46 protein-coding genes, 1 tRNA gene, 1 other RNA gene and 3 pseudogenes (2 of these 51 running past the window's edge) are annotated in these 57,671 nt (G+C 61.0%); 22 read left to right on the top strand and 29 right to left on the bottom strand.

Annotation, left to right across the window (positions count from 1 at the left end; translation table 11 throughout):
• Together ABEG21_RS04750 and ABEG21_RS04745 are read right to left on the bottom strand one after the other, a co-directional pair.
• Window positions 1-3,070, bottom strand: partial view of a translocation/assembly module TamB domain-containing protein gene (locus tag ABEG21_RS04750; protein WP_347556106.1) — the 5' portion only. Its footprint begins 1,319 nt before the window's first position; 3,070 of the gene's 4,389 nt are visible here — the first part of the coding sequence; its start codon is at window positions 3,068-3,070; its stop codon lies off the left edge, out of view.
• 9 nt (window positions 3,071-3,079) lie between these two features.
• Window positions 3,080-4,972, bottom strand: coding sequence for an autotransporter assembly complex family protein (locus tag ABEG21_RS04745; RefSeq protein ID WP_347556105.1), 1,893 nt, complete (start codon window positions 4,970-4,972; stop codon window positions 3,080-3,082).
• 413 nt (window positions 4,973-5,385) lie between these two features.
• Between ABEG21_RS04745 and ABEG21_RS04740 the strand changes: the two genes are divergently transcribed.
• From ABEG21_RS04740 to panD, 4 genes are all read left to right on the top strand, one after another.
• Window positions 5,386-5,571, top strand: a complete 186-nt coding sequence (locus tag ABEG21_RS04740) for a DUF3460 family protein (RefSeq protein ID WP_347556104.1) — start codon at window positions 5,386-5,388, stop codon at window positions 5,569-5,571.
• 1 nt (window position 5,572) lies between these two features.
• The gene (locus tag ABEG21_RS04735; protein WP_347556103.1) at window positions 5,573-6,520 is read left to right on the top strand and encodes a ScpA family protein; all 948 of its coding nucleotides are present in this window, start codon (window positions 5,573-5,575) and stop codon (window positions 6,518-6,520) included.
• Window positions 6,521-6,781: 261 nt separating this feature from the next.
• Window positions 6,782-7,630 carry a pantoate--beta-alanine ligase gene (gene panC / locus ABEG21_RS04730; protein WP_347556102.1) on the top strand — a complete coding sequence of 283 codons (849 nt, stop codon included), beginning with the start codon at window positions 6,782-6,784 and terminating at the stop codon, window positions 7,628-7,630.
• 6 nt (window positions 7,631-7,636) lie between these two features.
• Window positions 7,637-8,026, top strand: coding sequence for an aspartate 1-decarboxylase (panD, locus tag ABEG21_RS04725; protein ID WP_347556101.1), 390 nt, complete (start codon window positions 7,637-7,639; stop codon window positions 8,024-8,026).
• Between the two features lie 56 nt (window positions 8,027-8,082).
• Here panD and ABEG21_RS04720 read toward each other — a convergent pair whose 3' ends face one another.
• Entirely contained in the window at window positions 8,083-8,715 is a 633-nt protein-coding gene (locus ABEG21_RS04720) for a ParA family protein (RefSeq protein WP_347556100.1), read from the bottom strand.
• 318 nt (window positions 8,716-9,033) lie between these two features.
• On the opposite strand from ABEG21_RS04720, the gene ABEG21_RS04715 reads away from it, so the two are divergent.
• The 5 genes from ABEG21_RS04715 to ABEG21_RS04695 all read left to right on the top strand — a co-directional run bounded on the left by ABEG21_RS04715 (window position 9,034) and on the right by ABEG21_RS04695 (window position 13,530).
• Window positions 9,034-9,435 carry an ATPase gene (locus tag ABEG21_RS04715; RefSeq protein WP_347556099.1) on the top strand — a complete coding sequence of 134 codons (402 nt, stop codon included), beginning with the start codon at window positions 9,034-9,036 and terminating at the stop codon, window positions 9,433-9,435.
• Window positions 9,425-9,739: a cell division protein ZapA gene (locus ABEG21_RS04710; RefSeq protein WP_347556098.1), complete on the top strand. Its 315-nt coding sequence runs from the start codon at window positions 9,425-9,427 to the stop codon at window positions 9,737-9,739. Before ABEG21_RS04715 ends, ABEG21_RS04710 begins: the two co-directional genes overlap by 11 nt.
• Window positions 9,740-10,233: 494 nt before the next feature.
• Window positions 10,234-10,417: non-coding RNA, 6S RNA (gene ssrS / locus ABEG21_RS04705), on the top strand.
• A gap of 295 nt (window positions 10,418-10,712) precedes the next feature.
• Window positions 10,713-11,420 carry an SIMPL domain-containing protein gene (locus ABEG21_RS04700; protein ID WP_347556627.1) on the top strand — a complete coding sequence of 236 codons (708 nt, stop codon included), beginning with the start codon at window positions 10,713-10,715 and terminating at the stop codon, window positions 11,418-11,420.
• Between the two features lie 370 nt (window positions 11,421-11,790).
• Window positions 11,791-13,530 (top strand): hypothetical protein, encoded by a 1,740-nt coding sequence (locus ABEG21_RS04695; protein WP_347556097.1) that lies wholly within the window; start codon window positions 11,791-11,793, stop codon window positions 13,528-13,530.
• Here ABEG21_RS04695 and ABEG21_RS04690 read toward each other — a convergent pair.
• The 3 genes from ABEG21_RS04690 to ABEG21_RS04680 all read right to left on the bottom strand — a co-directional run bounded on the left by ABEG21_RS04690 (window position 13,456) and on the right by ABEG21_RS04680 (window position 17,965).
• Complete coding sequence (locus ABEG21_RS04690; protein ID WP_347556096.1) at window positions 13,456-14,892, bottom strand: hypothetical protein; 1,437 nt, start codon at window positions 14,890-14,892, stop codon at window positions 13,456-13,458. The two genes, ABEG21_RS04695 and ABEG21_RS04690, sit on opposite strands and share 75 nt — an antisense overlap.
• Window positions 14,893-15,194: 302 nt before the next feature.
• A complete protein-coding gene (gene lgt / locus ABEG21_RS04685; protein WP_347556095.1) occupies window positions 15,195-16,100 on the bottom strand; it encodes a prolipoprotein diacylglyceryl transferase in 906 nt (301 codons plus the stop codon).
• 299 nt (window positions 16,101-16,399) lie between these two features.
• The gene (locus tag ABEG21_RS04680) at window positions 16,400-17,965 is read right to left on the bottom strand and encodes a M81 family metallopeptidase (RefSeq protein WP_347556094.1); all 1,566 of its coding nucleotides are present in this window, start codon (window positions 17,963-17,965) and stop codon (window positions 16,400-16,402) included.
• A gap of 137 nt (window positions 17,966-18,102) precedes the next feature.
• On the opposite strand from ABEG21_RS04680, the gene ABEG21_RS04675 reads away from it, so the two are divergent.
• Both ABEG21_RS04675 and ABEG21_RS04670 read left to right on the top strand, forming a co-directional pair.
• Window positions 18,103-19,014 (top strand): LysR family transcriptional regulator, encoded by a 912-nt coding sequence (locus ABEG21_RS04675; protein WP_347556093.1) that lies wholly within the window; start codon window positions 18,103-18,105, stop codon window positions 19,012-19,014.
• A 13-nt stretch (window positions 19,015-19,027) separates the two neighbouring features.
• Window positions 19,028-20,260 (top strand): asparaginase, encoded by a 1,233-nt coding sequence (locus ABEG21_RS04670; RefSeq protein ID WP_347556092.1) that lies wholly within the window; start codon window positions 19,028-19,030, stop codon window positions 20,258-20,260.
• Between the two features lie 35 nt (window positions 20,261-20,295).
• Here the strand turns inward: ABEG21_RS04670 and ABEG21_RS04665 are convergent, their stop codons facing one another.
• The 10 genes and pseudogenes from ABEG21_RS04665 to ABEG21_RS04620 all read right to left on the bottom strand — a co-directional run.
• On the bottom strand, window positions 20,296-21,930 hold the full coding sequence (locus tag ABEG21_RS04665; protein ID WP_347556091.1) for an ABC transporter substrate-binding protein: 1,635 nt from the start codon (window positions 21,928-21,930) through the stop codon (window positions 20,296-20,298).
• Between the two features lie 113 nt (window positions 21,931-22,043).
• Entirely contained in the window at window positions 22,044-24,026 is a 1,983-nt protein-coding gene (locus ABEG21_RS04660; RefSeq protein WP_347556626.1) for a dipeptide ABC transporter ATP-binding protein, read from the bottom strand.
• Window positions 24,027-24,093: 67 nt separating this feature from the next.
• Window positions 24,094-24,936 (bottom strand): ABC transporter permease, encoded by an 843-nt coding sequence (locus tag ABEG21_RS04655; RefSeq protein WP_347556090.1) that lies wholly within the window; start codon window positions 24,934-24,936, stop codon window positions 24,094-24,096.
• Window positions 24,936-25,877, bottom strand: coding sequence for an ABC transporter permease (locus ABEG21_RS04650; protein WP_347556089.1), 942 nt, complete (start codon window positions 25,875-25,877; stop codon window positions 24,936-24,938). The genes ABEG21_RS04655 and ABEG21_RS04650 overlap by 1 nt, the downstream gene beginning before the upstream one ends.
• A 377-nt stretch (window positions 25,878-26,254) precedes the next feature.
• Window positions 26,255-27,064, bottom strand: a complete 810-nt coding sequence (locus ABEG21_RS04645; RefSeq protein ID WP_347556088.1) for a hypothetical protein — start codon at window positions 27,062-27,064, stop codon at window positions 26,255-26,257.
• A 29-nt stretch (window positions 27,065-27,093) separates the two neighbouring features.
• The gene (locus ABEG21_RS04640) at window positions 27,094-27,597 is read right to left on the bottom strand and encodes a hypothetical protein (protein WP_347556087.1); all 504 of its coding nucleotides are present in this window, start codon (window positions 27,595-27,597) and stop codon (window positions 27,094-27,096) included.
• 46 nt (window positions 27,598-27,643) lie between these two features.
• Complete coding sequence (locus ABEG21_RS04635) at window positions 27,644-30,541, bottom strand: lytic transglycosylase domain-containing protein (RefSeq protein ID WP_347556086.1); 2,898 nt, start codon at window positions 30,539-30,541, stop codon at window positions 27,644-27,646.
• Window positions 30,542-30,836: 295 nt separating this feature from the next.
• Window positions 30,837-33,317 (bottom strand): annotated as a pseudogene (locus tag ABEG21_RS04630) (type VI secretion system Vgr family protein); the annotation flags it as partial.
• A gap of 325 nt (window positions 33,318-33,642) precedes the next feature.
• Complete coding sequence (locus ABEG21_RS04625; protein WP_347556085.1) at window positions 33,643-34,056, bottom strand: DNA polymerase III subunit chi; 414 nt, start codon at window positions 34,054-34,056, stop codon at window positions 33,643-33,645.
• Window positions 34,057-34,240: 184 nt separating this feature from the next.
• A pseudogene (locus ABEG21_RS04620) lies at window positions 34,241-35,767 on the bottom strand (leucyl aminopeptidase); the annotation flags it as partial.
• Window positions 35,768-36,006: 239 nt separating this feature from the next.
• On the opposite strand from ABEG21_RS04620, the gene lptF reads away from it, so the two are divergent.
• Genes lptF through ABEG21_RS04605 form a run of 3 tightly spaced genes read left to right on the top strand, consistent with a single transcriptional unit; the run spans window position 36,007 to window position 38,678 of the window.
• A complete protein-coding gene (gene lptF, locus ABEG21_RS04615) occupies window positions 36,007-37,095 on the top strand; it encodes an LPS export ABC transporter permease LptF (RefSeq protein WP_347556084.1) in 1,089 nt (362 codons plus the stop codon).
• Window positions 37,096-37,098: 3 nt separating this feature from the next.
• Window positions 37,099-38,316, top strand: coding sequence for an LPS export ABC transporter permease LptG (gene lptG, locus ABEG21_RS04610; RefSeq protein ID WP_347556625.1), 1,218 nt, complete (start codon window positions 37,099-37,101; stop codon window positions 38,314-38,316).
• Window positions 38,313-38,678: a CbiX/SirB N-terminal domain-containing protein gene (locus tag ABEG21_RS04605; protein ID WP_347556624.1), complete on the top strand. Its 366-nt coding sequence runs from the start codon at window positions 38,313-38,315 to the stop codon at window positions 38,676-38,678. Before lptG ends, ABEG21_RS04605 begins: the two co-directional genes overlap by 4 nt.
• Window positions 38,679-38,723: 45 nt before the next feature.
• Here ABEG21_RS04605 and ABEG21_RS04600 read toward each other — a convergent pair.
• The 7 genes and pseudogenes from ABEG21_RS04600 to ABEG21_RS04570 all read right to left on the bottom strand — a co-directional run bounded on the left by ABEG21_RS04600 (window position 38,724) and on the right by ABEG21_RS04570 (window position 45,727).
• Window positions 38,724-39,039 (bottom strand): annotated as a pseudogene (locus tag ABEG21_RS04600) (type II toxin-antitoxin system ChpB family toxin).
• A gap of 197 nt (window positions 39,040-39,236) precedes the next feature.
• Window positions 39,237-40,031, bottom strand: coding sequence for a uroporphyrinogen-III C-methyltransferase (gene cobA / locus ABEG21_RS04595; RefSeq protein ID WP_347556083.1), 795 nt, complete (start codon window positions 40,029-40,031; stop codon window positions 39,237-39,239).
• Window positions 40,032-40,168: 137 nt separating this feature from the next.
• Window positions 40,169-41,590 (bottom strand): GTP-binding protein, encoded by a 1,422-nt coding sequence (locus ABEG21_RS04590; RefSeq protein ID WP_347556082.1) that lies wholly within the window; start codon window positions 41,588-41,590, stop codon window positions 40,169-40,171.
• Window positions 41,591-41,606: 16 nt separating this feature from the next.
• Complete coding sequence (gene cysD / locus ABEG21_RS04585) at window positions 41,607-42,590, bottom strand: sulfate adenylyltransferase subunit CysD (protein WP_347556081.1); 984 nt, start codon at window positions 42,588-42,590, stop codon at window positions 41,607-41,609.
• Window positions 42,591-42,614: 24 nt separating this feature from the next.
• A complete protein-coding gene (locus ABEG21_RS04580) occupies window positions 42,615-43,475 on the bottom strand; it encodes a phosphoadenylyl-sulfate reductase (RefSeq protein WP_347556080.1) in 861 nt (286 codons plus the stop codon).
• Window positions 43,476-43,489: 14 nt separating this feature from the next.
• Window positions 43,490-44,041 (bottom strand): DUF934 domain-containing protein, encoded by a 552-nt coding sequence (locus ABEG21_RS04575; protein WP_347556079.1) that lies wholly within the window; start codon window positions 44,039-44,041, stop codon window positions 43,490-43,492.
• A 15-nt stretch (window positions 44,042-44,056) separates the two neighbouring features.
• On the bottom strand, window positions 44,057-45,727 hold the full coding sequence (locus ABEG21_RS04570) for a nitrite/sulfite reductase (protein ID WP_347556078.1): 1,671 nt from the start codon (window positions 45,725-45,727) through the stop codon (window positions 44,057-44,059).
• A gap of 492 nt (window positions 45,728-46,219) precedes the next feature.
• Here ABEG21_RS04570 and ABEG21_RS04565 point away from each other — a divergent pair, with 492 nt between their 5' ends.
• From ABEG21_RS04565 to ABEG21_RS04550, 4 genes are all read left to right on the top strand, one after another.
• Window positions 46,220-47,164, top strand: coding sequence for a CysB family HTH-type transcriptional regulator (locus ABEG21_RS04565; RefSeq protein WP_347556077.1), 945 nt, complete (start codon window positions 46,220-46,222; stop codon window positions 47,162-47,164).
• A 154-nt stretch (window positions 47,165-47,318) separates the two neighbouring features.
• Window positions 47,319-47,403, top strand: a tRNA-Leu gene (locus tag ABEG21_RS04560).
• Window positions 47,404-47,581: 178 nt separating this feature from the next.
• Window positions 47,582-47,872 carry a nucleotidyltransferase family protein gene (locus ABEG21_RS04555; RefSeq protein ID WP_347556076.1) on the top strand — a complete coding sequence of 97 codons (291 nt, stop codon included), beginning with the start codon at window positions 47,582-47,584 and terminating at the stop codon, window positions 47,870-47,872.
• Window positions 47,869-48,261: a DUF86 domain-containing protein gene (locus ABEG21_RS04550; protein WP_347556075.1), complete on the top strand. Its 393-nt coding sequence runs from the start codon at window positions 47,869-47,871 to the stop codon at window positions 48,259-48,261. Before ABEG21_RS04555 ends, ABEG21_RS04550 begins: the two co-directional genes overlap by 4 nt.
• Before the next feature lie 209 nt (window positions 48,262-48,470).
• On the opposite strand, the gene ABEG21_RS04545 is transcribed toward ABEG21_RS04550, so the two are convergent.
• The 5 genes from ABEG21_RS04545 to ABEG21_RS04525 all read right to left on the bottom strand — a co-directional run bounded on the left by ABEG21_RS04545 (window position 48,471) and on the right by ABEG21_RS04525 (window position 52,713).
• Complete coding sequence (locus ABEG21_RS04545; RefSeq protein ID WP_347556074.1) at window positions 48,471-48,788, bottom strand: hypothetical protein; 318 nt, start codon at window positions 48,786-48,788, stop codon at window positions 48,471-48,473.
• Between the two features lie 252 nt (window positions 48,789-49,040).
• The gene (locus ABEG21_RS04540) at window positions 49,041-49,469 is read right to left on the bottom strand and encodes a lysozyme inhibitor LprI family protein (protein WP_347556073.1); all 429 of its coding nucleotides are present in this window, start codon (window positions 49,467-49,469) and stop codon (window positions 49,041-49,043) included.
• 122 nt (window positions 49,470-49,591) lie between these two features.
• Window positions 49,592-50,515 carry an alpha/beta hydrolase gene (locus ABEG21_RS04535; protein WP_347556072.1) on the bottom strand — a complete coding sequence of 308 codons (924 nt, stop codon included), beginning with the start codon at window positions 50,513-50,515 and terminating at the stop codon, window positions 49,592-49,594.
• A gap of 87 nt (window positions 50,516-50,602) precedes the next feature.
• Window positions 50,603-51,247 (bottom strand): TetR/AcrR family transcriptional regulator, encoded by a 645-nt coding sequence (locus ABEG21_RS04530; RefSeq protein ID WP_347556071.1) that lies wholly within the window; start codon window positions 51,245-51,247, stop codon window positions 50,603-50,605.
• A gap of 59 nt (window positions 51,248-51,306) precedes the next feature.
• Window positions 51,307-52,713 carry an FAD-binding oxidoreductase gene (locus ABEG21_RS04525; protein ID WP_347556070.1) on the bottom strand — a complete coding sequence of 469 codons (1,407 nt, stop codon included), beginning with the start codon at window positions 52,711-52,713 and terminating at the stop codon, window positions 51,307-51,309.
• 152 nt (window positions 52,714-52,865) lie between these two features.
• Between ABEG21_RS04525 and ABEG21_RS04520 the strand changes: the two genes are divergently transcribed.
• The 4 genes from ABEG21_RS04520 (at window position 52,866) to ABEG21_RS04505 (ending at window position 57,613) form a co-directional block, all read left to right on the top strand.
• Window positions 52,866-53,873 (top strand): LysR substrate-binding domain-containing protein, encoded by a 1,008-nt coding sequence (locus tag ABEG21_RS04520; protein WP_347556069.1) that lies wholly within the window; start codon window positions 52,866-52,868, stop codon window positions 53,871-53,873.
• A gap of 87 nt (window positions 53,874-53,960) precedes the next feature.
• Complete coding sequence (locus ABEG21_RS04515) at window positions 53,961-55,595, top strand: ABC transporter substrate-binding protein (protein WP_347556068.1); 1,635 nt, start codon at window positions 53,961-53,963, stop codon at window positions 55,593-55,595.
• Between the two features lie 83 nt (window positions 55,596-55,678).
• Window positions 55,679-57,220, top strand: coding sequence for a M81 family metallopeptidase (locus tag ABEG21_RS04510; protein WP_347556067.1), 1,542 nt, complete (start codon window positions 55,679-55,681; stop codon window positions 57,218-57,220).
• Window positions 57,221-57,346: 126 nt separating this feature from the next.
• A complete protein-coding gene (locus tag ABEG21_RS04505; protein ID WP_347556066.1) occupies window positions 57,347-57,613 on the top strand; it encodes a pentapeptide repeat-containing protein in 267 nt (88 codons plus the stop codon).
• 13 nt (window positions 57,614-57,626) lie between these two features.
• On the opposite strand, the gene ABEG21_RS04500 is transcribed toward ABEG21_RS04505, so the two are convergent.
• On the bottom strand, window positions 57,627-57,671 hold the 3' portion of the coding sequence (locus ABEG21_RS04500) for an 8-oxoguanine deaminase (RefSeq protein WP_347556065.1). It continues 1,326 nt past the right edge of the window; 45 of the gene's 1,371 nt are visible here — the last part of the coding sequence; the start codon falls outside the window, past its right edge; its stop codon occupies window positions 57,627-57,629.

The raw sequence follows: 57,671 nt of genomic DNA, 5'->3' as shown, positions 1-57,671 counted from the left end.
TGAGCATGCCGTCCTGATCGACGAGGCCGGCGCCGATATCGGCATGGATTTCCCCGATACGGGCCGCATTGGCCTGCACCGTCAGACGTGCCTGCCGCCCGCCGGTGAAATCGACGCGCGCACGCAGTTGCTCGAGGCCGAGACCCGCTCGGCCCATGCCGGTACTGATCTGCACGTCCCCGCTACGACGGCGCAGCGCGACATAGCCGCTGGCCGTATCGGCCAAAGTGACGTTCCAGTCGCCGTCCAACACCATATCGGTGAGATTCTGCGGCGGCGGCTGCTCCGTCATTTGCGCCTGCAATACGAGCAGACGCCCTACATCGATGCCCGATATGCGACCGGCGGAGCGGATCTGGCCGGCGCGGTAGAACAGGTTCTGCAAATCCAGCGTCGCGCCTTCTAGCGTCAGATGCGTCGCGCCGACTTCGATATCGCCCTGCGCGGCCACGACGCTGACGGGCGCCCCGAGTGCGATCGCCGGGGTGCCGCGATTCTCCAGACGGCTGACGGTGCCGCGCCACCCCATCCCCCCGCCCTCGGACGACGCCGATTCGGTGGCGCCAGTACGTCGGCGGGTACGTCGCGTCGGTGGCTTGACGTCGAACAGCCCCCCCTGCGCCGCGACGGTCGCATCGATGACGTTACCATGTACGGTGCCATGCATCGCCGCATCGACGGTGTGGTGCGCACGGGTCCCGGCAATGCGCGCGCTCAACGTCTGCAGCGTGACACCGGGCGCATCGATTTCCGTGCCATCGATCGACAGGTTCAAGGCCCCGCTCGCGCCGTCGCGCAGCTCGGCTTGCCCTTGCGCCCGTTGCGCGCTGATCGAGCCGAACACCAGATTCGCGGCGTCGTAGCGTGCCGTCACGTCCGGATGTGCAATCGATCCGGTCACATCGCCCTGCGCCTGCACGCTACCGGCCAAGCCGAAACCCAATCGGCTGATGTCGGGGGCATCGACACGGAACGCCAGGCGATCGCCCCGTTCACCGAAGCTGCCGTTCAGATCGACCAGATTGCCGGCAACCGATAGATGCGCCTTGCTCGGCAGCAACCGACTACCGACCAATTGCACCGTGCCATTGCCGTCCAACGGCAAGCCGTTGTACTCGCTGTCACGCAAGGCAAAGCCGATCTTGGCCGCCAGTGCCGGCGTCAGATTACCCGTTGCATCGAACGTTCCCGAGACGCGTGCCTGGATGCGCTTGCCGCCGACGGACGCGGCAGGCGCCTTGCCGGATTGGCCCGTACGCGTGCCTCCCTTTGTCTTGCCGCGCGCGGCCGGGCCGGCACCTTGCGTCGTCGCTTGATCCGCCAGCAAGACCAGCGGATCGACATCGCGGAGCATGCCCTTGAACGCGAATGTCGCGCGCGCATCGCGTGCGAGCGTGCCGTCCAATCGCAGTTCGCCATCGCCCGCGTTCAACTTTACCGCGTCGAACGCGGTCTGCTTCGCATCGGCCTTGACCGTTCCGGCCAGCGCGATGCGCGCACGCGGATCGGCAAGGTGCAATGTCACTTGCTGCCGCGCGCCGTCGAGGCGCACGCCGACCTCCCCGCCCAAGGCGGTCTGGCGCAGCGCCGAGTGGATCGCGTGCAAATCGAGGCCGGCCAGGCGTAGATCCAGTTGCCCCTTGCCCTGTGCGTAGCGGCCAGCACCGGTTACGGAGGCCTTGTCGAGCAGCGAGATCTGCAAGGCCTCGATGACTTGCTGTGCCGCGTCGAGGCGCAGCTGGGCATGCGCGCTGACCAAGGGCAGGCGCTTCGCATCGAGTTGCCCCGGAATCGCGTTGTCGATATCGATCGTGCCGGCGACAACGAGCGCGGACGCCGCGGCGCGGTGCGGCGCCGTATCGTGCGGGGTATTCGGCCCTGTCACCGGCGAGAGTTGCGCGCGCACACGCAGATCGGCCGACGGTGCGCCGGGGCTGAGGAGCGACGGATCGATATGATCGGCCGCGATCGACACGGCGTGGAACGGCACCGCGGCAAACGGACTGGCGGCCACGTCCGCGCGTGCTGCCAATTTATAGCCGGCGGCATTCAGATGCACGTTCAGCGCCGCGAGATTCCCCGACAGGGCCGCGGTCGCCTGGATTGGCTGCGTTTTGACATTGGTCGATACCTGAAGACTGCCGTTCAACGCGAACGGCGCGACGCCATCGAGTGCCAGGCCGGCCGTGGCGCTGCCATACGGTGTGCGCACGCCCTGTAACACCAGCGCGTGATGTCGACCATCGCTGGCGCCATGCAAGACCAGCGCGTCGATATCGGTCTCCGTCGCACTGTTGCCGATGCCGCTATGCAGTGCGATTCGCTCGACCTGCATGTCCTGCAGGTCGAGCTGCAACGGTGCACGCAGCGATGTCGGCATCGATAGCGGACCGGACGAGCTGCTGCTCGATGGCCCGGTCCGGACATCGACGGTGCCCACCCGCAGATAATCGACGACGAAACGCCAACGCGGAAGGCGCGTGATGGCGGTAGTCGGGGCAGTGGACGGCGCGGTATCGTTCGACGGCGCGGGGCGTGCGACGGCCGCGGATGCGGCAACCCCGGATGCGGCCGCCGCGGATGTAACGGGCCCCGATGCGGACATGCTCGGCAGCGCAATCGGCGGCGGCGCACCGATCGTCGGCAATACCGGCGCGTCGTTCACATGGCGCAGGCGCCACCGGCCGGCAAGACGGTCGATTCGGATATCGGTCGCGCCGCTGTGCCAACGCACATCGCGCATTCGGATGCCACGCTGTAACGTTCCGCCGTCGAGCGATCCCGACAAACGGCCCGCCAGCACATGCGTCGCCACCCGCCAGGCCGCGCGCGTGCCGGATTCGGTATGCACGACCCACGTCAGGGCGCCCGCCAGTACGGCGATCAGTACCAGCAAGACGGCGATCAGCCAAAGCAAGCCTCGGCCCAGGCGCCGCCAGCCACTACGTCGCGGCGGCGGTGGCGGTGACGAGGTGCCGTCCGGCGTCTGCGATGGCGTCTCGCGATCCGCCGCGTGTGTCGTCGGCGACGGCGCCTCGCCTGTCGGCCCGAAGGTGTGTGTCGGTTCCATGCTGCGCCCTCAGAACGCGACGCCAAGCGTCAAGTAAGGCCGAATGCTGCGGTTCTGCAAGCCATAGCCGATATCGACATTCAGCGGACCGACGGGACTGCGCCACCGTGCACCGACGCCCACGCCCTGGTAGAAACGTCGTTCGCTCCAGGTATCGCTGGCCGTTCCGGCGTCGTAGAACACGGCAGCGCCCCAGTCATGCGTGAACCAATGCTGGTATTCGGCGCCCGCGGTAATCAGATATTTCGTCGGCAGCACGCTGCCGTCGACATTATTCCCGATGCTGTCATAGCCATAGCCTCGCACCGTGGTCGCCCCGCCGGTGCGGAACAACAAGGTGGCCGGAATGCGCAACGACGCCGCATTCGAAAACACGCCGCCCAGCTCGGCGCGCAGCAGCAACAGGTCGCGGCGACCCAAGGGGAAATACTGGCGTCCATGGGCGTAGAGCCGCACGAAGGTCGCATCCGACAGCGCCCCCTTCACCGCAAACCCAGCCTCGGCACCAATCAAATTGCCGCTACGGGGAAACATGGGATCGTCGACATTGCGGCGCGCCCAGGCCCACGCCGGCACCAGCGCACGGCTGACCGTCGGCGCGCCGGAGTTCTGTTCCAGCCGATCCTGGTAGTACAGCAGCGAATACGAGTAGTCGTAATTTTGTAGCGATCGGGCACGCTGGAAGCCGGTCCGCAAGCTGTAAATCACCGTGCCTTCGGTATCGGTGCGTGTATAGGACGCCAGCACGCTGTTGGTATAGGCCTTACTGTCGGGCGGCATCGAAAGCTGCACCGAGCCGTACTGGCTTTCCTGTTCCAGCCGGCCGGTAATCGTGAAGACATAGGCCCGATTGAATACGTTGTTGTACGAATAGGCGCCCTCCACGCGCGCGCCCCGATCCGTCGTGTAGCCAACACCGGCGCGCACGCTGTGATACTGGTACTCGTTCAGATTGACCGACACCGGCGCGGCCGCCGCCTGCGCCGGATCGGCCGACACGTCCACCGCGACACTGGCGTAGTACGGCGTATTCTGGATCTGCCGCTGCAGGGTTTGAATACGCGCCGCGTCGTAAATCTCGCCCTCATGCAGGGGGTTGACGTGATCGACGATGAATTCCGGGTAGCGTTTGGTGCCGCTCACCTTGATCGGCCCGAGATGAAAGGTCGGCCCGCTGCCATATTCGACGCTCAAGGCGGCCGAATGCGTACGCGGGTCGATTTTCGCCTCCGAATGGACAATGCGCGCGCCCAGATATCGCTTGGCCTGCAACACCGCCAGCGATGCCCGCTTCGCGTCATCCCAAGCCGATTGCGAGAACGGATCGCCCGGCTGCAGCGGCCAGGCCGCGCGCGCCGCCAAGGCGCGGTCCGGCGCCTCGCTCTGCACGGCGCCGTTGAACGACAAATCGACCGTCGAGATGGTGGTCTGCGGCCCCGGCTGCACGCGCAGCGTCACCGACGATTTATCCGACTTGCCTTTGGCAAGCCGCAGATCGGTTGAAATCACCGGCGTGAAATAGCCTTGCGTCTGGACCAGCTCGCGCGCCTGTTGCGGCGCCGCCGTGACGAGAAAACGCAATTGCTCGGCATCGATGTCCTTGCGCTTCGAAAAGCGGGACAAATTGAGATTTTGCTTCAGCAACTTCTTCAATGCACGGGGTGCATCGATCGTGACATCGTAGTTTGCCCACGCGGCCGTCGGCTGAATCAGGAATAACGCCAGCAAAACCGCCAGACAGACCGCGAGACGCCGGCGCTCCGGCCGCTCGACATACCCGGGAAGCCGGGCATCCGCGACCCGCTCCCCTTCGCCGACGCTGGGGCATACGCCACGCGGCAGAAACAAGGCGTACGGTAGCCCACCAGGCGGCCCCGGGCGACGCATGGGCAATGGCCACATGGCCCCGGTGATCCGCAAATGTCGTCCCGCCAAACACATCCTCCGTTGCCGCAGTGACGCGCCGGTGCCTTGTCGTATCGATGCGCCGGTGCGATGCCGCCAATGGGCGGCGAAGTTCAGACCGCGATTATTTGAACACAAACTGGACCTATCTGTCGCCCTCGTACCGATCGATACACCCACCGTCCGCGCGCGGCGCGGCGGCGCGCCTTTGGCGGGGCACACGGCTAAAGTGGGTCGCGCACGCCGCTGGCCCCTGCGCGTTTGTCTCGCGACGCGTGATGATATTGCCGCCGCTTAGGCTAAAATAACGGCATACTCGGGCGCACCGAAGACTTGCCGTCGGCAGATCGTCGATCGGCGTCGAGGGTATCGGCAAGCCCGCCAATCCAGGTCTTCTCCTGTATCGAGCCATGTACAAGTCAGAAATCACCGAATTTCTCAGCGAATTGAAGGAAACTCACCCCGAGCTCGACCAGCAGCAGCAACGCGGTCGCGCCTTGTTGTGGGACAAGAAGCCGCTGGATCTGGCGCAGCGCGCCGAGGATACGCATGCGCGCGTGAAACAGACGCCGTACGTGTATTACCAAAACATCTGAGATGACGGCACCGACTCCGCCGGACGCATCGTCCGGCGGGCCGGCCCACTCGGGACTGGCCACACGCAGACATCCCCACGAGGGCGCCACGGTCGTTGCCGACGCGCAGGCTGGCCATCCGCTAGCCGTGCCACCCGGGGCGACCGATTCGACGCCGAACGTGATCGACGGCGTCGCGTTCGCGCGCCTGTATGGCGAGCCGCTGTTCAAGCTGCCGCAGGATCTGTACATCCCGCCCCAAGCGCTCGAGGTCTTCCTCGAAAGTTTCGAAGGTCCGCTCGATCTGCTGTTGTACTTGATCCGTAAGCAGAATCTGAACGTGCTGGATATCCCGATGGCGGACGTCACGCGGCAATACCTCGGCTATGTCGACGAGATCCGCAAGCACAATCTGGAACTGGCGTCGGACTATCTGCTGATGGCGGCGATGCTGATCGAGATCAAATCGCGGATGCTGCTACCGGTCAAGAAGGCGGACAGCAATGAAGAAGTCGCCGACCCGCGCGCCGAATTGGTGCGACGCTTGCTCGAATACGAGCAAATGAAGCTGGCGGCACAGCAACTGGATCAATTGCCGCAGCACGGACGCGACTTCCATCAGGCACAGGTGTATGTGGAAGAAAGCCTGGTGCCGCGTTGGCCGGACGTCGATGCCGACGATCTCGCCGCCGCTTTCCGAGATCTGTTCCGGCGCGCGCGCCTGGTCGCACACCATAAGATCACCCGGGAAGCGCTATCGGTCCGGGAGCATATGAGCTTGATGCTGCGCAAGCTGCAAGAGCGGCAGTTCATGGAATTCACCGAACTGTTCGATATCCAGGAAGGCGTACCAGTGGTCGTCGTGAATTTCATCGCCATGCTGGAATTGACGCGCGAATCCCTGCTCCAGGTCACGCAGGCCGCACCGTACGCCCCGATCTACGTTCGTTTGGCCTACTCACCCAGCTGAGACGGGCCGCGCGGCGGTTTTCTTGCCGTGCGAAGTCGGCGCGCCTCCAGCGCCTTCGCCGCCATCGCGGCGCGACTGGCCGCTCTATTCCCGCAGAATGCTCTACAATCCCGCGAATATGCAAAAAGGGCGTTTCGTGGCTTTTGCAGGTGCGGCGTTTGCACGGCATCGCGCGTTGCCCACTTGGACAGGTCGTGACAGCGCAGGCTGCGCACGATCGGCAAGCCCGATCCGCTGGACGCCAGGAGACCGAGTTTCACCATGAAAGTCATTAGTTCGATTCACGACTTGCGCGACCAGTTGCGCGGACAGACGCGCGTCGCCTTCGTGCCGACGATGGGCAATCTTCACGAAGGCCACCTGTCGCTGATGCGCAAGGCGCGCCAACACGGCGACCCGGTGGTGGCCAGCATCTTCGTCAACCGGCTGCAATTCGGGCCTAACGAGGATTTCGACCGTTACCCGCGCACGCTGCAGGAAGACATCGAAAAGCTGCAAAGCGAGAATGTCTACGTGCTGTTCGCACCGACCGAAACCGATCTTTACCCGGTGCCGCAGCAATATCGCATTCATCCGCCCGCGGACCTCGGCGATATCCTGGAAGGCGAATTCCGCCCCGGTTTTTTCGCCGGCGTCTGCACGGTCGTGATGAAACTGTTCAGCTGCGTGAATCCGCGCGTGGCGGTTTTCGGCAAGAAGGATTATCAGCAGTTGATGATCGTGCGGCAATTGGCGCAACAATTTGCGCTGCCCACCGACATCATCGCCGCGGAAACGGTGCGTGATACCGATGGGCTCGCCCTCTCGTCGCGGAACCGCTTCCTGAGCCCCGACGATCGTGCCGAGGCCCCGCGGCTCTATGGCTTGCTGTCGGGCATCCGCGACCAGGTGCTGGCAGGGGAAAAGAACTTCGCGCATTTGGAAGCCGAGGCGCGCGCGGCGCTGCAAGCCGCCGGCTGGCTGCCCGACTATATCGCCATCCGGCGTCGCGCCGACCTGCGTGTGCCGGGCGCCGACGATATCGCGCAAGCTGAGACCGCCGAATCCCTGGTCGTGCTGGCCGCGGCGAAGCTGGGTAGCACCCGTTTGATCGACAACCTGGAAATCTGAACTGCCATGTTTCGTACGATGTTGAAGTCGAAGATCCATCGCGCCACCGTGACGCAATGCGAACTGCATTACGAAGGATCTTGCGCAATCGATGAAGACCTGCTGGAAGCGTCCAATATCGCCGAGAACGAGCAAATCGATATTTGGAACATCAACAATGGCGAGCGCTTCACCACCTATGCCATTCGGGGCGAGCGTGGGAGCGGCATGATCTCCTTGAACGGCTCCGCCGCGCGGCGTGCGGAGATCGGCGACCTGGTGATCATCGCCGCGTTCGCCATGGTCAACGAGAAGGACGTGCAGGCCGGCTTTACGCCGAACCTCGTTTTCGTCGACGCCGACAATAAGATCAAGGAACAGCGGGGTCACGTGCCCTTGCAGCAAGCGCCTCGCTAAGCGGCGATCGATGTCGGGCGCCTTATGCCGTACGTTCCGCGCCGTCGATCGACCGGTCAGGCGCCCTTCGCACGGACCCAGTCGATGATCGGCGTCCACTGCGGCAGGTCTTTTTCCACCCTGCTTTGGCCCACGTCCCAGATGGAACGGCCATGCGCGGCCAACTGCACGTAATTCTGCGTATCCCGCAGATCGCCCAGCACCGTGATGCCCAGGCCTTCGACGAAACGATGCAATTCGTCGGCCGCTTTGGTGCGTTGGTCCACGCGCATGCCGACGATGCCGATCTGCGTATGACGCCGCTTCAGCGCCTTGTCCTCGGCCAGGGCCCGCAGGAAGGCCTGCGTCGCGAAGATATCGAAGATAGACGCCTGCAGCGGCACGATCAGCTTGTCGGCTATGGCGGCGACCTGCTGCAGCGTCGCGCCGGACAGACCGGCCGGCGTATCCAGCACCGCGAATTCGATACCCTTCGGGGGACGCGCCGGTACCGCCGGATCCAGCTCCCAGCGCTCGATCGCCGGGAGCATCGCTGAGCGGATGTCCAACCAGCCGTGCGACGAGCGTTGGGGGTCGATATCGCCCAACGCGGTCCACTCGCCATTGGCCGCGAAATGGCCGGCCAGATTCGTTGCCAACGTACTCTTGCCCACCCCGCCCTTCGGATTCACGACTGCTATGACCGACATGACGTCTCCCGTAGTCCGAACGAAACTCTATTATCGTTGAACTGGACAATCGTGTGCATCATCGCCGTGAATTCCAGGGGATATTGGCCGAACACCGCAGGATGGCGCATCGGTGCCGGTCGCGTCGTGCGCCGCGCGACGTCGGCCGATCGGTCGGATCGCCGCACGGTGGACGACATCGCTTCGGGCGTCCTGGCACGGTCGAATGACGGCCTATCAGGGCTGCCCACGGCAAGAATTCGAAACAACGTGCAACGGGGATTCGGTCCAGTCCACGATCCGGGTTAAAATGCCCGGAATTCAGAGGACCCGCTCACCATGTTGAACGAACTCGATTCACTATCCGAGAAAATTACCCGGCTGCTGCGCCTGGTCGATAACAATCGCCAGACGCAGGCAGACCGCGACGCGCAGTTGAACCGTATGCGCGTCGAACGCGACGAAGCCTTGACGGCGAGCCATGCCTTGCGCGCGGATCGTGACGCTTTGCGGCAGGAGCGCGATGCGCTGCTGGCCAAAATCGAGGATGCGCAGATCAAATTGAATGCGATTCTTGAAAAGCTGCCCACGCCGCGAGACCGCGGCGGTGTACAGCATGCCAACGACGATGGCCTGAATCAGGCCGGCGACGCGCATCATCCGAACCATCACGAAGCGACAGGTGCCGAGGCACTGGCCGAACAAGAGCCGCATGTGGAGGGAGAATCCTATGGCCGCTAAGCAGATCGAAGTCAAGATCTTGGGACAAAGCTATCGGCTTGCCTGCTCGCCCGAAACGGAACCGATCCTGCGGGCCGCCGTGGCGCGGGTCGACTCCGAGATGCACAAGGTGCGGGAAAACAGCGCGATCCGTGGAACGGATCGCCTGGCGGTCATGGCGGCGCTGAGCATCGCCTCCGAGTTGATGAATCTCCAGGAAAGCGTGCGCCACGGCGAAGCGTTCCCGGCGGAGCAAGTTCGCGAAGCGATCGAGCGCATGAATCACGATATCGACAGCGCGGTCGCGCGCGCCGGCTTGCAATAGTCGGCGATAGGGGCAGGCTGCCGCGGCAGTCTCTCGCCGTCGCGTCATTGCGGGCGTCGCCATCTCCGGGACGCCCGCAATGTCTTTCCATTCGTCCTTGCACTATGGTGCCGCAGCGCCTATCTTCGTCTGACGGGTGCGCGTTTGACCGTGTCCGCGCGCAAACGATGCGCTCGCACAACGAATAGGCCGAAAGGCGGCGCTGCCCGGTTTCGGGTGCAATCGACGCCGGCTTGTGGCACAATGAATTCATCGATCGGCGACGAATACACATTGATCGACGCCCCTTTTTCTCTCCGGTTTTGTTACGAAACCCGCTTGAAAAGTGCGACAACAATGTGATAACGGCGCTGCGAACATTGCTGTAAATCGACGTTGATGCAAGTGGAAAAAGAGCATCGAGGTCGATTGACAAACGGTGACAAAGAGCAGTTAATGAATGAAACGCAGAGGGAAGTGCATCAGGGCCTTCTGCGCGCATTACAGGTTTTACGGTTTCCCTGCCTGGTTCGCCATGGTCATATATTCCTTGAGCCAATGCTTACAAAGCACAGGTCGCGGGACATTGAAATGCGGGCGTGAGCGTCACTCTGTCTGACGAACCCGAAGCGTTTCTTACTGCGGCCGATCTTGAACCCCGGTTCAGGATGCCGACCAAGCGGCTAAGGTGGGGATCTTATTGGCGGCATCGATCGATTATCGATGTCGCGCTTTTCCGGCAGCATGGGCACTCGTCCATGCTGCTTTTGTTTTTGGCGATTTGATAAGCAATCCTGTGTAATTAAGCGTTGTTCCTGACGGGCAGCTTACGGGTTTTTGTTTATCATGGAACGATCCCACCCGGAGAAGACAGCCCATGATTGCCAAGTTGATGTCCGCACTGCCAACACCTTCGAGCGCGACGCCATCCTCGCCCCCCGTGTCGTTGCAGAAAAGCGTCCGGCATACCGCGCGCCAGACCGCCATCGCCTTGATGTCGCTGGCCGGGGTCGGTGCAATGGGGGTCGCCCTGCTGGCCATGCCCGGCGTTGCGCAGGCGCAATCCATCGGACAAACGGCGCCGTCCGGAGTGCTGCAACTCGACGCCTCGGCCAGCGAAGAGGTCCCGGCCGATGAAATCCACATCACCTTGTTCACCGAACGACAAGGCAACGACTCGTCAACGGTCGCACAACAATTGAACCAGCAAACGCAGCAGGCGCTGGAGACCGCGCGATCGCAGTCGCGGGTCAAGGTCAGCACTGGCGCGTTCTCGATCTCCCCGTCGACCGATCGGGACGGCAAGATCGTCGCCTGGCGCGGACGCAGTGAATTGCTGCTGGAGTCGCAAGATTTCTCCGCGGCATCGAAACTCGCGGGCGACCTTGGCGGTCAGATGCAGGTCGCCGACGTCTCGTTCACGCTGTCACGCGACAAACGGCAGCAGGCCGAAGCGCGTCTGTCGGAACAGGCGATCGCCGCCTTCCGCCAGAAGGCCGAGTCCGCCACGAAAGCCTTCGGCTATCGGGGCTTTTCCATTCGCGATGTGCAACTCGGGCATAGCGGCAGCATCCGGCAACCGCGCATTGCGATGATGTCGATGGCCGCGGCGCCGATGGCAAAGATGAGCGCCGTGCCAGTGGAAGGTGGCACGACCACGGTCACCGTGGACGTCAACGGTAGCGTCCAGATGGTGCCGTGATATGAGGCCCTGTTCGGCCGTCCCCCGGCCGAGCAGCCGATTGTGAAAGGCGCGGGATTTCGGGAATACTGGTTTTTTCCAGGACCCCCGCGATGCCTAGCCTCCACTCCAGCCGCTTGTCTGCCGATATGTCCTGTAGGGGCGTCGCCTGCCCGTCGCGTGATGCGTCTCGCGATTCGGCGGTCGTGCTCGCAACCGATGATGCGGCGGCACGCCACGGCCTGTGTCACGTATGTCGCGCGGTATGCCCGACGATGGCCGGATGATCGTGCCCGCGCCTCCCAGAACATGCGCGCCACCGGCGAACGCCAACGAATCCCCTGCCACACGCGAAGACCGGTCGACCGCGTCAGCTCGCGCAGCCAGTGCGTTGTCAGATCCGACCGCCGACGCATTGACGCAGATCGCGCGTGCGGCCGTCGCGGACGCGTTGTCATCGGCGCTGCGGCATGCCACCGGCAACCGCCGCCTCGATGACACGCTGCAACGGCGGCCGCTTGAAAACAGCGGCAAGCTGAACATCGTGGCACTGTACGACGATGACCCGGCGCTACGCGACATTGCAATCCGGGAATCCCTGAAACGCCCGAGATCGATGCTCTACTGTGGGACGCCGGCGCAGTCCTGCGACATCCGCCCGTGTTACGTCTGGGAGCTGGCAGAGTCGAGGTGCGTAACACAGCACGAAAATCGCGATGCCTCGCCTCCCCTGTCGGTCTCGTTCGCCGCGCCACCGCGCCCGGAAGTATGCCCTTGGTTAGGCGGCAGAATGCGCACGCGGACAGTCCAGGAATGGGCGCAGTCTCAAAAGGCGATGAACCGTGTGCAGGGCACTACCGACATCCGCCCTGACATCGTCCGTCTATTTCTCATTGCGCACGGCAGCACGACTGCGCAAGCGGATGGCTTTTACAGGCGAGCGCTGGCGAGCCTGCCCGCCGCCACGCTGGTGACGCGATTACACGACGACATCCTGTCGCACCTGGGCCTGGCCGACGACGATACGCTGGCCATCAACTTCATTTGCTGCAATCTCGTCGGCGTCGGGGAACGTCCCGGCGAACCCGATAGCTATGTCGGCCAGTTCTGCCGCGCATTGCACAGCACATCGGTCGGCACGCGCATCACGTTGGACGTCAGCGCCTCTCCCTATATGCTGCTGTATCGCGACGATTCCTTTACGAAGTACCGTCTGCTCGACCCTTTCGCGCCGGGTCAGGCGCTTAATCGACCGGGGGTAGCGGCGCTTCGATTGCACAATAAAATGCGCTGGCGATGGACCCCCGGTCTCGCATCGATCGTTCCGGATTGGGCGTGGCAGTGCGATACGTTGACGAATGCAACAACCGCGTCAACGGTAAAGCTGCCTATCGCATCAGCCTCGGCGCGCTGCCCGTACAGTGGCGATGCCCTGGCGTCCATTGCCCCCGGACCGGCTGCCATGGCGTCCGCGCTGCCCTCGGTGAAGCGAAGCGTCGCTTTATTCGATAGAGCGCTCTGTACGGCCGGGCTGTCCCACACAGCGCGGCGGCACTTGAATATCTATCATTTCCGCGTACGCCGTATCGACGAGCAATTCCTGCTATCGCAGCATCTTCCGGATTCGGAGACGCCGTTGGACCGTCTGTCGCGAATGGCGCGCGGCAGGCAACCGCCATCGATCGAGGGCATCGCGCTATTCGAGCTATTCACATCGGCGCGGGAGACGGACGCGATGCTCGCGGCTGCGATGTTTGCCCTCGTCGCGCAATCGGTCAGCGGCGCCGAACTGTTCCCCGAAGCGGCGGCCGACGATCGAAACCGATATTTTTCACGGGATGGTCGTCTCGGCCTGCATGGCGCGCGATGGGTCAGCGGCATGTTCCTGCTGGGTCGCTATCGTGTCCGCTACCTGAGGACACCCGATGCCGTCGCCGGCGCAGTCGTGACACTCGCCGCATTGGCCGCAAGGACCACTCGAGAAAGCAGACAGGGCGTCGATGCGGCCGTCGCGGAGGTAATGGCGTCTGCGACGTGTGCGGCCCCTCCGGCGGCGTCAAGTAGGCTTCTTCGACGCAGTAACGACGTAGTCCAAATGCAGCTTAGCCGGCATGCCGATCGCGTCGCGTAATTCGGCGGAGAGTGTTTCGGCAAACACCGACATTGCAAATGCGCATGAATTACAGGGTTCTTTCGACGACACGATATCCAGTTGAAACTCGACATGCTGACGATCCGCATACATCGCTTTCAACTCGGCGAAATTGATACCTCGAAAACGGCTGTGCAATGTCTGCATCAGCCGGATCTCGGCGTCGTTACTCCGATGCAAACCATCTGAACAAAACGTGAGTCCGAATCGCGATGGCCGAATCGCTTCCAAGCCGATGGTCACCGGCCCTGAAGCAACGGACTCGCTGCCAAAAAGAGCACGTTCGTCCAGGCCGTCCGCCACCGACAGTTCGACCGTATAGGTCATTCCCGGTTCACTTATTCCTCGCTCGCTGAGCTCCCACGCTTCCCGCCCCCGCTTTCCCGGGCGGTCCACCACCACGATGGCCTTCTGGCCGAAATGCAACTTGCTGGAGCGCGTGATTCCCCTGTCCACATTGGCCAGGCGTTGCTGGTCTACATCCTTGATGGAAAAACGGTATGCGAGAACCGTGTCGGGCGCGAAGTCCGCCGGGATCTCCGCCGAGTCGATCGATTCCACCGCGCGCGCCTTGCCGTCCGGATTGAATCGCGTCAGATGTTTCGAGAACCCTTGCTTGGCGTCATCGGGCAACGCCGCGTAGGCAGCCCGTTTGAATGAATCGAAGGCCTCCCTCGTCTCATTTTTGGGCTGTGTGTGGACGCTGAATGCGTGCTCGCCCGTTTTCCGATAGAACGCCTCGATGATGGAAAAAAAATATCCCGTCGGGGCGGCGTTCAACAACGTCGTCGCGCTGAGTTCGTCGTCGACGTTATCGATTTTGCGTTGGATTTTCTCTATGCGCTTGCCATGCTCTTTTTGCGCCTTCTGCCCGGCTGGATCATCGCCGCCTTCCGGCACCGTCCGCAGTACCTCGAACAATTGCTGCCGTAGTATGGACGTCGCCTTGGCAATGGCGTTTTCCGGCGCCCATTCCTGCGCGTCCTCCAAAACGCCCTCCGGTAAGGCCTGAATCATGCCGGTGATTCGCTCCAGCTTCTTCTTGTCGGTATCGAAATCGCTCGCGTCATCGCTTCCCTGCGACATGCCTCGGCTGCGCGTCGGCTGCAGCAACGTATCGCGGCCATGGTCGCCTATCAACGTGCGGTAATCGAGCGAGCGCGTGCCAGGGAGCGGCAGTCGAGACACGTTTCCGGCGAGCCGCGGCCCACGGGATGTCGATGAGGCATCGAGCAAAGTGTGAGCGTCCAAGTCGATATCGGCATCGGCGATGTCGAGAGGACTCAGCGCGCGCTGTCGATCCGAATGACACTGCCTGGGACTGAATTTTTCGTGATCCATGATGTGTCTGAGATGCCGTCGTCCAAGCCAGGGGGTACTGAGGGAAGATTGAATGTAATCGGCGCGGCCAAACAATGCTATGAGCCGAAAGAGATAGGCCGAGCCGCATTCCCGTCGACGGATGCCGAAAGACGGCAGCGGTCGACGCGGCATGCATCGGTGAAGAGAATCGCAGAAGGGGGAAATGCCCGGAGCGGGCAGGCCGCGAGAACGCGGCCAGGCGGGAATACGAAGGGAAAGTACACCGAGGCCGCCAGCCCGTCACATCGTGAGACGGTTGACGCGCCCGTGGGAGAGAACAATCAGACGGCGCTCGGGGATTCCGGCGCCGACACCGGGCGGCGCTTGAACGCCCAGACGATCATGCCGATGCCGATCAAGATCATCGGCAAGGATAGCCACTGCCCCATCGACAAGCCGAGCGCCAGCAAGCCGAGGAAGTCATCCGGCTGGCGCGTCATTTCGACGACGAATCGTGCAATGCCATAGCCGACGATGAACAATCCGGTCACCGCGCCCATCGGCCGCGGCTTGCGCGCGAACAGCCACATCACGAAGAACAGCACAAAGCCTTCGAGCGCCATCTCATACAGTTCGGACGGGTGACGCGGAAGCAGCCCATGAATCGGATAGATCGCCGTCAATCCCTTCGCGGCGGCTTCGGCAGCGTGCGTCAGCATCCATTGCCGATCCTCGCCGGCTGCTTGCGGGAACATCATGCCCCATGGCAGAGACGGACTGGTCACGCGGCCCCATAGTTCGCCATTGATGAAGTTGCCGAAGCGTCCTGCCGCCAGCCCGAGCGGCACGGCAGGGGCGAGATAGTCGGTCACCTGCAGCAAGGGCCGCTTGCGACTGCGACTGAAAAGCCACATCGCCAGCGCGACTCCGAGGAAGCCGCCGTGAAAGGACATGCCGCCTTCCCAGACGCGGAAAATCGCCGCCGGATTGGCGAAATAATAATCCGCCTTGTAGAACAGGATGTAGCCGATACGGCCGCCCAGGATCACGCCCAAGACCGCGTAGAACAGGATATCGTCGATATCCCGCTTGTCCCAGCCTTGCGCGGCAATCTGCGGCTGCTTTAGCCGCATACGCAATACCGTGACGCCCAGTACGAAGGCCAGCAGATACATCAGGCCGTACCAGCGGATCGCCAGCGGCCCGAGCTGGATCGCGATCGGGTTGAAATCAGGATGAAGCAGCATAGCAGCCTTGGTAAGGGTGAGGATCGTGTCCGGACATCATGGGGGACGCAGACGGGACGGGCACAGCCCGCACGCAACCGGCGCAAGGCTGACATCCAGCCGACAACGCCTTGCATTTGCCCGTTTTTCGCCACGCATCACGCGGATTCGTGGACGGTCCGCACCATGATAGCCCGTTATGATGTCATAAAACCCTTACCCGGGGCAGCCGCGGACATCCGGCGCCCGCGACGGGCCTTGAACGACCGCGTCGTCGCGTCCGGTGTGCCGGGCGGCTGGCGCCAACGTCGCCGTCGTGCTCAATCGCCGGGATACGAGACGTCGCCGTAGGGATAGAACGCCTTCAGATCGAGATTTTCATAAGCGAGTCCGTCCAGACGTACCGTCCCGAGGAACGCCTCGGGCGGTTCGACAACGAAAATGGCTTTTGCATAGCCGCTGTCGTCGAATCCGCGCCGGAAGTGCACGCGCGACTTGATCGCGATCACCTCGAACTGGTCCGGATCGACTTCGAGTACGCGCAGCTCGCTTAATTCCTTCGCTTGGACCAGATAGCGACTCAGCACCAATACATTGCCTTCGCCGAATGCGATATTCACGTGACTGACTTGACGCGTACCGCGTGCCACACTGCCGGAATAGCCGACGTGCAGTACCGTTCCGCTGATATGTACCGGCGCCCCGGCCGACGCGTCCACTTTGCCGCCCAGCGGCATATCGATCGTATCGCCGACCTGTACGCCCCGGTCTTGCAGCACCTGGATCGATTCGCCGTCGGTGATCGTGCCGAACAACGTGTTGCGCATGCCCCGCGCAAGCGCTTGTTGCAGGATCCATGTGGCGGCACCGGAACGATCGCTGTGATCGGCCAACACCACCGGCGTGCGCCCCTCGTGCTGCGCCTGCTGCGCCAGCGCGACGCCCTCCTCGATCTGCGGCACCTTGGTCGTGTGCAGCAGCGCCTCGCGGCGACGCCAGGCCCACGCCCCCATATCGTCGACGATCGTCTTCGCCAGCGCGGCATTGCCGTTCGTGATCGCCTGAATCGTCATGCCGGCATCCGGCACATCCGACCACGGGAAGCCGAACAGGACGTTGACGAAGACGTCGGGTTCGCGCGCCTCCCAAATCAACGCCCGCTGAATCAGGTCCATCCAGGGGGAGGCGCCGGTCCATTGCAGCACCGTCGGCGAAATAATCGGAATCTTGCGCGTCAGGTGCGTCGGCGTGAAATCGCCGCGGATCGCTCGCACCATCATCCGTGCACAGCGCTGGCCCTGCAGATGGCAATCGTAGTGCGGATAATATTTGACCGAAAACGCCATATCCGCCGATTGCAAAAACGCTTCGTCCTCGTTCGCATGCAGATCGAAGGTCCCGCCGATGACGACGCCCGGCCCCACCGCCTCGCGCACCCGACGCGCCAGCTCCGCTTCGGGCCGCGCAACGCCACGCACCGCCATCGCGCCGTGCACCGACAGGTAGACCCCATCATAAGGCCCGGTCGCGGACAGTTCCGCAATCATCTTACCGACGAAATGCTCGTAGGCCTCCAACGTCACCCAGCCCGAACCGATGCCGGTTTTAGGCGACAGCGGCGACTCGATGCCCACCAGCTCGACCCCGTCGAACTCTCGCGCCACCTGAACGAAGCCGCCGATATAGCCTTTCGGATCGCTCTGCAGCAGATCCTCGCCACGCGCCGGGGAGCCGTCATAGATGAAATCGTCGAGCGTCGTGTCGTTGCTGAGGAAAGTCACCGTCTCGTGCACCAGATTCAGCACGGCGATGCGGATCTTACGCGCGTCGGCGGGCGCGGGCGGGACGGCGGGATGCTCGGCGGCGGGCGTGGCGTCTGTATTCATGTCGTGGGATAGGGTAATCGGTATGATGGAGGCCCTGACCGGCTTCCAAGCGGATGGCAAAGTGTCCCCGATGCAAAATCGCACGGCCAGTGCTGATTTCGCAACGGGCCTTGCCGAATCCGTACTTACGCATCCGAATGATCAGCACCACGCTTCGCTATTTCCTGCAGGTTGCAAACCTCGGCTCCGTCACCTTGGCGGCCGAGGCCTTGCACGTCGCGCCGTCCGCGGTCAGTCGACGCATTCATAGCCTGGAAAGCGAGCACGGCACGCCGCTGTTCGAACGCAATGCGCGCGGTATGCGCCTGACCGAAGCCGGCGAATTGATGGCCGCCTATGTCCGACGGGCGTTGCTGGAAGCGGATAAGCTCGCCGCGGAATTATCGGATCTGTCCCGCATCGGCAAGACCGTCATCCGCATTGCGGCGAACGAGGGCTTCGGGCGCGAATTTCTACCGCATGTGATGGGTGAATTCCTGAAACGCGAGCCCAATGTGCGCTTCGAGTTGCAAGTCGCCGTGCGCAGTGAGGTCAGTAAAAAGGTCAAGCGCGGCGAAGTCGACCTGGGCATGGCGTACAGTCTGGCGCCGGTGGACGGTGTCAACGTCGTGTACTCGAAGCGGGCACCGCTGTTCGCCATCATGTCCCCGCGCCACCCGCTAGCGACGCGCACCGAAGTGTCGTTGCAGGACATCGCTCAATACGCGGTGGTCATGTCGACGCATTCGAACAGTACCCGCGCGCTGGTGGATTTCTGCTGCATGCACGAGAAGATCGAACTGGACTATGTCCTGACCAGTGATTATTCTGGCGCGCTGCAACACTTCATTCGTGACTTCGAGGCATTGACGCTGGCCGGTACCTTGACCGTCTCGCACGCGGTGCAGCGCGGCGAGGTACTGGCGATCCCGCTGTCCAATGCGGATGTCTACGATCGCACGATTCAGATTCATACGATGCAGGGGCGGCAGTTGCCCCGCTCGATCGAACAATTCATCGAACTCGCCATCCGCATGGCCGACGAGGTCGCACGCCGTCACGGCGAATGAACAGAAGCCCATCATGTCATCGAAGAAGAAAGCGAAGAAAGCCAAACATCGGAAACACGACGTCGACGCGAAACCGAAGCGTTCCGGCAAGAAGCACGCCGCCGACATCGCATCGTTACTGTCGGTTTCGGTGTCAGTGGATCAGCCGCTGGTGGCCACGCCTTTGGATCCTTTGGCGTTGCGACGGCCTTCGCGCGCGGCATCGCGCAAATCGCCGGCCACCTATCCCGTCGACGTACCGCCCGCGGTCGAAGGCGATGAGGCCTTGTTGACGTCGCCGTCGCGGCGGCCTGCGGTTCTGGTGCTCGCGACCGGCGGAACGATTGCCAGCAGTGCGGTATCGGAGACGGAGACGTCCAGTTATACGGTGGGCGTCGGCATCGACACGTTGCTGGAAGCGATCCCGGCCTTGGCCGATGTCGCGGATGTCAGCTATGAGCAATTCGCCAACGTCGCCAGCAAGGACCTCAGCGACGCGCAGTTGGTGCGGCTGGTACAACGAATCGATGCGGCGTTGGCCGATCCTGAACTGGATGGCGTCGTCGTCACGCACGGCACCGATACGCTGGAAGAGACCGCCTTCTTGATGGCACTGACGGTCCGTTCGCCGAAGCCGGTCGTGCTGGTAGGGGCGATGCGTCCGGCCACCGCGGTCAGCGCGGACGGCCCCATGAATCTGCTACAGGGCGTCTCTCTCGCGGCAAGCGCCCGAGCGGTAGGCCGCGGGCCGATGATCGTACTCGCCGACCGCATCGGTTCCGCCTATTACACGACGAAGCGGAATGCGAACCAGACCGATACCTTCGACGGCGGCGAGGCGGGTTATCTCGGTTACTTTATCGGGATACAGCCGCACTTCTTCTTCGAAGCGTCACGGCCGGCCGGTCTCGTCACGTTCAATCTGGATGCCCTGCCCCCGCTGCCGCGTGTCGACATTCTGTACGGCTATCAGGGCATGAGCCCTGATTTGATCGATGCCGCGATCAAGGGCGGCGCCGCCGGCCTGGTCGTTGCCTGCGTCGGGAACGGCTCATTGCCGAACACGTGGAAACCGCGCGTGGCCGAGTTGATGGACAGCGGTTTGCCAGTCGTCCGCGCCACACGGACCGGTGGCGGACATGTGACGCCGCGCGCGGAAGGCTTGCCCGCCGGGCGGCTGAACCCGCAGAAAGCACGCATCCTGCTGCGCCTGTTGCTGGCTGCCGACGTGCCGACGTTGCAGATCGAAGCGGCGTTGCAGGGTTGAGTGCGCGCGACCGTCGCCGCTTTGCGATGCGGCGATCAGACGTGCTTTAACGTAAAGAACAGCAGCTCATCGGTCTGCATGTCCTTCCATTCCTTGCGCAGCGCGCTGACCGGATACATGGAGCCGAGCGGCACGTACGGCACGTCTTCCACTGCCTGAACCTGCATATCGCGGCAGATCTTTTGCTGAGCGGCGAGGTCTGGCGCCGCGAACCACGCGTCGCGCAACTGCTCCAACTTCGGCGCGATCGGCCAGCCGAACCAGGACGCCTTGCCATTGCCGCGTAATCCCAAATGTCCGGCGGGATCGAAATTATTGATCCCCGTCAGGCCGGTGAACGTGACGCTCCAGCCGCCCGCCGATACAGGCGCTTGATTCGTGCGACGTTGAATCGCAGAACCCCAGTCCATCGCTTGGACTTCCACCGCGATGCCGAGCTTCTTGAACAGATCGACCGTCACAAGCGCTGCGGCATGATAGATCGGGTTGTCGGCCGGATCGATGATGACCACCTTCTCGCCCTTGTACCCTGCGGCCGTAACCGCCGCCTTGGCCTTCGACAAGTCACGTTTCGATGTGATCGCGCTCATGCCAGCGTCGCTCGCCATCGGCGAACCCGGCGCGAAGAAGCCGGTCTTTGCATCCCAATATTCCGGGAATTCGCTGCCCACCATCGCCGTCATGTATTCCTTCTGATCGACGGCGGACAGGATTACGCGACGCAACGCAGGGTTGTCGAACGGCGCCTGCAATTGATTGAAGCGCAGAATCCCCATGATCGGCAGCCGGCGCTTTATCAGGTTGATCGCCGGATCGGTCCGGAGTAAGGAGATGAAGTCGTTATTGATGGTGTCGATGCCATCGACTTCGCCGGATTGCAATGCCGCTACCGCGGTTGCCTGATCGGGGATGATCTTCCAGTCCACTTCATCGACGTAGGCGATCTTCGGCCCCGCGGTGTACGTCGGCGCAAAGCTGTCCTTGCGCGGCACGTACTGTGTGAACTTCTCGTACACGACCTGCGAGCCGGATACCCATTTGCTCGCATTGAAGCGAAACGGCCCGCTGCCGATGACCTCTTTCAGCGGGGTCGATAGCGGTGCGTTCGCGAGGCGCTCCGGCATGATCGCCGCGATGATCGTCTCTGGCCGCGCCAGTGCCGACATCAACAAGGGGAACGGCTTGCTCAGCGTGAAGCGGATCGTCTTGTCGTCGATGGCGCTCAGATTGGTCGTCACGGCGAACAGGCTCTGGCCCATCATGTCGCGCTGTCCCCAGCGCTTCAGACTGGCCACGACATCACGCGCTTTTACAGGGGTGTTGTCGTGAAACAGCAAGCCCTCACGCAAGGTGATGGTCCATTGCAAGCCGTTGTTTTCGATCGTCTGCCCCTCCGCCATCTGCGGATGCACGCGCATCTTGTCGTCGAGACCGTATAAGGTGTCGTAGACCAGCGCGCCATGATTCTGCGTCACATAGGCGGTCGTGAAAATGGGATCGACGATGGTCAAATCGGCGGCCGGCACCCAGCGGAAGCGCTTTGCCGTGCCCTTGCCCCCAGTGCTTTCCGCTGCATCGGCCAGCCCAGCCAGACCGGCAAACGGCAACGCCAGCGGCGAGCCCGCCGCGCCTAATGCGATACCCGACTTGATGAACTGCCTGCGATCCATGCGCTTCGCTCCATGAGAGAAAGGGTCGTTTGCTGCAAAGGCGCGCGTGGTGCGCGCCAGCGAGGTGTGGCAGGTAAAAAGCAGGACGCCCGGGTGTTCGCTTCGTCGTCGGATCAGTAGGCGCCGCCCACGGCGTGGCGCGCCACGAAATGTCCGGGACCGACTTGCACCAACGGTGCGACCACCGGCTCGTCGCCGATCGCACGCACAGGACTCGGCAATTCGATCAGCGAGGGCGCGCCATGACGTCGCCGTAACGGATCGGCAATCGGCACCGCGTCCATCAGCTTCTTCGTGTACGGATGCTGCGGGTTCTCGAAAATCGCGCGGCGCGGGCCGATCTCGACGATCTGTCCCAAATACATCACTGCAACGCGATGGCTGATCCGTTCGACCACCGCCATATCGTGTGAGATGAACAGGCAAGCGATACCCAGTTCTTTCTGCAAATCGATCAACAGATTGACGATTTGCGCCTGCACCGATACGTCCAACGCCGAGACCGACTCATCGGCAACCAGCACGCGTGGGTTGGTCGATAACGCGCGAGCGATGCAGATACGTTGGCGTTGTCCGCCCGACAACTGATGTGGCCAACGCCGCGCCATCGACGCATCGAGCCCGACCTTCTCCAGCAGATCGGCCGTGCGGCGCGCCGCTTCGTCACGCGTGGCAAGCCCTTGAATCAGCATCGGCTCCATGATCGCGTCGCCTATGCGGATGCGCGGATTGAGCGAGGCGAACGGATCCTGAAAAACCAACTGCACATTGCGACGCAGCAGCGCCTCGGACTGTCTGTCGTTGCGACCGAGATCGACACCGTCGAAGTAAATGCTGCCGCTTTGCGGCTTGACCAGGCGCAACAAGGAGCGGCCGGTCGTCGTCTTGCCGCAGCCCGATTCGCCGACGAGGCCCAGGGTCTCGCCTTCGAACATATCGAAACTGACACGCTCCACAGCGTGGACGCGTTTTGTGACCCTGCCGAACATACCGGCCTTAACATCGAAACGCGTGATCAGCTCGCGCACGCTGAGAACGGCTTTCTTCTTGTCCAGCGCGGCGTCCATCGAGACCGATGTGTCACCACTGTAGATAGCCGCCGTGACGGCAGCGTCGACTGTTGCGCGATCGGCAACGGTCGTCATGGCTGAGTCCGCCTGCACCGCTTTCTCTGGCTCGGCGGCCGGATCACGCAGCAATTCGAAGCGGGCCGGGAGATCCGTACCGCGCATTGCGCCCAGCTTCGGTACGGCAGCCAACAAAGCACGCGTATAAGGATGCGTTGGCGAAGCGAAGAGCGGCTTCACTTCGTTCTGTTCCACGAGATCGCCGCGCCGCATGACGATCACCTGGTCCGCCGATTCCGCCACGACACCCATATCGTGTGTGATCAGCAGCACGCCCATATTAAGTTCGACCTGCAATTCACGAATCAGATGCAGGATCTGCGCTTGCACGGTGACGTCGAGCGCGGTCGTGGGTTCATCGGCAATCAGCAATTGCGGACGGCACGACAAGGCAATCGCGATCATCACCCGCTGACGCATCCCGCCCGACAGCTCGTGCGGATAGCGCTTCATGACGCGCGCCGCATCGGGAATGCGCACGCGGTCGAGGACGCGGGTTGCTTCTGCCTGTGCGGTTCCTGCTAGCGTCGGCTGGTGCAGAAGGATGGCTTCCGTGATTTGTTCGCCGACCGTCAACACGGGATTCAGCGACGTCATCGGCTCCTGAAAGATCATGCCGATCTCGCCGCCGCGCACCCGACGCATCGTGTCCTCCGAGGCGCGGGTCAAATCGACGACGTCGCCGCTGCGGCGTCGGAAAGCGATTTGACCGCCGGTGATGGTCCCCCCGCCGAACTCGATTAGCCGCATCACGGCAAGCGAGGTCACTGATTTGCCGGAACCCGACTCCCCCACGACCACCGTGGTTGCGCCGCGATCGACGTTAAACGAAATATTGCGCACCGCATTCGCGAGGCCGCCGCCGTCCGCTTGCTGGAAGCCGACGCTGACATCGCGGATTTCCAAGACACGGTTTTCGGGGAGCGTCACTGCGCCGCTCGCCGCCGATTGGACGCCGCCGTTGATCATCGTGTTGCTGCCAGTGTTGGTCATGCCGTTCGTATCGGCATCGCTCGGATTCGTTGTCGTTTCCATCTCAGCGCTCCGAGGACATGCGCGGATCGAGCAGGTCGCGCAGACCGTCGCCCAGCATATTGACCGCAAGGATGGTCAGCGACAGGAAGATCGCCGGGAAGGCAATCAACTGCGGCCGGATCTGCCACAACGCCCGCCCTTCCGCCATGATGTTGCCCCACGACGGCGTGATCGGTGGTACGCCCGCACCGATGAAGGACAGGCTCGCTTCGGCGAGGATGGCCACGCCGAGGATATAGGTCCCCTGCACCATCAGCGCCGCAACCGTATTGGGGAAGATGTGGCGATACATGATGCGCCAGTGGCCCGCGCCAGCAGTCACGGCCGCTTCGACAAAGGGCTGTTCACGCAGTGACAGCACCAGGCCGCGCACGAGGCGCACCACGCGCGGGATCTCTACGACGGTGATGGCGCAGATCACGGTGGTCATCGACGCCTGCCAGACGGCGATCATCGCGATGGCCAGCAGGATCGTCGGGATCGACATGAAGCCGTCCATGATGCGCATGATCAGCACATCGAGCCAGCGCACGAAACCGGCAAGCACACCGATCAGCACGCCGAGGATCGTCGACAGGATCGCCACGGAAAAACCGACGATTAGCGAGACGCGCGCGCCATACAGCACGCGGGAGTACACATCGCGACCCAGCAGATCGGTTCCGAACCAGAATTGCGTCGACGGCGTGCGGGCACGATAGATCGGATTGATCGCCGTGGGATCGACGGTATGGAGCCAGGGTGCCAGCACGGCGATGGCGATCAGCAGCAACAGCAAAGAGCCGCCGAATAGCACGTTCGGGTGGCGACGCATCGTGCGCCAGAAGGGAGAACCGGTTTTCATCAGTATTTGATCCTTGGGTCGAACACCGTATAAAGCAGGTCCACCGCAAGGTTGACGAGCACGTACAGGAAGCTGAACAAGAGGATCACGCCCTGAATAATGGGATAGTCGCGTCGCAGAATGGCATCGACCGTTAGCCGACCGAGGCCGGGGATGGCGAATACCGTTTCCGTGACGACGGTGCCGCTGATCAGCAAGGCGACGCCGGAGCCGACGACAGTGACGATGGGTACGGCGGCATTCTTCAAGCCGTGGCGAAACAGGATGCGTGTGTTGCTGACGCCCTTCGCGCGAGCGGTGCGGATGTAGTCCTGCTGCAGCGTCTCGACGAGCGTGGAGCGCGTAAAGCGCGCGATCAGGCCGATATAGACCGAACCCAATGCGAAGGCGGGCAGGATCAGCGAACGGATCGACGTCCATAGGCCTTGGTCGAGGCCCGCATAGCCTTGCACCGGCAGCCAATGCAATTTGAGGCCGAAGATCCAAGCGAGCAGATAGCCGACGACAAAGGACGGCAAGGAGAAGCTGAACACCGCGCACAACATGATGACGCGATCGTTCCAGCGGTTGTGACGCCACGCGGCCCAAGCACCCGCCGGGATCGCGATGATGACCGAGATGACGATGGTCATGATCATCAACGTGAACGTTGGCGCGAGACGTTCGCCGATCATCTGCGTAACCGGCTGGGAGGTAAACAGCGAGGTGCCGAGGTCACCGTGCAGCAGATGCCATAGCCATTCACCAAAGCGGAACAGGAAAGGCTTGTTCAGGCCCAGCGACTGGCGGATTTTTTCGATGTCTTCCGGGGAGGCGTTCTCGCCGGCCAGCAGCGCGGCAGGATCGCCCGGCGCGAGATCGAGCAATCCGAACACAAACAGCGCCACGAACAACATGACCGGGATCGCGCTGAGTATTCGGCGAAATACATAGAGCAGCATGGGGAACCGTCGGCTAGAGCAGAGTAGAAAAATTCTGCGAAGCCAAAAACAGCGCGGCTAGTGCTCATTGCGCAAGAGGCGTTGCGTTTACGGCAACGGAACTGGCAAACCGATGCCAGGAAAGGAAAGTTTTTGTCTAGTTGAGTGGTCTTTTTGTGAGGGCGGTGGCGATTTGTCGCGGGGTTGTGTCTGCGGGGTAGTCGAGATGCGCGAGGGTGTCCTGCTTCGCGCGCTCTGGACGCAAAGCGAACACGCACGGCGCGCCCGTTAGCACGGCCGCCACGGGGCTAAGCATTCTGCGAAACGCACAGCGCAAAGATGCAGCAAAATGCCATGGAGGGGAAATATAACGCGGAGTCGACGAACCACGCTTGGTTTTACAGTGAACAGGCCGCAAGATCTTTGCATTTAATCCAATCTTGGATTGTTTTGCCGCTCTTTCCGACATATCGAATGTAATACATCGACTCGTCATCGTTATCAAAGTCCAGCAATTGGACCTTGTCCCCGTTGACGAGATACATGTGGGTAGTACTCGATAGTGAGTGATCTCCGTATAAAAGGGCTTTCCCGGCTGTCACCGTGGAGAAAAGCGGTTTTCGCTTGCCGTAATCATCCGCCCCATCCACAAGATATTTATCTACCACGGCATCGTGGTCATAAACCGTTCGAATTACTTGGTCACAACCATAACAATTATCACTGAAGTGGAGCCTAAATGTATTTCCGTCCCTCTGATAGATGTCTTGCCGTAACTTCACGCCATCCTTTACGACAGAAATTAGTATATCCCCAACAATTTTGTAGCCGCAAATATCCTTATCCGAAAAATTTAGCTCTAAAAAGCTACCCTTCACTGCATTATAGGAGAAGAATCGAGAGCAACTATTCACACCATTATGGGTTGCGACAATCTCATTATTTCCGTCGTGAAAAAGGTCGGCTGTGGAGATTCGGTTATATTCTTCTTTGATTGCCGATGCCAAGGAACCTGATATCTGGATCAGACGACATGAACCGGATTCACATGTCAGCACCTTGTTATTTTCGACTATCGAAAGCTCCGCTGAATGTGCGGGCATAGCACCCATTATCCAGAGAGCCATTGCAATCATACGACAACATTTAATCACAAGAGCTGCCTTTTTCGATTTTCTCCGATCACTCGATTCGTGCAGTCGGGGCACTGGTCCGAACTCCATGATTTTTTAAAATTTCACGGAAACATATACTCCGTATGGAATCCGCCAAATTTTTTTCCATCAAAGTCAAAACAAAAACTTCCTTGCTGTATAGATTTATATACGAGAATAGCGCCAGATATACATATACGATCATCAGAAATAGAATATTTTACTACCCCATCGGATACTGCTACCCCTTTTCCTTTAATAAATCCGGAGTATGCGTCGATTGGCAACGGATACGCATAGCCTGTATTTACATCTATAATCAAGATCGATTTTTGATAATACTCGGGACGCTCCGAATACCGGAGGATAATATAATTTCCAAAATAATTCGCCCGCTCTGTTTGAAGAGCATTCTTTATTGCAGAAACATGAGCATCATCACAAAAATCAACGGGACTATATTGGTACGAGCAACCTCCCAGCTCAGATTTAGCATAGGGAATTTGCACACCGGCGTAAGGATGATTTTTTAACGACTCTTTTGCTGATATCGTCGGTGCAAAAAAAGCTGTTAAAAAAAGTAACATAGCAATTATCGTATTTCTATAATACATAAAATACCCTTTAATTTAGTTAGTGCAAGCTCTCTAACAAATGGCGCAGAGCAGAAGTCGATTGGTTATTCGCCATATTCGCAGCGCCCTCTTTCTGAAAGTACGTCATGCTCCCATTAGAAAGAACACCGCGCTTGTTTGTAGGGTAAGAATTTGGAACTGCAATTGATGCCCATTCTTTGGATGCGGCATAAATAGCGTCGTCGACCGAACCGGCCCCATTTCGAACGAAGTCACTTAATCCACCTCGCCCGGCCTTCGCAAAGAGAAAGTCTTTAAATACCCTTTCCTGCATATCAACATCATACTTTTCATCACCGCTCAACCCAAGACTTGTCTTTGCCGCCTGCAATGTTGGAAATGTAGTCTGATATTTTCCCGTCGCAAACATCCGCATCGGATTTGTCCCAGACATAGATTCGGTCGCAAGTATTTCATTAATTGTTTTCTGTGTTACCGGACCTGCAGGGCCATTTCTGATATAGGAATGCCCCACAACTCCACCAGGCACGTCTCTCGTGCCCGAATTATAAGCCTCATATCCTCCTTCCCCCCCCGCTATAACATCTCCTATTGACCGAATTAGCGCATCGAGAGAACTAAAATTGTTAGCACCGAAATTGTCCACTAGCCCAATCAAATGAAAGTGATACACTTCCGCCGCGCGGGGAAAACCTTCAACTTTCTTTTGCGCAATGTCTTTCCAAAATTGTAGCCTCTCAATTCGGCCAAGTTCGGTCTCCCATACATAGCGTCCCGTTCCAAGCAGATTTTCTAGGGAGCGCCACTTGCTCATATCGCCGCCCCATTCACTTTCGAAGCGAACGACGAGGCGGGAAATTGGCCAAGCGAGCCATGGCTTAGTCATAGCCCTTCGCAACTCGCCAGCGGTGACCTTCCCGTTGCCATCGCCTTGCTTGTCTATCGCACTTTCCAGTTTAACGATCAGGTCACTGCCGTTAACACTCGCTGCCGCAGGCGCAAATTCGGTGAGATCTTCTCCCTCCAGCGCCTCGTTTTTCAACAACAAAAATCTCTTGAACTGATCGACCAACGAAATTCCAGTGTGATCGACTATTTCGAAGCCAGGCCATGCAAACGGGCTAACCCATTCCGTGCCAGGATGCGCCGATTCGCACACCCAGCCCGCATCAATCTGGCCTTTTTCGTTGGCGAATTCCGTGCTCCACCAATGCTTCCCCGCATCGTCAACGGCGCCGAAATAACGCTTATCCAGGAGACCACGCGGGATTGCGGTCTCAAATCCGACGGTCGAGGCCGTCGGATTTGACACGTTTAGAGGATACTTGCTCCATGCTGCGGTCTGGCTATCAGCCGCGAGTGTGGTTCCACTCAACGGTCGCTTAACCCAAACCGGAGTGCCGTCCGGCGTTTCGATCGAATGCGGCTGGGCACGCGTCTGACGATGAGCGGTTGCGGAGGGGGCAGGAACAGTGACCGTCATCGGCTGCACAAGCGCCCACCATCCGCCACTCGACTTGTTAGCGACCGGCTTAAGAAACACCGCTTTATTTAGTACCGTATCTGCCTGACTCTCAGAAACAAGTTTCGCTCCTTTAGAAATAACCAAAACCGACTTCTGCGCATCAGACAATTGTGCCGCGCGCTGTTTGCTCTTTTGGAAGAACGCTGCAAACTCGTCACCAGCAAACACCTCAAGATGAAGCTGAGATCGCTTAGCGGTCGGCGGTATCGTCTGGCCTTCTCGATAACGCTGAAACTCGCCAAGGTAACCAACAACATCCCCCGCATTTACGCTGAAAGGCTTGTCCAACACGACGACTTGATCTAACGGAGCAGGCACCGTCAGCGGCTTCATACCTTTGTAATACACGCACCCTGTCTTGGCCGACGGATCAAGTGCATCTCCTGCTTTCGGCGGATAAATCTTGCCTTTCAAGACGTCACCGATATAGCCCCAGCCTGGCGTATCCGCATCACGCGCGATCGTAAATTCAGCACCGAGCGGCAGAATGCCCAAGATGTCGGAGTTAGGCGCATGCGCGCTCTTGGATAACGGATTTCGCCGAATAGCTAGCCCATTACCGGTGTACACCGTCTCAGGATCGATTGGCGTGGATGCCGCCGCCGCTGTCGGAGCGGGCGTCGGCGCAGTCGCTTTGAAGCCGTTGGCAATAAAGGCACCGAGTGGATCGCTGTTAGCTGTGTTCGCCGCAGAGGGTGCCGCAGCGGGTATCGCTTTCGGCGGCTGCTCCTGCTTATTGTTAACATTCGATCCTGGCACCAACCGATATTTCTTGCTGCCTTGCCAGTACCCCATATGCTGTACGCCCTGGTCGGCTGCTTTCGCGCCATCGTTGCTCGGCGTCGCATCCTGTTTCGCGTCTTCTGCTTGATACCCGGCCCAATCCATCAAGTGCATGTACAGGCTGAAGAAAGTCAGCGTCTCGTCGGCCGGCTGTGCGGGCTGGGCCGGAGTGGAAGTCGCAGCCGAGGCTGGCTGTTGTGCCGCAGCACTCCTCCCAGTCCCCTGAGCAGGCGCCCCTTGTGCTGCTGACGCGGGCGAGGCGGACGCCGCTGCCGGTGTCGAAGTCGGCGCAGTCGCTGCTACCGGGGCGCGCGGCATCGTCAGACGATGCCGGATCAATACGAACCCGGACGAATACATCGCATTGTTCTTATCCGGATACGTGGCGACCGGATACTTTTCGTTTAATCGGTAGGCGATCACCTCGCCCGAAGCAATCGCACGAACTCCGCTTTGCTGGTCGAGCGTGCCCGCCGTGCCATTGCCGAAGTGAATCCCCCCATGCCACAAACCGTTTCCGCCCATCGGGAAAAAACCGTCCTCCGCCTGAGAAAGCGCAGTGAAATAGGTTTGCGCCGTCACCGCCTCATCCTGCTTCACCGCATTGAAAGGGTAGGCCCACTTCAAAGGCGGTGCTTCCGGTGCCTGCTGAGTCTGCGTCTGCGAGCTTCCGCTAGCAGGCGCACTAGGCGCAGCAGCAGGACGTGGGTGCGTAGTATTTGCCATTACAAAACCAAGATAGACTCATCGCCTATCTCAAAGTATTGATTGAAATCCGAGGTACGACGGTCCGTGATGCAAAGGACAAACATAACGAGGTTTCCCAAGTCATATTCCCCCTGCTTCATCCCGAAAAGTCGATCGATCGCCCTTGCTTGTTTTCGATCTGCGTCCACGCAGGAAACTGGGGATCCAAACGCGTCGGCCCAGAAAAATCATGCGCCCCCGCCTTCACATCCACGGTCCCAGGCGCATGAATCTGAATATTCCCATCGGCGATCTTGATATATGCCCCGCCGCTGGTCAGCAGCACGCCCTTCGCCGCAGAGATCTGAATCACGTCCGTCGCCGACAGCACCTTCACGCCTTTCTGCGCCGTCACTTCAAGCGCATCCGACTGCGCCTGAATCTGCACGGGCCCCTTGGCGGCAAACAGCTTGATCCCGGCATTCTGCGCAAACAGGCTGATCTTTTCCTTCACCGCCGCGATCAAGGATTTCCCCACCGCCAGCGACGTATCCTGCCCGCTCACCACATTGACCTGCTTGCTCGCCGACATATGCACGGACGCCTGCGTCGCCATCCCTATCCCACTCGGACTCGCCATCAGCAGCACGGGCTCCTTGAACTGGTTCGCACTCCCCGTCCCGCCGCCCGCCGTATTCCCGCCCGCCTGCGTCGATCCCCCCGCACTGTTCTGCGTTGCATCGGTGAAGGCCTTCAGCGCCGTATGCCCGTCGACCAGGCTCTCCGCCTGCGCCGTAGTCGATGCATCGGAGAGCGCCTCCATCACGCTTTCCGAATTGATCAGTTGCTGCGAGGCGTTACTCGCATCCATCGGCTGCGCCGTCGTCGGATGCGTGCTGATATACATCCCCTGGCTCGCTCGCAACGCGCCATACGCTCCGGAACTCAGATCAAAGCCCGTCCCTAAATACGCGCCACGCGTATTGCCGCTCTGATTAACGAGATAACCCAGATGCAGCGCGGACGCCGCCGAGCTACTCGCCAGTTGCACGCGATTCTGCCCGGTGGCGTCATCCATCACGAGCTGGTTATAACCGCTGCCGCCGTACTCCTTCGACTTGAACCCCGACAGGATCCCATTCGAATGCCACTCGGGCGTGGTATTCCCGTTGTACAGCCGTCCGGTAACCAGCGGCCTGTCGCAATCGCCATCGAGCCAATCGACGATCACTTCCTCACCGATGCGCGGGCTGTGCACGCCACCATAGCCGTTACCACTGTCGGACTGCATCACGCGAATCCAGCACGATGCATTCTCGTCGCCGTCGTTCAAACGATCCCAATGAAAGCGCACCTTGATGCGATTCAAGGCATCGGTGTACACCTCTTGTCCCGACTGCCCCACCACCGTCGCCGTCTGCATCGTCATGCGCGGCTTCGGATGATCGAACGGGCTGCGGAAAGGTACGCTTCGACGCTGCGCCTCGACCTCCACCAGATAGAAGCCTTCCGTGCCGCCGCTGCTCGCCTTGCTGGAAGCAGAACGCCCCGCACCCAATACGCCGGCCACCGCGCCTGCCAAGGTATGCGTTGCCCCACTCTGCGCTTGATGCGCCGCGCGCACCTCATCGACGTGCTCTTTCAGGCTGAACGGGAAGTCGGCGCTTTCACTGGAGACCGAGACATTGTTCTCGATCACCCACCGTGCCTCGATCACGGCGAACTGTCGATCCTGTGTCGTGCCCGTTTGGTGAACCGGGTGGTCGTCCAAGGTGAACCACTGGCCCGCATCGACGCTCCGCGTGCCGCCCGCCCCGTAGAAGCGCTTCGCACGCGACTCCCACTCCTGCATCCGAATCTCGGAAAGCGTGTCGCCGCGGTCCTGCGCATTGTAGGTATAGGCCCCCGTGTATTCATACACCTCGGACTGCGACGGCAGATTGCCCTGATTCGCCATCGTCGGTGTATCGGTGCCCTTGCCCACCGCCCCCGAAGAGGGCTGCTTGTAGTCGAACGTGCGCGTGGTCAACTGCGCGCTTTGCAGCTCGCGGGTCCCGCTCCACTGCGTAAAAGCGTCCGCCTCGCTGCCCATGCCGGCGCGATAGAAGCCGATCGACTGCTGCGGATTCGCCGTCAGCGCGTAAAGGTTATCGGTGATGACGAAGCTATGCGATTGACCGTCGGCGGCCTGCTGGAAGAAACCATACAGTCCCTCCTGCTCCATGATGCGATGCGCAAACGTCCAGTCGTCTTCGTACTGCACGCAGAACGATCGCTTCGGCAAGGCGGCCGACAGCGAGAAAGAAAAGAAACCCTGCGCCTGAGGATGCGCATTGAACACGTCGGTCAGAATGTCGTCGGCCGACTTGTTCTGCCAGATGCGCGCGTCTTTACGAAATTTCAGAAAATGGAGCCAGCTCGTGAACGCGATTTGGTAGGCAGTGAGACTGCCATCTCCGCCGAGCCGGCGTACCGTATGCGCATAGCCATGATGCGGCAGATAGCGCTGATCGCTTTGCTGAATCCACAGCGTGACCGGCTGAGCGATCAGCGTCTTGAGCGCAATGTCTTCCTTCGACGACACCGCATCGACGACGAACTCATAGTGTCGACCGATGCGGCTCTCGCCCACGGCACGGATCGGCGTCAACGTCACGCCACTGAGCGGCGTGTCGAGTTTCAGCAAGCGGCCTTGCTGATCCACGCCACCAAGCATCGACGCGGCCGCCGATGACAATGTCGTTAAATTATCTGACAAACCCAAAACCTTACACGACGTAAGGCCCCACGTTACGGATTGGACTTAATGATAAGTCATATCTGTACCGTGGGCACGTGCTAATCGAACTCGTCACACCACCGATGTGTATCGATGAAAGTCTTTCAAAAGACAGTCTATTAACTATTGCATGGTCAGCAATTTAGCCTAACGCGGGGATCTGCGCGATGCACGCATCGCGCGCATTTAGTACGAAACAAATAAAAAGGAGGGTCGCCCAGCCGCGGCGCCCTCCGATATGACTGCCATCCCACCCCGCCCGCTAAGCAGCGACGTGATTGGTCAGTTGATAGCCGCGATCGCGGTAAAAGCGATATCGGTCACGCCCCGCCGTCACCGCATCGGGCGTGGCGCCGACGATTTCAAGCAAGCGCTCGAAACGGGCAAAGTCCTCAGGCACGACGCCGCCCAAGTTGATCAGCACCGCATGATGCGGGGCACGCCCCGGCGACGTGCTCAGCACGACCGGCGTCTGTGCCGCCAGCCGACTGTCAACGCCGCAATGGGGAATGAAGTCCAACGATGAAAACGTCCACAATGCCGCGTCCAACGTCGCAAGCATCGACGGTTCCCCAACGACGACCGTCTGCTGGCCGGCGCCGTAGGCCTTGCGCACCAAACGACACGCATAGCCGATCTGATCGGCGACGCCGGTATGGAAATCGATCCGCGTCATGCCAGGCCTCCAGCGCTATCTGCCTGGAAGCCTGCCCGGCTACGGTACCGCTCTGCGACCCGCGACACCACGCTCAGGCGGCCTTTGCCGTCTTCACGGCAACCTTGCGAGCCGTCCCCGGTGCCTTCCGCGCGGCCGGCTTGCCGGCCTTCGACGCCGAATCCGCTGCCAACGGCACAGCAGGCGCTTCGGCGCGGTCGCACAGGAATTGCACCAGCAAGGGCACCGGACGGCCCGTGGCGCCCTTCGCCGCACCGCTCTTCCAAGCCGTGCCGGCGATATCCAAGTGCGCCCACGGATACGCCTTCGTGAAACGCGCCAGGAAGCAGGCCGCGGTCACGCTACCGGCCGGACGCCCGCCGATGTTCGCCATATCGGCGAAATTCGACTTCAACTGATCCTGATAGGCGTCGTCGAGCGGCATGCGCCATGCGGCGTCCGCCGCTACCTTCGATGCGTCGAGCAACTGCGTCGCCAAGGCATCGTCGCTCGCATACAGGCCCGAGTTGTGATGGCCTAGCGCGATGATGCAAGCGCCCGTCAACGTGGCGATATCGACGACGGCCGCCGGCTTGAAGCGTTCCGCATACGTCAACGCATCGCACAGGATCAGGCGCCCTTCGGCGTCCGTGTTCAACACCTCGATGGTCTGGCCGGACATGCTGGTGACGATATCGCCCGGCTTCAGCGCATTGCCACCCGGCATGTTCTCGCAGGTCGGGATGATGCCGACGACATTCAGCTTTAGATTCATCTCGGCGACGGCGCGCATCGTGCCCAGCACGCTGCCCGCTCCGCACATGTCGTACTTCATCTCGTCCATCGCCTCGCCCGGCTTCAGCGAGATGCCGCCGGTATCGAAGGTGATGCCCTTGCCCACCAGCACGACCGGCGCATCCTTCGCGCCGCCACCGTTGTGGCGCAGCACGATGAACTGCGGCGGCTCGACCGATGCCTTCGCGACCGACAGGAAAGAACCCATCCGCAATGCTTCGATCTGCTTGCGCTCCAGCACCTCGACCTTCAGCTTCCAGTCGCGACCGAGCTTGCGCGCGGTATCCGCCAGGAAACGCGGCGTGCAGAAATTGGGCGCTTCGTTGCCCAGATCCCGCGTCAGGTCCATGCCGTTCGACAGCGCCACGCCTGCCTGCAGCGCGGTCTTCAATGCTTTCTCTTCGCTGGCATCGACGCTGAACACCACCTTCTTCAGCGCCAAGGACGGCGTGGCGTCGGCGCGCGAACGTCGGCCGCCAAAGCGATAGCTCGCCTCGCGCAAGCTCACGATGGCCGTGCGCAATGCCCAAGCGGCGTCGCGTTCCGGCACCGTCAGCTGGGCCAACGTATGCAAGACGGACGCCGCCTTGGCGCCCGCCAGCGCGCGGCCGGCGGCGCGACTGGCCTCCAGGAACGCCTTGGCGCCGAACGCGTCCGGCTTGCCCAGACCCACTGCCAGCACGCGCGGGGCGGCCGATGCGGGGTCACAGTGCAGCAGCAGCGTCGCGCCGGCACGCCCTTCCAGATCACCTGCTTTCAGCAAACGCGTCAGCAACCCGCCGTTCTGGGCATCGATTTGCGCAGCCGCCGGGCTCAACGCGGCCTGCCCGGCCGCCTCGAACACGCCGACCACGATACAATCAGTCTTCGTACCTGCAACGCCGCCGGCGGCGCCGGCCGTCTTGGTCCACTCGAAGGCTTTTATGCTAAAGTCCATCGCGCTCATTCCTGGTGACAGTTCAAGCGCGATTATCCGCTATTTTCCGCGCGACGACAGCGGACGTCTGACGCACCGGTCCCGGCCCCACGTGTGGTGCTTCGCCGGAACCCGTTTCGGGGAACGTTCGCACGCACGATGTAATGCACGGAAACAGGTCCCGAAACACCTTCAGGACCGGCATCGCGCTATCCTGCCGAGCGCACTTTGCGCCTTAAGCGCTCTCTCTTTCTGACGACATGATTTTTCAACGTTCACTGCAGCGTGAACTCGCGGGAACCGCCGGCGCCGTATTCATGGTGCTGGTGACCATCATGCTGACGACGATGGTGATCCGAGTGATCGGGTCCGCCGCCGTCGGCAAGGTCGATCCGCGCGACGTATTGGTATTGATCGGCCTGACGATGGTCGGCTATCTGGCCGTGATGATGATCGTCACGCTGTTCGTCTCGATCCTCGTCGTGCTCACACGCTGGTATCGCGATTCCGAAATGGTGGTCTGGCAAGCGTCCGGCCTGAGCCTGTACGCGCTGATCCGACCGATCGCGACGTTCTCCGCGCCGATCATTATCGCCATCGCGTTTTGCTCCCTGGTGGCATGGCCCTGGGCCAGCAACGAGCAAGCGAAGATCACCGCGCGGTTTCAGCAACGCGACGATATTTCGCTGATCGCCCCCGGTCAATTCCGCGAATCGGCAACGAATCACCGCGTTTTCTTCGTCGAGAAACTCTCGGCCAACCTGGCCAACGTTCAGAACGTCTTTGTCACCAGCACCGAGAACGGCAAATTGTTCGTCGTCGTGTCGAAGCAAGGTCAAATCGAGACCCAACCGAACGGCGACCGCTTCATCGTGCTGGAAAACGGTCGGCGCTATGACGGCGAGCCGGGTAAAGCCAATTTCCGCGTGGTCGAATTCAAGCGCTACGGCGTGAAAATGGATGACAAGCCGACAGTGGAAACGCAGAACACGCGCGGCACACCGTCGATGCAACTGCTGCAGACGCCGACGCGCGATCACCTGGGCGAACTGGCCTGGCGCCTCGGCTTGCCGATGACCGGCATGACGCTGATGCTGCTGGCCATCCCGCTGGCCTACCAAAACCCCCGACGCGGTCGGACCATCAATATGGTGTTCGCGGTCCTCGTCTACCTGACCTATTCAAATCTGCAGAACCTGATGCAGAATTGGATCGAGCAGGGACGGATCCCATTTGTCGTCGGCCTGTTTGCGCTGCATATCATCGTGGCGTGCGCTGCCACCTTCCTATTGTGGCGCCGGATTCAAAACCGCCCGCTTTTCACTCTTCGGCTGCGGCGGGCGAAATAAATGTTGCGTACTTACGAACGATATATCGGCAGACAGGTCTATCTGACCTTCATCTTCATTCTGTTTGCCTTCTCGGGACTGTTCTTCTTCTTTGACTTGATCAGTCAACTTGATTCGGTCGGACACGGGAAGTACAGCTTTGCCTACGCCGTGTTGACGGTGGCGTTACAGCAGCCTTCGCACTTCTACGACATCATCCCGGTCGCGGTGCTGATCAGTGCGATCTACGTGTTCGCGCAAATGGCCGGCTCGTCCGAGTTCACGATCCTGCGCGCGGCCGGCTTGTCGCCGATGCGCGCCCTCGGCACACAGATGAAAATCGGCGTGCCGCTGCTGCTGCTGACGTTCGCGATCGGTGAATACATCGGCCCTTACGCGAATCAGTTGTCGGAGCGCGTGCGACTGGGCGCATTGGGCTCGTCGGTCTCGTCGGACTTCAAGTCCGGGGTCTGGTTGAAAGACACCGTGCCCGGCGCCAACGGCGGCACCGGCGGCACCGGCGGCACCGGCGGCACCGGCGGCACCGGCGGCACGGGCGGCACGAAGGGCGATCAGTCCAGCGTGACCCGCTTCGTCAATGTCGGCAAGCTGAATTCCGATTCGACCATCAGCCAGGTCAAGATCTACGAATTCGACTCGCAATATCGCTTGAACAGCGTGCGCGAGGCAAAGAGCGGCACCTTCGTGCCGCCGAATCAGTGGCGCTTACAGGATGTGACGGAAATGGACCTGAAGCGGCTCACGAACGAGCCGGTGGCGGATCTGACTTCGTTAAATCCGCTGTATCAAGCAACGGAACAATCGAAGCCGGAAATGCTGATGCGCTCGGAGTTGACGCCGCGGATTCTGTCGGTGCTGCTCGTGTCGCCGGACCAGATGTCGATCTACACCTTGTCGTCGTATATCAGCCATTTGCAAGAAAACAGCCAGGACGCGCAACGCTATCTGACGGCGCTGTGGCGGAAGATCTTCTATCCGTTCGCCGTTTTCGTGATGCTGACGCTGGCACTGCCCTTCGCCTATATGCATACCCGCGCGGGCGCGATCGGGATGAAAGTCTTCGGCGGCATTATGCTGGGGATGAGCTTCCAGTTGATCAATACGCTGTTTTCGCATATCGGCAATTTGAATACTTGGCCGGCACCGCTCACCGCGGCCCTGCCCTCGCTGATTTACCTGGCGATGGGCATTGTCAGCCTCAAATGGGTGAATCGACACTGATGGCCACCGGTATCGTCTTGTTCGGGCATGGTGCACGCGATCCGCGTTGGGCGGAGCCGTTCGAGCGCCTGGCGCAAAGGCTGCGCGGCGTGCCGGATGGCCCGGCGGTGTCTTTGGCGTTTCTGGAATTGATGACACCGGATCTGGCCGGTGCGATCGATGCACTTGCCGCCGAGGGCTGCGATACGATCAAGGTCGTGCCGGTATTTTTCGGACAAGGCGCACATCTGCGGCGTGATCTGCCCGCCCTCCTCGATCAATGTCGCCTTGCCCGACCGGATCTAACGATCCTCTGCACGCAAGCGGCGGGAGAGGACGATGCGGTGCTGGATGCGCTAGCGGCCTATGCGCTGCGGGCGTAATCCGCTCACAGTCGTCTTGCAGTGACCAAAGGCGGCACTGTCTTATTATTCGAGAATGGCCTGAAGCCGCGCCAGTGCATCCTCGATTACCTCATCTGGAGCGCGCTCGATCTTACGCGCACCGCGAGCCTCCAAGTCCATCGCGCGAACCCTATTCACCAACACGACGCCTTGTGTTTCCGTACCAGAACCGGAAAGCGGCGCTGCAAAACCGGCAAAACGTGCTGACTCACCGCGTTGACTTGGGCGCAACCAACGCGACGCCTAATGCATTGAACGCAGCGGGGGCTAAGACTAGCGCGGGTCTGAAGTCGCCCTTTTGTTCGTGCCCGTGGGATGGATTCAAGCAGACTCGTACGATATCGCCACGATCGAACTTCGCGCGCTTCGCCGGATTTTCGACAAGATGGGCCGGTAGCGATAAGGAATTTCTTAACCCTGCGCTAGACCTGGCGCTGCCCTCCGGCGCGACATCGGAAGCCAAAAAAGCGCTATTAGTGCGCACGGTGTCGAGCCGAAAACGCCGTAAGTGTGCGGGGCTGCGCGCGTCACGCCGATTCAGGCGGCGTGAACGTCGGGCCCGTGTTCCAGTGCGGCGTCGAGATCCGATGCCGCCGACTGTCCCGCCAGTGTCGATCTCGGGCGGAAAGCCTCCCCGATCAGCAGCGCGCACGGTTGCGCCTTGTCGAACCAGTCGCTTAGCGCGCCGTCAGCGAGCGCCTGAAGACTGACAGTCACGCTGCGCTCCCGAGGCGTCGAACACGCCTCGACCACGACAGCAGGCGTCTCTGGATCCCGCCCCGCCTCGATCAGCTCCAAGGCAATTTCCGGCGCTTGATCCCGCCCCATGTAATACACGAGTGAATCCGCATCGGCGCGGCGTTGAATGTCGTCCGAATCGGCCGCCCGGCTGCGGGTGGCGAGCACGACGCTTCGCGCTACCCCCCGCAAGGTCAGCGAGCGCTTCAGGCTCGCGGCACTCGCGAGTGACGCCGTGACGCCGGGCACGACGTCATAGTCGATGCCCGCTGCCTCCAACGCGCGCATTTCCTCGTCGGCGCGTCCGAAGAGCATCGGATCGCCCCCTTTTAGACGGACGACGATCTGACCGTCAGCCTGCGCCTTCGCCGCATCCACCAACTGCTTGTTGATGAAATGCTGGGCGCTGGAGTGTTTGCCGCAACGCTTTCCCACTGGAATCAAACGGGCATCCGGCGCCAATTCCAGCATGTCGGGTTCGACCAGCGCGTCGTGCAGCACGACTGCCGCGCGGGCGAGCAAGCGCGCGCCACGGACCGTGATCAAGTCGGCCGCGCCAGGCCCCGCACCAATGAGATAAACCTTTGCTGTCATCGTTTGCCCCTCGCGGGGAGTCCCTGCCCGTCTACGTCGACTATCGTTGCCGACGATACGCATTGCCACGCGCACCATCCCTGGCGTCCCGCACGCGGCCTATCGGAAGACCGTGCGACCGCCCACGACGGCAATGATCAGGCGCTGAATTGCCGGATCATGCCCGCCGCAACCGTATGATACGTCGCTTCGTCGATCAACACGAATGCGCCGGTGGCCGGGTTGTTGTCATAGGTGTCGCAGACGACGGGCTTCTGCAAATTCAGCGAAACCGAACCGATATCGTTCATCTTCACGGTCACGGCGGCGCCCGCGCTGTCTTCCGTGGTGTTCAACAACGTGTGCACGTCCAACGTGTGATGGACCGCCGACACGCGCGCGAAGACCGTGGCCGTCGTCTGCTTCAGCAGGTATTTACGCTGCGACGACAGCGGCTCCTCGCCCAGCCAGCAGATATCGGCCACGAGCTTGCGCGCCACGCTCCCGCCGCCCTGAACCTGGGCCGTATCGACCGCCCCTTCCGTCCCCGCCGCCTCGACAAACATATCGCCACGCGATACGTCGACATCGGCGCTCAGACGCACCGTCACGCAATGACCGGCATGCGCTTCAGCCACCGATGCGGTACCGCCCGGCACCGGCGCGATCAACTCGGCAATTTCCGCATCGATGCCGCTGGGCAGTACCTGGATACGCTGTCCCACCTTCAAGCTGCCGGACTCGATGCGCCCCATATAGCCGCGGAAGTCATCTGCCTGCGAGCCGTCCTGACGCGCCACCCATTGCACCGGGAAACGCAGCGCGGCCAGGTTCTGCGCCACCGGCAGCAGTTCCAGCGTCGACAGCAGCGGGCCATCGCCATACCACGGCATCCGCTCGCTCGGCGTCACGACGTTATCGCCCTTCAGCGCCGAGACCGGCACGAAGCGGACATTTTCAAGACCCAGGCGCTGCGCCAATGCGACGTAGGCCTCGCGGATCTTGTCGAACACGCTCTCGCTGTAGTCGACGAGATCCATCTTGTTCACGGCCACGATCACGTGTTTGATGCCGAGCAGCTTGACGATCGCGCTATGGCGTTTCGTCTGCGCCAGCAGCGTCGTCGTGTCGCCTTCGATCGTCACGCGCGTGGCATCAATCAACACGATGGCCGCATGCGCAGTGGATGCACCGGTGACCATATTGCGCGTGTATTGCTCGTGTCCCGGCGTATCGGCAATGATGAATTTGCGACGACCGGTGGCGAAATAACGGTAGGCGACATCGATCGTGATGCCCTGCTCGCGCTCGGCTTCCAAACCGTCCGTCAGCAAGGCGAGATCGATCTCGTCGCCGACAGTGCGCTTGTTCTTCGCCCGTGCCAAGGCGCCGAGCTGATCGCTCAGCACCGCGCGGCTGTCGTACAGCAGCCGTCCGATCAGCGTGCTCTTGCCATCGTCGACACTGCCCGCCGTGATGAAACGCAAGACGCCAAGGTCCGCTACCGGACCGCTGCCGTCGATCGTGCCCGACAGGCCGGTATTCGCCGACACCGCGGCATTGAGAGGTTGTGTGCTCATGATCGGTCCGCCCTGCTCAGAAATAGCCTTGCTTCTTGCGTTGTTCCATTGCCGCCTCGGATGCCTGGTCGTCCATCCGGGTTGCGCCGCGTTCGGTCACATCGGCCACGGCCGTCTCGGCGATGATCGCCTCGACGTCGGTGGCATCGCTGGACACTGGGCAGGTGCAGCTGATATCGCCGACCGTGCGGAAGCGCACCAGCGCCTGCTCCGCGACTTCGCCGTCGCGTGGCGGCGTCAGTCGCGTCACCGGCACCAGCAAGCCGCTACGCCGTACGATTTCGCGCGTGTGAGCGTAGTAGATCGACGGCAGCGCCAGTTGCTCGCGTCCGATGTATTGCCAGATATCCAGTTCGGTCCAATTCGAGATGGGAAACACGCGCAGATGTTCGCCCTGATGCAGACGGGCGTTATACAGGCTCCACAACTCGGGGCGCTGTGCCTTCGGATCCCACTGACCGAATTCGTCGCGGAACGAGAAGATCCGCTCCTTCGCACGCGCCTTCTCTTCGTCGCGACGCGCGCCGCCAATCAAGGCGTCGAACTGATGCTCGGCGATCGTCTCCAGTAACGTCACGGCCTGCGCAGCATTGCGCGAATCGGTTTCGCGACGCAGACGCACGGTCCCGCGACGGATCGAGTCCTCGACATGACCAACGATCAACTCGGCACCCAATTCGGCGACACGCTGGTCGCGGAACGTGATGACTTCGTCGAAGTTGTGACCGGTATCGATGTGCACCAGCGGGAAGGGTAACGTCGTCTTGCGTTGCGGGCCCAGGCCGAAGGCCTTCAGCGCCAGATGCAGGACGACGACCGAATCCTTGCCGCCGGAGAACAGCAGCGCCGGCTTGCGGCATTCCGCCACCATTTCGCGCAGGATATGGATGGATTCGGCTTCGAGCCAATCCAGATGGTCCATGCCGCCCGCCGCCTGCGTGTCGCCGGCCTGCGCCGCCGTACCGTTGGCAGCGGTCTTCAACTCAATAGGGCTGTTCATGTCGCTCATTCACTCCAATCCATATCACTGCTTGCTGTCTGACGTCACGGCGTTCTGATGCAATCCGCATTCCTTCGTATCGCGCGACTCCCACCACCATCGTCCCGCGCGACTATCCTCGCCCACCCGAACCGCGCGCGTGCACGGCTCGCAGCCGATGCTCGGATAACCCCGCGCGTGCAGCGGGTTGACCGGCACATCGAGCTGATCCAGATAAGCCCAGACATCGGCTTCGGTCCAATCCGCCAGCGGGTTGTATTTCGAGATATCGCGTGCACCGTCGTGCTCCCGATGCGGCAGCTCGGTCCGTGTCACCGACTGTTCCCGTCGCTGCCCCGTCACCCACGCGTCGACACCGGCCAGCGCGCGGTTCAGCGGCTCAACCTTGCGCATATCGCAACACGCTTTGCGCAGCGCAACGCTTTCATAGAAGGCATTCAGTCCGTGCGCGTCGACGTATCGTGCCACCGCGTCCGGCTGCGGTTCGAACGTCTCGATCCGATAGCCATAGCGGTTCGCCACCGTATCCAACATGCCGACCGTTTCCGCGTGCAAGCGGCCGGTCTGCAGCGTAAAAATGCCGATATCGACGCGCCGCGAAAGAATCGCGTGCGTCAGCACCATGTCTTCCGCCGCGAGGCTGCTTGCGAGTTTGACGCGATGTCCCGGATGCGCCGCGGCAATGCCGTCCAGACGTGCATCCAGCTCGGTAATCAACGCGTCCAAGGGCTGCGAACGCGGTCCGTCCCGGCGTGGCCCCGACAAAACCGGGCGCATGATCGTGCTGACAGCACTGACCGAGCCGACCTCGGTCTCGGAAGCCGCTACCGCAACAGCCGGATCGGCTGCATCCGCCAACGGCGAACTACGGGTTTCCGTTGCCATCGTCGTCACTCCGTTCAGGACTGCGTTGCCGACGCCGCCGGCGCGCCCTGCCGCTGCACGCGACGGAACAGCGGACGCGGATCGTCAACGGCGCCTTGATAGTGCAAGGTCAACTCGTCGAAGGCGTGCAAGGCATCGTGAATGTCCTTGTCCGCGCGGACCGCGAACGCGTCGATGCCGCAGCGGGACATATAGCCGATCTGGTCACGCAACACATCGCCGATCGCGCGAATCTCGCCCTTCCAGCCGTAGCGCTCGCGCAGCAAACGCGCGATGCTGATACCGCGACCGTCCTTGAAAGCCGGGAAATCGACGGCCAATACCGTCACCGAATCGATATCGTCCAGCAACGATGCCGGCTCATCGGTGGGCGCCAGCCAGATACCCAGATCGGCTTTGCTCCGCGACGCGGTCAGCGCGTCACGGTTCGCGCTCCAATACGTGAACGGCACGATGATGGCGCCATGCGGCAGGTCCTGCGGCTCGGGGAGTTGCCCCTCCGCATTCGCGCGCACGGTATGCCAACGGTCTTCCACGACTTCGCGGTTCTTGATGATCAATGCCATGGTGCTGGTTTCCTCTCAGGCGTTGGCCTTCGGCCGCGATGCGTAGACGTGTTCCTTGAACGGTGCGACGCCCACCCGCGCATAGGTTTCGCTGAAGCGCTCTTCGCCGTCGCGATGCTTTACAAAGGTATCGATGATGCGCGACACGACATCCGGCACCTCTTCGGCCGAGAACGACGGTCCGATCACACGCCCAATCTGCGCGGCGTTCCCCTGCTCGCCGCCCAGCGACACCTGGTACCACTCGCTGCCATCCTTATCGACGCCGAGAATGCCGATATTGCCGATATGGTGATGTCCGCACGAGTTGATGCAACCTGAAATATTCAGCGTCACGTCGCCGAGGTCGTACACGTAGTCGAGATCGTCGAAGCGACGTTGAATCGCTTCCGCAATCGGGATCGACTTCGCGTTGGCCAGCGAGCAGAAATCGCCGCCCGGGCAGGCGATGATATCGGTCAACAGCCCGATATTCGGCGTGGCGAAGCCTTGCGCCCGTGCCAATTGCCAGAGCGCGTGCAGCTCCGACTGTTTCACGTCGGCCAGCACCAGGTTCTGCTCGTGCGTCACGCGAAGCTCGCCAAAGCTGAAGCGATCGGCCCAATCGGCGACGGCTTCCATCTGGACATCGGTCGCGTCGCCCGGAGGCGCGTTGTGCGGCTTCAACGACAGCGTGACACTCGCATAACCCGGTTGACGGTGCGCGCGCACATTGCGCTCCGCCCAACGTGCGAAAGCGCGATCGTCGCGGAGTTGCTGCTCGTAATCAGGATTGATTGCGGGCAGCGTCTCATATTGCGGCGGCACGAAGAAAGACGCGACGCGGTCGCGCTCTTCCACGGTGAACGTCGCCGGACCGTTCTTCAGATGGACCCACTCTTCCTCAACCTGCTCCGAAAACTGCTCAGCGCCCAATGCCTTGACCAGAATCTTGATCCGCGCCTTATAGATATTGTCGCGACGGCCATAGCGGTTATACACACGCAGCGCCGCCTCGCAATACGAGGCCAGATGTTGCCACGGCAAGTCACGTTTGATCACACTGCCGAGGATCGGCGTACGGCCCATGCCGCCACCGGCCAAAACGTCGGCGATGACGTCGCCATTCGCGTCGCGCTTCAGGTGGATGGCGATGTCGTGCAGCAAGGTCGCCGCGCGATCTTCCGTGGCACCATTGATCGCGATCTTGAATTTCCGCGGCAGCCAGGCAAATTCCGGGTGGAAGGTGGACCATTGGCGCATCAATTCGCAATACGGGCGCGGATCGACGATTTCGTCAGGCGCCACACCGGCGAATTGATCGGTCGAAATATTGCGGATGCAATTCCCCGACGTCTGAATGCCGTGCATCTCGACCGACGCGAGCTTGCGCAGAATCTCCGGCGTTTCTTCGAGCTTGATCCAGTTGTACTGGATATTGGTACGCGTCGAGAAATGGCCATACCCGCGGTCGTGCTCGCGCGCGATATGTCCCAGCATGCGCATCTGGGCGCTCGACAGGTTTCCGTAAGGAATGGCGACGCGCAGCATATAGGCGTGCCGTTGCATGTAGAGGCCATTCTGCAGCCGCAATGGCTTGAACTCTTCCTCATCCAGTTCGCCGCTCAGGCGACGACGCACCTGGTCGGCGTACTGCACCACGCGTTCGTCAACGATTTGCTGATCGTACTGGTCGTATTGGTACATAGGGGACTCGCGTATCTTGCCACTCTTCGCCATGCCGCTAGCCGCGATTCGGCCGATTCGGGCCGCTCAGCATTTGTGGCGTAAGCGTCTCACGCGCGCCGCCACAACGCAGCAGTGCCCGGGAACGGTGGCATTGGGACTGGAAATCGTAATAAACTCGCCTTATATTTCAAACGACTAAAAAATTACACCGTTATGCCGCAGGGTTATTAGCGCCGACGCGCCCGTGTTCCGGACCTGTGACGCTGCCCCGATCGGCCACGATGGCTTTTATGCCGAGGAAATAAAAGGGCTAACCCGTATTATCGCAGGGTTGCTCGACGGCATCGGGAGAGGTACCGCACGCCGCGACGGTGACATTGACCGTGCCAGTCGGTCCAATCGATCATTGAACACGCAGACGCGGTTCCCAGCGGCGCGGCGATGACGAACTAGTTGAAACAAGACCAGAGGCCTGCCCGGCCTCGGCCGCTTCGGGACTTGCTGCTTATTATGAACCTGCACCAATTTCGCTTCGTTCGCGAGGCCGTGCGTCAGAACTTCAACCTCACCGAGGCGGCGAAGGCCCTGTTTACGTCGCAACCGGGCGTCTCCAAGGCAATCATCGAACTGGAGGAAGAGCTCGGGGTCGAAATTTTTCGGCGACACGGCAAGCGGGTGCGCTCGCTGACCGAGCCTGGCCGGCTGATTCTGGCGTCCGTCGAGCGGATTCTCCAGGAAGTGGAAAGTCTGAAACGGGTCGGCAGTGAGTTTGCCGCGCAAGATCAGGGGAATCTGACCATTGCCGCGACGCACACGCAGGCGCGCTATGCGCTGCCGGCTGCGGTCGCCGAATTCCGTCGGCGTTTTCCGAAAGTCCATCTGTCGATACTGCAGGGCAATCCGACGCAGGTCGCGGAGATGGTATTACGCGATCAGGCGGATCTGGCCGTCGCGACCGAGGCCATTGCCGACTATCCGGGACTGACATCGGTACCCTGCTTCCAATGGATGCACGTCGCGATCGTCACGCATGACCATCCGCTGGCGTCGCGGGGCGAACTGTCCCTAGAGGATCTGGTGCGATATCCATTGATTACGTACGGCTCCGCGTTCGCGGGACGCACGAAGATCGACCAAGCTTTCGAGCGGCGCGGATTGAAGCCGGACATCGTGCTCGAAGCGATCGACTCGGACGTGATCAAGACCTATGTCGAATTGGGACTGGGCGTCGGCATCATGTCGGATATGGCGTATCAGGCAGACCGCGACAAGTCCTTGAAGGCGATGCCGGTGGGGCATCTGTTCGGCTCGAACGTCACGCGGATCGCACTGAAGCAAGGGGCTTATCTGCGCAGCTATATTTATACGCTGGTGGAACTGCTGTCGCCGCAGACCGACCGCAAACTGCTGGATCAAGCCTTGCGTGGCAGCGATGGCGAGCGATATGAACTGTAGTCCACGGTGACAGTAAAATTTTGATGAAGAGTGCTTGCCTACTTCAAAATTTTCCGCCATAATCCCGCTTCTTGTTTGTCTCGGTGTGTGCTTTAGGGCATGTTTTTCCTGGCAGCGATGTGCTTTGTTGCCGCGATTCACCGAGCCGCAAACGGCCCGGGTGGTGAAATTGGTAGACGCAGGGGACTCAAAATCCCCCGCCGCAAGGCGTGCCGGTTCGATTCCGGCCCCGGGCACCAACGGGATTCAGTGAACTCCGGTTCACTTAAAAAGGCCTGCTCTTCGGAGCAAGCCTTTTTTCGTTCTGGGGCATAGCGCGAAAGTGCTGATTGATAGCCTTCAGGGCGCCTACCGTTTGGGCACTTGACAGCCCGACTCTCAGGATTATGATGGCTTGATAACCGTACGGAGACATCCGTGAGACCATCAGTCGCACTGAACACCCACCGCGCCAGAATTCGTCAGATCGTCGCTGCGAACAAGGCCAGCAACCCTCGCATTTTTGGATCGGTTGCTCGTGGCGATGACAGGGAAGGAAGCGACATCGACATTCTTGTTGATGCGCTTCCAGGCGCGACGTTATTCGATCTCGGCGGCATTCAATATGAACTGGAAGAACTGCTGGGTGTCGGTGTCGACCTTTTGACGCCAAACGATATTTCGGTGAAGTTCCGGGCTGCAATATTGGATGCAGCGGTACCGGTATGAACGCAAAGCAGCGCGCCCTCCGCCTTGCAGATTACCTCGAACATATGTTGGAGGCATCGCATTTGGCCCGCGCCTATATCGCGGACATCGATAAGACGAGATTCCTTGAGACTCGAATGATCCAGCAGGCGGTGTTGATGAACCTTGTCATCATCGGTGAAAGCGCCACCCAAATTCGAAACGAGTTTCCTGCCTTTCTTGAAGCGAACCCCGATTCAGCATTGCCTTGGAAAAATATCATCGGCATGCGTAACCGAATGATTCACGGATACTTCGACACCGACTTGGAAATTGTCTGGAACACGGTAAAGACACACTTGCCGACGCTCGAAATACAGCTAGCAAAACTAGCCGCTGCCGCAGAACGTCAGCAAGGACCCGACGCCTGATAGGAAAACGCAGTGGGTAGACGCAGGGGACTAAAAATCCCCCGCCGCAAGGCGTGCCGGTTCGATTCCGGCCCCGGGCACCAACGGGATTCAGTGAACTCCGGTTCACTTAAAAAGGCCTGCTCTTCGGAGCAGGCCTTTTTTCGTTCTGGGGCATAGCGCGAAATTGCTGATGTGCGCGAGCGGCACGCGCGGCGCAGCAGCATGCGTCAATGCCCCTCGTACTTGCGATCGCCCTTATACCAATCGCCCTGGCTATTCTGCTTCCAATCCGGCGATTGCGCCGAGCCCCGGGCGCCGGATCCACTGCGCGATTCATCGATGCTGAACGCCTTGCTCATATCGACGGTGAAGTCATTACCGTACACAGTGCTATGCAGCTCGACCGTGTCCCGATCCCAATTCACATCCTTCAGCTCGCCCTGCTCGATCGTGTGATTGATCGCATTGCCCCAGCGGCCATAGATCATCAGATACTTGCCTTTCGGGATATGCGTCAGTTGCTCTTTTAGATCCTGATTCATCATTACGCTCCTCGACGTTCAGCGTGAGCACGACAAGGTCATGCATCACGACTGCGAGACCCTAGGCTAGGCCTGCGACGTGCACGCGAATATCAAGGCATTCACCGAGCTTGCGAGGTATGCACCGTGCGTCGGAGATGGCGCTAGCCAGGCTTTGTTGAGCGAGGAGCAATGCTCACTCCCAACGTCAAAAAAGAAGAAAGCGCGTAGGCGGAACGGTGATGTATTGAAACACGCCCCGTACAAGAGACACGACTAATCGCCCTGCGTCCACCTATCCAGCTGTTTGATGCGGACATTCGTCCGATCGATCTTGCAAGTCAGATACACCGCGTCTCGAAGCGTCCCTCCGATATTCAACATGTACTGCCCCTTGCAATCGCTATCGCGAAACGCCACCCAATTACGCTGCGCGTCAATTAACGAAGCCCGCACGGCTGGGTAATCGGCGTCATCGCTTTTCGGTCCCGCAAGCTGCTTCATGAGCTTTTGGTAGCTGAGATTCAGCTTCTTATCCGCCGCCGCGAACTCCCTCGACAAGCGCTGGTTCATACACATCGTGGTCTCGTCGTCAGCCGGGCAACTCTGAGCCGATGCGAATGGGGATACGAAGGCGCCCGCGACCAACGGCAGGCTCAGCAGCATGAGACGCAAAGAGATGCTTCGTGACAAGACGCGCGACATGGCTTTTCCTTAAAGGAGGGAAATAAACCGCGCCCCAGAAACGATCCCGCCGAGGCGTCGGCCAAGACGCGCGGTCAGCCCGGATTGTAATACGCGCCGCACACCGACCACCTTACCTCGCCTCAGCCCAAGAATCGGCGCATCACCGCGGCCACGGCCTCAGGTTGCTCTTCCGGCAAAAAGTGCCCGCAGTGCGAAATCGTTTCGCCCTGCACGTTTTCGGCAAATGCACGAAGCGGGCCGGCCATGTCCGGAATCGATCCTTGGTCGGCGCTCAACGCCAGCAACGGCATGCGCAACTTGCCCTTTGCGACAAACGCCCGGTTCTGACGCGCAGACTCCCCGGCGGCACGGTAGTAACCCAGCCCCGCCCGCAGCGCGCCCATGCGCGTGAACGTACGGAGGTACTCATCGACATCGGCCTCGGAGAAGCATGCCGGATTGGCCGCCTTGCGCCGCAAGAACCAATCGAGGTAGACGCGCTCCTTGCCGCCGATCAGCAACTCAGGCAAATCCGGCACGACATGAAACGAGAAATGCCACGTGCGCCACGCCCGATCCGGCGCCGTCGGCAGCATATCGGGCAAGGTCACGCCAGGGATGCCGGCATCCATCACGACGAGGCGCTGCACTTCATCGCCATGCATCGCCGCGTACGGATACGCGACCCACGCCCCGACGTCGTGCGCCGCGAGATGGTAGCGCTTCACCTCCAGTTGGCCGAGCAAGCCGTGAATCGTCGTCGCCAGAGAGGTGGTGTCATAGCCATCCATCGGGCAATCCGAATCGCCCTGGCCCGGAAGGTCGGGCGCGATCACGCGATAATGCGCCGCGAGCAGCGGCATCACTTTCCGCCACGCGTACCAGCTCTCAGGAAATCCGGCGAGCAGCACCAACGCGTCACCATCGCGTTTGCCGCCCTCCACGTAATGCAATCGCACACCATTCACCGTCTCAAAACGATGAACGAAACCAGCGAGCGCGGGATCCGGGCGCGACGCTGGCGCCGTAGCGTTCGCAAGACCACCAATCGAAATCGAATGCATACCCTCTCCTTTCTGGGACGCCTCCCGAAGCGAAAACGCGGAAGACGTTTAATTTGGAAATTTTAATTTCCAAATTAGGTAAAAAAATCAGCGCAGCAGCCGCAGTGTTTCGTCGACGACCGCACGCATCTCGTCGCGCGATTGGCCAAACTTTCCAATTGCCCGAAACCCTTGCAACATCGCCAAAAGCGCACGTGCACTGGCGTCTGCCTTCACATCCTGCGCAATGGATCCGTCCTTCTGTCCTTCCCGCACCAGACGTCGCAGCAGATCCTCGGTGCGCCGCATCGACGCTGCGATTTTTTGGGCTACTTCCTCATCGAAGCTGGCCAGCGTCATCGCACACGACAACACGAGGCATCCCTGACGCCCCTCGGTACCGAACGATACGTCCGCGTAGACCTGGAGGACCGCACGGATCCGGTCTCGCCCCGTCGATTCCGCACCGAGCCCCGCCTGGATCTTGGCATGCCGCATCTCGACGTAGCGATCGAACGCTGCAATAAAGACGCCCCGCTTATCCCCGAAAGCCTTGTACAAACTCCCTGCGGTCAGTCCCGTAGCGGCGCTCAAATCCCCTACCGAGGTCGCGTGATAGCCCCGCTCGCGAAAAATCCGGATCGCGCCATCGACGACGGCACTCATCTCGAATTCACGCGGGCGGCCTGGGCCACGTGCCTCAGCGGCAGGATGTTTTTCGTATTTCATGGCAGCATTATAGGAAACGTTCATTTCCAAATCAAGCTCGGCGCGCCGCGCTTTACGCCAGGCATTCGATCGCCCGTCGTTGCCTAGAGCACCTTGCCCGGATTCATCAGTTGATCCGGGTCGAGTGCACGCTTGATCGCGAGCATCAGATCCGTCTCCACGGCCGACTTGTAACGCCGCAGTTCATCGCGCCGCAATAGGCCCACGCCATGTTCGGCGCTGATGCTGCCGCGATAGGCGATCGCGAGGTCATGTATTTTGAGATTAACTTCGCGCGTCAGGCGTTCGCGTTCGTCATCGCACAGGTCATGCGGCAGCAGCACATTGTAATGAAGATTGCCATCGCCGATATGACCGAAATTCAACACCGGCAACTGCGGAAAGTGCGCGGCGACGAGCGCATCCGCCGCATCGATAAACGGCGCGATCTGCGCAATCGGCAGCGCAATGTCATGCTTCAACGGATTGCCTTCCCGCAGTTGCGCTTGCGACACCCCTTCGCGAATTTTCCACATGGCTTGCCGCTGCCTGTCGTTCACGGCGATCACCGCGTCGTGGGCGAGGCCGCTTTCGAGCGCTTTCGCCAAGGCCTCCTCCAGCAGGACGGGCGGCGTCTCGCGCTGCGCATCGGCGATCTCGACCAGCACGTAATAAGGATGGACATCGCCGAGCGGGCGCTGCGTATCGGCGACATGTCGCAGAATGACGGACAAACCGAATTCGGACATCATCTCGAACGCGATGATGCGCTCGCCGCAGATCGATTGCATCATCGACAGCAGCTGCACCGCATCCCCGTGGCTCGGCACGCCGACCCATGCCGTCGCCCGCCCATGTTGTGCCGGAAACAATTTCACGACGGCGCGCGTGATGATGCCCAGCGTGCCTTCGGAACCGATAAACAGGTCGCGCAGATCATAGCCGCTGTTATCTTTGCGTAAGGCGCGCAAGCCATCCCAGACCCGGCCATCGGGAAGCACCACCTCGACGCCGAGCGTCAAATCGCGCGTATTGCCATAGCGTAAAACGGCGATACCGCCGGCATTGGTCGCCAGGTTTCCGCCAATCGTGCAACTGCCTTCGGCGCCAAGGCTCAGCGGAAAGAAACGGTCGGCATCGGCGGCCGCCTGCTGCACCTGCTGCAGGATGACGCCCGCTTCCACCGTCATCGTGTTGCTGACGACATCCACGTCGAGGATGCGGTTCATCCGGTTCAAGCTCAAGACGATCTGACCGCCCTGCTTGTCCGGAATCCCGGCGCCCGTCATCCCGGTATTCCCGCCCTGCGGCACCACCGGCGTGCGCGTTTCGTGACAGATGCGCATCACGGCCGCCACTTCGTCGGTCGACGCCGGCCGGACGACAACCGGTGTCGTTCCCGACCATTTCCGCGGCCAGTCCGTCAAATACGTGGCCTGCCCCGGCGCATCGAGGATCAGACCCGCATCGCCTACCGCACCACGCAGCCTTCCGATCAAATTGCTGTGCATACGTCATACCGCGTCGCGTTATCGATGCCGGCAGTGTAGACAGCCACTTTTGAGACATCGATTATTTTTTTATCGCCGCGTCTTAATGTAACGTTAAGGGCGGCCGCTTCCGACAGCCGCGCGTCCTTCCTCCGACCGCCCCTTCCCCGCCGATGGCTCTCAGCTTCAAACAAATCGAAGTGTTCCGTGCCGTCATCTCGACCGGATCGATCAGCGCCGCATCAAAATTACTGTGCGTCTCGCAACCGGCCGTGAGCCGTTTGCTCTCTTACACGGAGCAACGGCTCGGTTTCGATCTGTTCGAGCGGATCCGCGGGCGCCTTTACCCAACGCCGGAAGCGCACACCTTATTCGCGGAAATCGAACGCGCCTACGCCGGGATTCAACGCGTCAACGAGGTCGCGGCGGAACTCGCCTCACGGCCGGCGGGGCATGTCCGGATCGCTTGCGGGGCCAGCGTCGGACAATTCCTGGTGCCGAAGGCAATTGCCCGCTTTCGGGCCCACACCCCGGACGTCAAGGTGACGTTCCGTCAGATGACACGCAATGAGCTTACGCAAGCCTTGCTGGCAAAGGAAACCGATCTGGCGCTGCAGATCACCGGCGAAGACCACCCGAACCTGAGCTACGAGGCCGTCGGCGAGGCACGGTTGGTATGCATCTGCCCGTCCGATCATCCGCTGACGCGCCGCGGCATGTTGACGCTGGCCGATCTGCAGCCGCACCCGCTGATCGCGTATTCCGCCCATATGCCGCTGGGCCGGCTGATCGGCGAGCGCTACCGGGAAGCGGGCGTGCCGCTGGATGTCGCGATCGACGTCGCATCGCCCCAGCATGCTTGTTCGATGGTGCAGGCGGGCGTCGGCATCGCGCTGGTGGATGAGTTTTCGATACACAGCCGGAGCGCCGGCGAGTTCGCCGTCCGGCCGTTGATGGATGCGCCCTCTTTCGTCGCGCGCCTCGTGCACCTGCGCAGCGATCCGCTCTCGCGTGCCGCAACGGCGTTCGCGCAGGTCCTGCGCGAAACGCTGAACGACTGCGGCTTGGGCGTCAAAACCGTTCCCCCCGCCGACGCAGCAGCCAAACCACGCACAACCCTTAATAAAACGTTAAAGCCTGCTCAAGAAAAAGCATACGACGACAAAAATGCGGGCTCCTAGAATCCAACCAAAGGGCTTGCCTGTGGGCGGCGCCATGCGCGTCGCCGAGCGGGGTCGGCAGCCTGATCCACCTTACCGGGAGTCTTGATGAAACGCCGAGCTTTTCTGTTGAAAACCGCCGGAAGCGCCGCGTCCGCGGCGGCCGCGATGTCGTTGCCGGAATTCATTTTCCCCGGGTTGGCCGGCAGTGCGATGGCCGCGACACCGTCGAAGCTGCCGGTACTGCGCTACGTCCCCGAAGCGGATCTTGCAAGCCTCGACCCGATCTGGAGCACGGCCTACATCACGCAGATGTACGCGGAACTGGTTTTCGACACGCTCTTCGGTTTCGACGAGCACTACAACGTCAAACCGCAAATGCTGGCGGATGCGAAAACCAGCGCCGACGGCAAGACCTGGACGCTGACCTTGCGCAAGGGCCTGACCTTCCACGACGGCTCGGCGGTGACCAGCGCCGATTGCGCCGCCAGTATCCGCCGCTGGGGCACGCGTGACTCGCTGGGCCAGGAATTGCTGAAGCGCACCGCCGAGATCGTCACGACCGATCCGCAAGTCTTGGTATTCAAGTTGAACAAGCCGTTTTCGCTGTTGCCAAACGCGTTGGGCAAGCTCGCCTCCAGCATGTGCGCCATCATGCCCGCACGCTTGGCAAAAACAGATTCGCATACGCAGATCACCGAGGTCGTCGGCAGCGGTCCCTATCGCTTTCCGAAAGACAAATGGGTGTCGGGCGCGACCGCCGTGTTCGAGCGCTTCGATGCCTATGTGCCGAATCCGGCCGCGAGTTCGTTCACATCGGGCGCAAAGAACGCGCAATTGAGCGAAGTGATCTGGAAGACGATTCCCGACGCGGCAACCTCCACGGCTGCCTTGCAGGCCGGCGAAATCGACGCCATCGAAATCGTCAGCTCGGACTTTCTGCCGGTGTTGGCCGCGGACCCGAATCTGCAACTGGTCAAACTGAAAGTGCCGTCGATTCCGATCATGCGCTTCAACGCGCTGTATCCGCCCTTCGACAATCCGGCCATCCGCCGCGCGATCCTCAGCGTCATCGATCAGAAGGAATTCATGTCGGCGCTGATGGGCGAGGACAACAAGGCGTATTGGGACACCGGCGTCGGCGTATTCAGCCCGGGCTCGCCGATGGCCACATCGGCTGGCCTCGACGTGATGAAAGGCCCCTCGCCTGCCAATCTCGCAAAAGCGAAACAGGCAATCAAGGATGCCGGCTACAAGGGCGAAAAAGTTGTGCTGCTCGATCCGGCCGACTATGCGCCCAGCCATATGCCGGCAATGGTGGCCGCCGACCTGCTGAAAAAGCTCGGGATGAATGTCGACGTGCAGACGATGGACTGGGGGACGTTGATGCAACGCCGCGCCAATCAGAATCCACCCGCGAACGGCGGCTGGAACCTGCATTTCACCACCATCAACGGTATGAACAACTTCGATCCGGCCAGCCATCTCGCCTTGCGCGGCAACGGCAAGAGCGGTTGGTTCGGCTGGCCGACGAGCGAGAAGCTGGAAACGCTGCGTAGCGCATGGTTCGACGCGCCGGACGACGCAGCACGCAAAAAGGTCTGCGAACAGTTGCAGTTGCAGGTATGGCAGGATGTGCCCTACATCCCGCTTGGCGCGATCTACAACGCATCGGCCTTCCGCAAGGGGTGGACCGGCGTCTCGCAGCAGATGCCGCTGTTCTTCAATCTGCACAAAGCCTGAGCCCCGCAGCACGACCGCCTGCGCGCACGCCGCGCGCGGGCAACGCCCCCCATCGATGTACGACATCAACGCTGGAGATAGCGATGTCCGATCCCCTTTCCGGCGCCGCCGGTCCCCGCATCGCTTTGCTGGGCTTCTCGATCGAATGCAATCATTTCGCGCCGGTGGCCGGTCGCTCGCAGTTCCGCTGCCTGCTCTCGGGCGACGATATCGTCACCGATGCGCGTAGCGATTCGCCGCTGGCCTTGGGCGAAATGCCGGGCTTCGTAAGCGATATGGATAGTGCCGGAGCCTGGCAGCCTCGCCCCATTTTCCTGGCGATGGCCGAACCCAATGGCGTCGTCGAATATGCCTTCTTTCAGGAACTCTGCGAGATCTGGCGCAGCAGTTTGCGCGCGTTGCGCGGTCAGGTCGACGGCGTGTACTGCGTGATGCACGGTGCCGGTATCACGACCGTGGATCTCGACCCGGAAGGCACGATCCAACGGATGGTGCGCGAGGAACTGGGCGCGGACATCCCGCTCGTCTGCTCGTATGACCTGCACGCAAACGTCTCCGACGATATGGTCCGTTGCTGCGACGCCTTTGTCGGCTATCGCACGAATCCCCATCTGGATATGCGCGAACGCGGCGCCGAATCAGCCCAATTGCTGCGCCGCTTGCTGGCGGGCGAGAAGACGGTATTGGCCTCGCGTCGTTTGCCGATCATCGGTCCTTCCGTGACCTTGCTGACCGCCCAGGGTCCCTATGCCGAGGTGATCGATCTGGGACAACGACGTCAGGCGGAGATCGGCCCGGCGATCTGGAATGTCTCGGTGATGTCGGGCTTTTCGCAAGGCGACGTACCGTATCAAGGCATGCATGTCGTCGTCACCGGCGACGACAAACACAAGGTCGATGCCCTGGCCGATGAATTGGCCGAAGCGGCATGGGCCAGGCGCGACCGCTTTGTCGCAACGCTGACCTCGCTGGATGAATCGGTCCGTCTCGCCCGGGAGAGTCCCGTTCCCCTGGTTTTTGCCGACGTCGCCGATAATCCGGGCGGCGGTGGCAGCGGCAAGACGATGTGGATCCTGCGCGCCTTCCTCGACGCGAAACTGGACAATGTCATCGTCGGCATCATTAATGACCCTGCGCTCGCCGCCGATGCCCATGCGGCAGGCGTGGGCGCGACGATCACCGCCCATTTCAATCGTCCGGTGGAAGGAGAAGCGCCGCACGCTTTCGTCGAACCGCTGGTCGCCGAAGCCACCGTGCTCGCGCTGTCCAATGGTGCCGTGACAGGGCGGCGCGGCATCTTTAAAAACACGCGCATCCGCTTGGGGAAAACGGCGGCACTGCAAATCGCCGGCATTACCGTTGTGATCATCAGCAATCGCACCCAATGCGCGGACCCGATGTTCCTCGAGCATCTGGGTCTCGATATTGGCAAGGCACAAGCGGTGGTGCTTAAATCGCGCGGTCATTTCCGTGGCGGCTTCGACGAGTTTTTCAAGCACGAGCAAGTGATCGAAGTGGATGTACCGGGCTTGACCTCGCCCATCCTGACGCGCTTCGATTGGCGTCATCTTCCCCGCCCGGTCGTGCCGATCGATGCGGACGTCACCTGGTCACTGAACGGTTGAGCATCGGCGCAAGCGACAGGCTCGGCCCTCGGCCCTCGGCGCGCAGTGTTTAGCGTCGCGGGCCATGTCTCCACGGTCGGCCCGCTATAATGCGGCTCCTGCTCCCGCCCTATCCAAGCGCACGCCATGTCGACCACGCCGATCACTTGCGAGACGCCCGCGGCGTTGCGCACCCATCTCAGTCAGGGCTATCGCCACTTCGTCAAACTCGCTTTTGCCGAAGGGGATCTCTCGAATCTCGATTTGAGCGGCTGCCGCTTCAAGGATGCGGATTTGCGTGCGTGCGAATTGAGCGAATTGTCCCTGCAGCAGGCAAAGCTGTTCGAAGGCGCAATCATCTCGCATGAACAAGCCGCGCAGATCATGACCGCGTTCGGCTTTGTCGTGGCGTGAAGCCGCGCTTCGCTTAATGTGATCGCGACGATAGCTGCGTTGCCAGTTTATTGTGCCG

The sequence above is a fragment of the Robbsia sp. KACC 23696 genome, assembly GCF_039852015.1.
GTDB lineage: Bacteria > Pseudomonadota > Gammaproteobacteria > Burkholderiales > Burkholderiaceae > Robbsia.
This window is presented reverse-complemented; position numbering and strand designations above follow the sequence as displayed.

Bases quoted from the DNA above. Each gene is read 5' to 3' on its own strand.
- ABEG21_RS04745 (WP_347556105.1), bottom strand. From the start codon at position 4,972: ATGTGGCCATTGCCCATGCGTCGCCCGGGGCCGCCTGGTGGGCTACCG.
- ABEG21_RS04740 (WP_347556104.1), top strand. From the start codon at position 5,386: ATGTACAAGTCAGAAATCACCGAATTTCTCAGCGAATTGAAGGAAACT.
- ABEG21_RS04735 (WP_347556103.1), top strand. From the start codon at position 5,573: ATGACGGCACCGACTCCGCCGGACGCATCGTCCGGCGGGCCGGCCCAC.
- panC (WP_347556102.1), top strand. From the start codon at position 6,782: ATGAAAGTCATTAGTTCGATTCACGACTTGCGCGACCAGTTGCGCGGA.
- panD (WP_347556101.1), top strand. From the start codon at position 7,637: ATGTTTCGTACGATGTTGAAGTCGAAGATCCATCGCGCCACCGTGACG.
- ABEG21_RS04720 (WP_347556100.1), bottom strand. From the start codon at position 8,715: ATGTCGGTCATAGCAGTCGTGAATCCGAAGGGCGGGGTGGGCAAGAGT.
- ABEG21_RS04715 (WP_347556099.1), top strand. From the start codon at position 9,034: ATGTTGAACGAACTCGATTCACTATCCGAGAAAATTACCCGGCTGCTG.
- ABEG21_RS04710 (WP_347556098.1), top strand. From the start codon at position 9,425: ATGGCCGCTAAGCAGATCGAAGTCAAGATCTTGGGACAAAGCTATCGG.
- ABEG21_RS04700 (WP_347556627.1), top strand. From the start codon at position 10,713: ATGTCGCTGGCCGGGGTCGGTGCAATGGGGGTCGCCCTGCTGGCCATG.
- ABEG21_RS04690 (WP_347556096.1), bottom strand. From the start codon at position 14,892: ATGGATCACGAAAAATTCAGTCCCAGGCAGTGTCATTCGGATCGACAG.
- lgt (WP_347556095.1), bottom strand. From the start codon at position 16,100: ATGCTGCTTCATCCTGATTTCAACCCGATCGCGATCCAGCTCGGGCCG.
- ABEG21_RS04680 (WP_347556094.1), bottom strand. From the start codon at position 17,965: ATGAATACAGACGCCACGCCCGCCGCCGAGCATCCCGCCGTCCCGCCC.
- ABEG21_RS04675 (WP_347556093.1), top strand. From the start codon at position 18,103: ATGATCAGCACCACGCTTCGCTATTTCCTGCAGGTTGCAAACCTCGGC.
- ABEG21_RS04670 (WP_347556092.1), top strand. From the start codon at position 19,028: ATGTCATCGAAGAAGAAAGCGAAGAAAGCCAAACATCGGAAACACGAC.
- ABEG21_RS04665 (WP_347556091.1), bottom strand. From the start codon at position 21,930: ATGGATCGCAGGCAGTTCATCAAGTCGGGTATCGCATTAGGCGCGGCG.
- ABEG21_RS04660 (WP_347556626.1), bottom strand. From the start codon at position 24,026: ATGATCAACGGCGGCGTCCAATCGGCGGCGAGCGGCGCAGTGACGCTC.
- ABEG21_RS04655 (WP_347556090.1), bottom strand. From the start codon at position 24,936: ATGAAAACCGGTTCTCCCTTCTGGCGCACGATGCGTCGCCACCCGAAC.
- ABEG21_RS04650 (WP_347556089.1), bottom strand. From the start codon at position 25,877: ATGCTGCTCTATGTATTTCGCCGAATACTCAGCGCGATCCCGGTCATG.
- ABEG21_RS04640 (WP_347556087.1), bottom strand. From the start codon at position 27,597: ATGTTACTTTTTTTAACAGCTTTTTTTGCACCGACGATATCAGCAAAA.
- ABEG21_RS04625 (WP_347556085.1), bottom strand. From the start codon at position 34,056: ATGACGCGGATCGATTTCCATACCGGCGTCGCCGATCAGATCGGCTAT.
- lptF (WP_347556084.1), top strand. From the start codon at position 36,007: ATGATTTTTCAACGTTCACTGCAGCGTGAACTCGCGGGAACCGCCGGC.
- cobA (WP_347556083.1), bottom strand. From the start codon at position 40,031: ATGACAGCAAAGGTTTATCTCATTGGTGCGGGGCCTGGCGCGGCCGAC.
- ABEG21_RS04590 (WP_347556082.1), bottom strand. From the start codon at position 41,590: ATGAGCACACAACCTCTCAATGCCGCGGTGTCGGCGAATACCGGCCTG.
- cysD (WP_347556081.1), bottom strand. From the start codon at position 42,590: ATGAACAGCCCTATTGAGTTGAAGACCGCTGCCAACGGTACGGCGGCG.
- ABEG21_RS04580 (WP_347556080.1), bottom strand. From the start codon at position 43,475: ATGGCAACGGAAACCCGTAGTTCGCCGTTGGCGGATGCAGCCGATCCG.
- ABEG21_RS04575 (WP_347556079.1), bottom strand. From the start codon at position 44,041: ATGGCATTGATCATCAAGAACCGCGAAGTCGTGGAAGACCGTTGGCAT.
- ABEG21_RS04570 (WP_347556078.1), bottom strand. From the start codon at position 45,727: ATGTACCAATACGACCAGTACGATCAGCAAATCGTTGACGAACGCGTG.
- ABEG21_RS04565 (WP_347556077.1), top strand. From the start codon at position 46,220: ATGAACCTGCACCAATTTCGCTTCGTTCGCGAGGCCGTGCGTCAGAAC.
- ABEG21_RS04550 (WP_347556075.1), top strand. From the start codon at position 47,869: ATGAACGCAAAGCAGCGCGCCCTCCGCCTTGCAGATTACCTCGAACAT.
- ABEG21_RS04545 (WP_347556074.1), bottom strand. From the start codon at position 48,788: ATGATGAATCAGGATCTAAAAGAGCAACTGACGCATATCCCGAAAGGC.
- ABEG21_RS04540 (WP_347556073.1), bottom strand. From the start codon at position 49,469: ATGTCGCGCGTCTTGTCACGAAGCATCTCTTTGCGTCTCATGCTGCTG.
- ABEG21_RS04535 (WP_347556072.1), bottom strand. From the start codon at position 50,515: ATGCATTCGATTTCGATTGGTGGTCTTGCGAACGCTACGGCGCCAGCG.
- ABEG21_RS04530 (WP_347556071.1), bottom strand. From the start codon at position 51,247: ATGAACGTTTCCTATAATGCTGCCATGAAATACGAAAAACATCCTGCC.
- ABEG21_RS04525 (WP_347556070.1), bottom strand. From the start codon at position 52,713: ATGCACAGCAATTTGATCGGAAGGCTGCGTGGTGCGGTAGGCGATGCG.
- ABEG21_RS04520 (WP_347556069.1), top strand. From the start codon at position 52,866: ATGGCTCTCAGCTTCAAACAAATCGAAGTGTTCCGTGCCGTCATCTCG.
- ABEG21_RS04515 (WP_347556068.1), top strand. From the start codon at position 53,961: ATGAAACGCCGAGCTTTTCTGTTGAAAACCGCCGGAAGCGCCGCGTCC.
- ABEG21_RS04510 (WP_347556067.1), top strand. From the start codon at position 55,679: ATGTCCGATCCCCTTTCCGGCGCCGCCGGTCCCCGCATCGCTTTGCTG.
- ABEG21_RS04505 (WP_347556066.1), top strand. From the start codon at position 57,347: ATGTCGACCACGCCGATCACTTGCGAGACGCCCGCGGCGTTGCGCACC.